The 57,334-nt window shown below is 66.5% G+C and carries 49 protein-coding genes, 2 tRNA genes and 1 riboswitch (1 of these 52 running past the window's edge); of the genes, 20 read left to right on the top strand and 31 right to left on the bottom strand.

The window, feature by feature from the left end:
* Positions 1–13 precede the first annotated feature (13 nt).
* The 5 genes from AC1DD3_RS00780 to AC1DD3_RS00760 form a co-directional block, all read right to left on the bottom strand.
* Positions 14–949 (bottom strand): cytochrome b/b6 domain-containing protein, encoded by a 936-nt coding sequence (locus AC1DD3_RS00780; RefSeq protein WP_476874592.1) that lies wholly within the window; start codon positions 947–949, stop codon positions 14–16.
* A 165-nt stretch (positions 950–1,114) separates the two neighbouring features.
* Positions 1,115–1,191, bottom strand: a tRNA-Met gene (locus AC1DD3_RS00775).
* A gap of 125 nt (positions 1,192–1,316) precedes the next feature.
* Positions 1,317–1,390, bottom strand: a tRNA-Met gene (locus AC1DD3_RS00770).
* A gap of 154 nt (positions 1,391–1,544) precedes the next feature.
* Positions 1,545–4,532, bottom strand: a complete 2,988-nt coding sequence (locus tag AC1DD3_RS00765) for a UPF0182 family membrane protein (RefSeq protein WP_476874591.1) — start codon at positions 4,530–4,532, stop codon at positions 1,545–1,547.
* Between the two features lie 181 nt (positions 4,533–4,713).
* On the bottom strand, positions 4,714–5,862 hold the full coding sequence (locus AC1DD3_RS00760) for a YlbL family protein (RefSeq protein ID WP_230119104.1): 1,149 nt from the start codon (positions 5,860–5,862) through the stop codon (positions 4,714–4,716).
* A 221-nt stretch (positions 5,863–6,083) separates the two neighbouring features.
* On the opposite strand from AC1DD3_RS00760, the gene AC1DD3_RS00755 reads away from it, so the two are divergent.
* Positions 6,084–7,556 carry a zinc-dependent metalloprotease gene (locus tag AC1DD3_RS00755; RefSeq protein WP_476874590.1) on the top strand — a complete coding sequence of 491 codons (1,473 nt, stop codon included), beginning with the start codon at positions 6,084–6,086 and terminating at the stop codon, positions 7,554–7,556.
* Between the two features lie 12 nt (positions 7,557–7,568).
* Here AC1DD3_RS00755 and AC1DD3_RS00750 read toward each other — a convergent pair whose 3' ends face one another.
* The 3 genes from AC1DD3_RS00750 to nudC all read right to left on the bottom strand — a co-directional run bounded on the left by AC1DD3_RS00750 (position 7,569) and on the right by nudC (position 11,466).
* Positions 7,569–8,183: a M48 metallopeptidase family protein gene (locus tag AC1DD3_RS00750; RefSeq protein ID WP_230119102.1), complete on the bottom strand. Its 615-nt coding sequence runs from the start codon at positions 8,181–8,183 to the stop codon at positions 7,569–7,571.
* Positions 8,183–10,315: an ATP-dependent DNA helicase UvrD2 gene (locus tag AC1DD3_RS00745; RefSeq protein WP_476874588.1), complete on the bottom strand. Its 2,133-nt coding sequence runs from the start codon at positions 10,313–10,315 to the stop codon at positions 8,183–8,185. The genes AC1DD3_RS00750 and AC1DD3_RS00745 overlap by 1 nt, the downstream gene beginning before the upstream one ends.
* 98 nt (positions 10,316–10,413) lie before the next feature.
* Positions 10,414–11,466, bottom strand: a complete 1,053-nt coding sequence (gene nudC / locus AC1DD3_RS00740; protein ID WP_230119100.1) for an NAD(+) diphosphatase — start codon at positions 11,464–11,466, stop codon at positions 10,414–10,416.
* A gap of 152 nt (positions 11,467–11,618) precedes the next feature.
* Here nudC and AC1DD3_RS00735 point away from each other — a divergent pair, with 152 nt between their 5' ends.
* Positions 11,619–12,950 carry a macrolide 2'-phosphotransferase gene (locus tag AC1DD3_RS00735; protein ID WP_476874587.1) on the top strand — a complete coding sequence of 444 codons (1,332 nt, stop codon included), beginning with the start codon at positions 11,619–11,621 and terminating at the stop codon, positions 12,948–12,950.
* A 43-nt stretch (positions 12,951–12,993) separates the two neighbouring features.
* Here AC1DD3_RS00735 and AC1DD3_RS00730 read toward each other — a convergent pair whose 3' ends face one another.
* From AC1DD3_RS00730 to AC1DD3_RS00720, 3 genes are read right to left on the bottom strand one after another with little or no spacing between them, the layout of a single operon-like run.
* On the bottom strand, positions 12,994–16,494 hold the full coding sequence (locus AC1DD3_RS00730; RefSeq protein ID WP_230119098.1) for an ATP-dependent helicase: 3,501 nt from the start codon (positions 16,492–16,494) through the stop codon (positions 12,994–12,996).
* Positions 16,491–19,859 (bottom strand): ATP-dependent helicase, encoded by a 3,369-nt coding sequence (locus AC1DD3_RS00725; protein ID WP_476874585.1) that lies wholly within the window; start codon positions 19,857–19,859, stop codon positions 16,491–16,493. Before AC1DD3_RS00725 ends, AC1DD3_RS00730 begins: the two co-directional genes overlap by 4 nt.
* The gene (locus tag AC1DD3_RS00720; RefSeq protein ID WP_476874584.1) at positions 19,856–20,272 is read right to left on the bottom strand and encodes an MGMT family protein; all 417 of its coding nucleotides are present in this window, start codon (positions 20,270–20,272) and stop codon (positions 19,856–19,858) included. The genes AC1DD3_RS00725 and AC1DD3_RS00720 overlap by 4 nt, the downstream gene beginning before the upstream one ends.
* A gap of 131 nt (positions 20,273–20,403) precedes the next feature.
* Between AC1DD3_RS00720 and AC1DD3_RS00715 the strand changes: the two genes are divergently transcribed.
* The 4 genes from AC1DD3_RS00715 to AC1DD3_RS00700 all read left to right on the top strand — a co-directional run bounded on the left by AC1DD3_RS00715 (position 20,404) and on the right by AC1DD3_RS00700 (position 23,845).
* Entirely contained in the window at positions 20,404–21,114 is a 711-nt protein-coding gene (locus tag AC1DD3_RS00715; protein ID WP_230119096.1) for a 3'-5' exonuclease, read from the top strand.
* A 296-nt stretch (positions 21,115–21,410) separates the two neighbouring features.
* Positions 21,411–22,346, top strand: a complete 936-nt coding sequence (locus tag AC1DD3_RS00710; RefSeq protein WP_230119095.1) for an ABC transporter substrate-binding protein — start codon at positions 21,411–21,413, stop codon at positions 22,344–22,346.
* Between the two features lie 3 nt (positions 22,347–22,349).
* A complete protein-coding gene (locus tag AC1DD3_RS00705; RefSeq protein WP_476880754.1) occupies positions 22,350–23,111 on the top strand; it encodes an amino acid ABC transporter permease in 762 nt (253 codons plus the stop codon).
* Complete coding sequence (locus tag AC1DD3_RS00700) at positions 23,108–23,845, top strand: amino acid ABC transporter ATP-binding protein (RefSeq protein WP_230119093.1); 738 nt, start codon at positions 23,108–23,110, stop codon at positions 23,843–23,845. The genes AC1DD3_RS00705 and AC1DD3_RS00700 overlap by 4 nt, the downstream gene beginning before the upstream one ends.
* Positions 23,846–23,977: 132 nt before the next feature.
* On the opposite strand, the gene hemL is transcribed toward AC1DD3_RS00700, so the two are convergent.
* The 8 genes from hemL to AC1DD3_RS00660 all read right to left on the bottom strand — a co-directional run bounded on the left by hemL (position 23,978) and on the right by AC1DD3_RS00660 (position 31,602).
* Positions 23,978–25,309 carry a glutamate-1-semialdehyde 2,1-aminomutase gene (gene hemL / locus AC1DD3_RS00695; RefSeq protein ID WP_230119092.1) on the bottom strand — a complete coding sequence of 444 codons (1,332 nt, stop codon included), beginning with the start codon at positions 25,307–25,309 and terminating at the stop codon, positions 23,978–23,980.
* 5 nt (positions 25,310–25,314) lie between these two features.
* Entirely contained in the window at positions 25,315–26,406 is a 1,092-nt protein-coding gene (locus tag AC1DD3_RS00690) for an LLM class flavin-dependent oxidoreductase (RefSeq protein ID WP_476880753.1), read from the bottom strand.
* Entirely contained in the window at positions 26,403–27,386 is a 984-nt protein-coding gene (hemB, locus tag AC1DD3_RS00685) for a porphobilinogen synthase (protein ID WP_476880752.1), read from the bottom strand. The genes AC1DD3_RS00690 and hemB overlap by 4 nt, the downstream gene beginning before the upstream one ends.
* A 10-nt stretch (positions 27,387–27,396) precedes the next feature.
* Positions 27,397–28,389 carry a uroporphyrinogen-III synthase gene (locus AC1DD3_RS00680; protein ID WP_476880751.1) on the bottom strand — a complete coding sequence of 331 codons (993 nt, stop codon included), beginning with the start codon at positions 28,387–28,389 and terminating at the stop codon, positions 27,397–27,399.
* A 21-nt stretch (positions 28,390–28,410) separates the two neighbouring features.
* Complete coding sequence (gene hemC, locus AC1DD3_RS00675) at positions 28,411–29,409, bottom strand: hydroxymethylbilane synthase (RefSeq protein WP_230119088.1); 999 nt, start codon at positions 29,407–29,409, stop codon at positions 28,411–28,413.
* Entirely contained in the window at positions 29,406–30,647 is a 1,242-nt protein-coding gene (locus AC1DD3_RS00670; RefSeq protein ID WP_476880750.1) for a ferrochelatase, read from the bottom strand. The genes hemC and AC1DD3_RS00670 overlap by 4 nt, the downstream gene beginning before the upstream one ends.
* Complete coding sequence (hemQ, locus tag AC1DD3_RS00665; RefSeq protein ID WP_230119086.1) at positions 30,644–31,345, bottom strand: hydrogen peroxide-dependent heme synthase; 702 nt, start codon at positions 31,343–31,345, stop codon at positions 30,644–30,646. The genes AC1DD3_RS00670 and hemQ overlap by 4 nt, the downstream gene beginning before the upstream one ends.
* An 89-nt stretch (positions 31,346–31,434) precedes the next feature.
* Positions 31,435–31,602, bottom strand: a complete 168-nt coding sequence (locus AC1DD3_RS00660) for a hypothetical protein (protein WP_230119085.1) — start codon at positions 31,600–31,602, stop codon at positions 31,435–31,437.
* Here AC1DD3_RS00660 and AC1DD3_RS00655 point away from each other — a divergent pair.
* Positions 31,592–32,458: a hypothetical protein gene (locus tag AC1DD3_RS00655; protein ID WP_476880749.1), complete on the top strand. Its 867-nt coding sequence runs from the start codon at positions 31,592–31,594 to the stop codon at positions 32,456–32,458. The two genes, AC1DD3_RS00660 and AC1DD3_RS00655, sit on opposite strands and share 11 nt — an antisense overlap.
* Positions 32,459–32,617: 159 nt before the next feature.
* Here the strand turns inward: AC1DD3_RS00655 and hemG are convergent, their stop codons facing one another.
* Together hemG and hemE are read right to left on the bottom strand one after the other, a co-directional pair.
* On the bottom strand, positions 32,618–34,090 hold the full coding sequence (gene hemG / locus AC1DD3_RS00650; protein ID WP_476880748.1) for a protoporphyrinogen oxidase: 1,473 nt from the start codon (positions 34,088–34,090) through the stop codon (positions 32,618–32,620).
* A gap of 4 nt (positions 34,091–34,094) precedes the next feature.
* Positions 34,095–35,189, bottom strand: coding sequence for a uroporphyrinogen decarboxylase (hemE, locus tag AC1DD3_RS00645; RefSeq protein ID WP_230119082.1), 1,095 nt, complete (start codon positions 35,187–35,189; stop codon positions 34,095–34,097).
* A 158-nt stretch (positions 35,190–35,347) separates the two neighbouring features.
* Between hemE and AC1DD3_RS00640 the strand changes: the two genes are divergently transcribed.
* Entirely contained in the window at positions 35,348–36,697 is a 1,350-nt protein-coding gene (locus tag AC1DD3_RS00640) for a glutamyl-tRNA reductase (protein WP_230119081.1), read from the top strand.
* A 271-nt stretch (positions 36,698–36,968) separates the two neighbouring features.
* Positions 36,969–37,214, top strand: a complete 246-nt coding sequence (locus tag AC1DD3_RS00635) for a hypothetical protein (protein ID WP_230119080.1) — start codon at positions 36,969–36,971, stop codon at positions 37,212–37,214.
* Positions 37,215–37,248: 34 nt separating this feature from the next.
* On the opposite strand, the gene moeB is transcribed toward AC1DD3_RS00635, so the two are convergent.
* Positions 37,249–38,448, bottom strand: coding sequence for a molybdopterin-synthase adenylyltransferase MoeB (moeB, locus tag AC1DD3_RS00630; RefSeq protein WP_230119079.1), 1,200 nt, complete (start codon positions 38,446–38,448; stop codon positions 37,249–37,251).
* Positions 38,449–38,531: 83 nt separating this feature from the next.
* On the opposite strand from moeB, the gene AC1DD3_RS00625 reads away from it, so the two are divergent.
* From AC1DD3_RS00625 to AC1DD3_RS00615, 3 genes are all read left to right on the top strand, one after another.
* The gene (locus AC1DD3_RS00625; protein ID WP_230119078.1) at positions 38,532–39,200 is read left to right on the top strand and encodes a TetR/AcrR family transcriptional regulator; all 669 of its coding nucleotides are present in this window, start codon (positions 38,532–38,534) and stop codon (positions 39,198–39,200) included.
* 61 nt (positions 39,201–39,261) lie between these two features.
* Positions 39,262–39,486, top strand: a complete 225-nt coding sequence (locus AC1DD3_RS00620) for a DUF3107 domain-containing protein (protein ID WP_230119077.1) — start codon at positions 39,262–39,264, stop codon at positions 39,484–39,486.
* A gap of 8 nt (positions 39,487–39,494) precedes the next feature.
* Entirely contained in the window at positions 39,495–39,797 is a 303-nt protein-coding gene (locus AC1DD3_RS00615; RefSeq protein WP_230119076.1) for a hypothetical protein, read from the top strand.
* Between the two features lie 24 nt (positions 39,798–39,821).
* Here AC1DD3_RS00615 and AC1DD3_RS00610 read toward each other — a convergent pair whose 3' ends face one another.
* The 4 genes from AC1DD3_RS00610 to thiO all read right to left on the bottom strand — a co-directional run bounded on the left by AC1DD3_RS00610 (position 39,822) and on the right by thiO (position 43,050).
* Complete coding sequence (locus AC1DD3_RS00610) at positions 39,822–40,487, bottom strand: 4a-hydroxytetrahydrobiopterin dehydratase (protein WP_476880747.1); 666 nt, start codon at positions 40,485–40,487, stop codon at positions 39,822–39,824.
* Between the two features lie 63 nt (positions 40,488–40,550).
* On the bottom strand, positions 40,551–41,387 hold the full coding sequence (locus AC1DD3_RS00605; protein WP_290369764.1) for a thiazole synthase: 837 nt from the start codon (positions 41,385–41,387) through the stop codon (positions 40,551–40,553).
* Between the two features lie 5 nt (positions 41,388–41,392).
* Positions 41,393–41,629, bottom strand: coding sequence for a sulfur carrier protein ThiS (thiS, locus tag AC1DD3_RS00600; protein ID WP_230119074.1), 237 nt, complete (start codon positions 41,627–41,629; stop codon positions 41,393–41,395).
* Positions 41,626–43,050, bottom strand: a complete 1,425-nt coding sequence (gene thiO / locus AC1DD3_RS00595) for a glycine oxidase ThiO (RefSeq protein ID WP_476880746.1) — start codon at positions 43,048–43,050, stop codon at positions 41,626–41,628. Before thiO ends, thiS begins: the two co-directional genes overlap by 4 nt.
* A riboswitch (TPP riboswitch) is annotated at positions 43,043–43,163 on the bottom strand. (Overlaps the previous gene by 8 nt.)
* A 27-nt stretch (positions 43,164–43,190) precedes the next feature.
* Between thiO and thiE the strand changes: the two genes are divergently transcribed.
* On the top strand, positions 43,191–43,925 hold the full coding sequence (gene thiE / locus AC1DD3_RS00590) for a thiamine phosphate synthase (RefSeq protein ID WP_230119072.1): 735 nt from the start codon (positions 43,191–43,193) through the stop codon (positions 43,923–43,925).
* Here thiE and AC1DD3_RS00585 read toward each other — a convergent pair.
* The gene (locus AC1DD3_RS00585) at positions 43,922–44,608 is read right to left on the bottom strand and encodes a ferritin-like fold-containing protein (RefSeq protein ID WP_230119071.1); all 687 of its coding nucleotides are present in this window, start codon (positions 44,606–44,608) and stop codon (positions 43,922–43,924) included. The genes thiE and AC1DD3_RS00585 overlap by 4 nt on opposite strands.
* A 41-nt stretch (positions 44,609–44,649) precedes the next feature.
* On the opposite strand from AC1DD3_RS00585, the gene AC1DD3_RS00580 reads away from it, so the two are divergent.
* The 3 genes from AC1DD3_RS00580 to AC1DD3_RS00570 all read left to right on the top strand — a co-directional run bounded on the left by AC1DD3_RS00580 (position 44,650) and on the right by AC1DD3_RS00570 (position 49,185).
* Entirely contained in the window at positions 44,650–46,176 is a 1,527-nt protein-coding gene (locus AC1DD3_RS00580; protein WP_230119070.1) for an RNB domain-containing ribonuclease, read from the top strand.
* Between the two features lie 394 nt (positions 46,177–46,570).
* Positions 46,571–48,304, top strand: coding sequence for a DEAD/DEAH box helicase (locus AC1DD3_RS00575; RefSeq protein WP_476880745.1), 1,734 nt, complete (start codon positions 46,571–46,573; stop codon positions 48,302–48,304).
* Positions 48,305–48,312: 8 nt separating this feature from the next.
* Positions 48,313–49,185, top strand: coding sequence for a DNA-methyltransferase (locus tag AC1DD3_RS00570; protein ID WP_230119068.1), 873 nt, complete (start codon positions 48,313–48,315; stop codon positions 49,183–49,185).
* A 65-nt stretch (positions 49,186–49,250) separates the two neighbouring features.
* Here AC1DD3_RS00570 and AC1DD3_RS00565 read toward each other — a convergent pair whose 3' ends face one another.
* The gene (locus tag AC1DD3_RS00565; RefSeq protein ID WP_230119067.1) at positions 49,251–50,096 is read right to left on the bottom strand and encodes a PHP domain-containing protein; all 846 of its coding nucleotides are present in this window, start codon (positions 50,094–50,096) and stop codon (positions 49,251–49,253) included.
* A 102-nt stretch (positions 50,097–50,198) separates the two neighbouring features.
* Between AC1DD3_RS00565 and AC1DD3_RS00560 the strand changes: the two genes are divergently transcribed.
* The gene (locus tag AC1DD3_RS00560; RefSeq protein WP_230119066.1) at positions 50,199–51,779 is read left to right on the top strand and encodes an aminopeptidase P family protein; all 1,581 of its coding nucleotides are present in this window, start codon (positions 50,199–50,201) and stop codon (positions 51,777–51,779) included.
* 126 nt (positions 51,780–51,905) lie between these two features.
* Here the strand turns inward: AC1DD3_RS00560 and AC1DD3_RS00555 are convergent, their stop codons facing one another.
* On the bottom strand, positions 51,906–52,907 hold the full coding sequence (locus tag AC1DD3_RS00555) for a general stress protein (RefSeq protein WP_230119065.1): 1,002 nt from the start codon (positions 52,905–52,907) through the stop codon (positions 51,906–51,908).
* A gap of 76 nt (positions 52,908–52,983) precedes the next feature.
* Between AC1DD3_RS00555 and AC1DD3_RS00550 the strand changes: the two genes are divergently transcribed.
* From AC1DD3_RS00550 to AC1DD3_RS00540, 3 genes are read left to right on the top strand one after another with little or no spacing between them, the layout of a single operon-like run.
* Positions 52,984–54,267 (top strand): magnesium transporter MgtE N-terminal domain-containing protein, encoded by a 1,284-nt coding sequence (locus AC1DD3_RS00550; protein WP_230119064.1) that lies wholly within the window; start codon positions 52,984–52,986, stop codon positions 54,265–54,267.
* Positions 54,221–54,979 carry a DUF1003 domain-containing protein gene (locus AC1DD3_RS00545; RefSeq protein WP_476874573.1) on the top strand — a complete coding sequence of 253 codons (759 nt, stop codon included), beginning with the start codon at positions 54,221–54,223 and terminating at the stop codon, positions 54,977–54,979. Before AC1DD3_RS00550 ends, AC1DD3_RS00545 begins: the two co-directional genes overlap by 47 nt.
* Positions 54,980–54,990: 11 nt before the next feature.
* Entirely contained in the window at positions 54,991–56,118 is a 1,128-nt protein-coding gene (locus AC1DD3_RS00540) for an Mrp/NBP35 family ATP-binding protein (protein WP_230119062.1), read from the top strand.
* Positions 56,119–56,148: 30 nt separating this feature from the next.
* Here AC1DD3_RS00540 and AC1DD3_RS00535 read toward each other — a convergent pair whose 3' ends face one another.
* Entirely contained in the window at positions 56,149–56,562 is a 414-nt protein-coding gene (locus tag AC1DD3_RS00535; RefSeq protein ID WP_230119061.1) for a twin-arginine translocase TatA/TatE family subunit, read from the bottom strand.
* 69 nt (positions 56,563–56,631) lie between these two features.
* Positions 56,632–57,334, bottom strand: the 3' portion of a protein-coding gene (locus AC1DD3_RS00530) for an anti-sigma factor (protein ID WP_230119060.1). The gene runs 320 nt beyond the window's last position; only the last 703 of its 1,023 coding nucleotides appear in the window; the start codon falls outside the window, past its right edge; it ends in the stop codon at positions 56,632–56,634.

Below are 57,334 nucleotides of genomic sequence, written 5' to 3'. Positions count from 1 at the left end.
GGCAGCCGCCGCTTCAGCGGCTGCTGACCTTGCCCATGAGGGAGGCGATGGGCCGCAGGAAGAGCGGTCGCGCCAGGAACCATGCTGCCACCATCACGGCGACTGAGGCTGCGAAGATGCCGAACCCGACCCAGCTGACGTCGTCGCTGCCGCCATACATGTGGTTGAGGTTCCGGAGCGCGCCGGTGGCCAGGACCAGGAACACGTGCACCACGATGAAGGCCACAAAGTAGATCATCACCGGGAAATGGATCGCACGGGCGACCTCAATCGGATACGCCTTGTTGAGGGCGGTGGCCTTTTTCGGCCAGGCGGATGACGTCCTCAACCCGGAAATGAAGGCCAAGGGTGCGGCGATGAAGACAGTCACGAAGTAGGTCAGGAGCTGCAGGGCGTTGTAGTTGACCCAGCCGTTCTCAGTGGGCCAGCTCAGTGATGCGTACTGCAACGCGGCCGAGAGCGCATTGGGGAACACATCCCAGCTGGTGGGCACGATCCGCATCCATTGCCCGGTGGCGAACAGCAAAACAGCGAATACGAGCCCGTTCAGGATCCACAGGGCATCAAGCGTGAGGTGGAACCAGAGTTCAAGGCTGATTTTGGTGGGGGCGTTCCTGGTTCGGATGATCCCCTTGTTGTTCCGTGTCCAGTAGCCGCTGGGGCGCGTCGTGGTCCGGACCTGCCACCCCGTCCGGATGATGAGCAGGAGGAAGAAGGCGTTCAGGAAATGCTGCCATGCCAGCCAGGCCGGAAAGCCCACCGGCGCTCCGGCGGGGAGTTCAGAGTGTCCGGGGTAGTCCGCCATGAAGGACCGGACGCCCGACAAGCCCGTGACCCACTTCGCGAGCAGCACCACCAGCACTATGGCCACCAGCGCCGCAGGCACTGCCCAGTAGAGCCGGGACCGCTTGCCTTCGGACGTGCCGGACTTGTTCTTGGTTGTGGACATCGAACTACATTCCTCTCGAGAATGACTGACCAGTGCGGGGCCGTGTGCCGGCCTGGATTTCCGGGCCCTGCGAAAGAGAATACTAGGAACCGCTGGCCCTTGGGCAAAACGAACGGGCAAAGCAAGAGGCCCCGACCGGCCAATCGCCGGTCAGGGCCTCTCTTCTGGTTGCGGGGACAGGATTTGAACCTGTGACCTCTGGGTTATGAGCCCAGCGAGCTACCGAACTGCTCCACCCCGCGTCGCTTGATCAACACTACCCTACTTTTGGTGCCGCACTTTCCACCCCGCTCGTCGGGTGCAAACGAAACCTGTGGAGACAGCAAAAGGCCCGGACTACCTTGCGGTGATCCGGGCCTTTCCTCAGTTGCGGGGACAGGATTTGAACCTGTGACCTCTGGGTTATGAGCCCAGCGAGCTACCGAACTGCTCCACCCCGCGTCGCAAGAACAACTCTACCGTTCGGTGAACGGGAGGCCAAATCGAGGCGACGTGATCTGCGTCTCGGCGCGGCCTCATTGGTGGCAGCACAGCAAAAGGGCCGGCCCCGGCCTCCTTGCGGAAGCACGGGACCGGCCCTGTCACTGTCAGTGCGTCAGCTGCTCGGCGTAGGCGTCGGCGTGGCCGAGGGGGTGGTCGGCGTGCCGGCCGTTCCGGTGGCGCCGATCTTCGCCTCGGCGTCGAGCGCCTTCTTCAAGGCGGCCGCCAGCTTCTTCTGCTGTTCGCCGTAGGCTGCGAAGTCCCCCTTGGCCAAGGCGTCCTGGCCGGCCTTGATGGCTGCGTTCGCCTCGTCCAGGGCAGCCTTCAGTGCAGCCTTGGCATCCGTTCCGCCTGCCGGAGGAGGCGTGGTGCCGCCCGGCGGCGCGGGCGTCTGCCCGTTGTTGTCCTTGTCTCCGGCCGTCGCCCCGGAATTGCCGCCGAACAACTGGTTCAGGGCGGCATCCAAGGTGGGCGCGAAGCCGATCTTGTCACCAAAGGCCACCAGCACCCGCTGCAGCGTCGGGTAGGAAGTCTCACCCGTGGACTTGAGATACACGGGCTGGATGTACAGCATGCCGCCGCCCGCAGGCAGCGTCAGCAGGTTGCCGTTCAGCACGTCAGAGGCACCCTGCCGCAGCAGGTTTAGTGCCTGCGACACCGTGGGATCAGAGTTGAACTTGTTCTGTGCCTGGCCCGGGCCCGGAACCTGGGCCTCCGGCGGAACCTGCAGGAGCCTCAGCTCACCGTAGGAACCAGCCTTGACACCCTTCTTGTTCCCCGCGTCCGAATCCGCGGCGAGGAAGCCGTAGAGGACGTTGCGGGCATTCCCGTCCACCACCTGCGGAATGTAGCCCGACGTCAACTGGAAGGCCGGTTTCTTCTGGTCGGGCATCTGCAGGGACATGTAGAACGGCGGCTGCTTGACCGCATCCGAAACCGTAGGATCGTTCGGAACGCTCCAGGCGTCGTCGTTCTTGTAGAAGCTGACCGGGTCCGTCACGTGATAGCGCCCCAGCAGCTCCCGCTGGACCTTGAACAAGTCCTCCGGGTAGCGCACGTGGCTCATGACCTGCGCCGACATCTCCGAGTAGGGCTTAAGGGACGTCGGGAAGACCTTCTGCCAGGCCTTGAGAAGGGGGTCCTGGTCGTCCCAGGCGTACAGGGTGACCGAACCGTCATACGCATCCACGGTGGCCTTGACCGAGTTGCGGATGTAATTCACGGAGCTGTTGGGCAGAGCCACGTTGCGGCCGGTCGTCGTCTGCGAATCCGTGGTGGCGTCCGAGAGCTGCTCCTGCTGCGAGTACGGGTAATACTGGCTGGTGGTGTAGCCGTCAACAATCCACTTGACCCGGCCGTCAACGACGGCGGGATAGGCGTTGCCGTCCACGGTCAGGTAAGGCGCCACCTTCTGTACCCGTTCGCGGGGATTGCGTTCGTAAAGGATCTGCGACGCATCGTTCACGCCGTCCGACAGCAGCAGATCTGAGGACTGGAACTTGATCGAGTAGAGCACGCGGTTGAGGAAGCTGCCGACGTTCGGGCCGCCGCTGCCGGTGAACGTGTACTGGGTCTCGCCGCCGTCCTTGGAGGCAGGACGGTCCTGCTCGCGGTGCGCCGCGCCCTGCGGCGCTCCGACAATTGAATACTCCGGCGAATCCTCGCCAAAGTAGATCCGCGGCTCGTAAGTCTTGTCAGTACCGAGCACGCCGGTCGAGGGGATGCCGGACTGCAGGAACTCCGGTTTGCCGTCAGCCGTGAATTTGTTGCCTTTCGCGGCAACCACGCCGTAACCGTGGGTGTACACCACGTGCCTGTTCAGCCAGGACTGCTGATCGGCGCTGAGCCCATCCGGGTTGAGTTCGCGAACAGCAATGACGGTGTCCTGCATCTTCCCGTTGACCTCGTACCGGTCCACGTTCAACGCTTTGGGGAACTGGTAGTACGGGCGGAACTGCTCAAGCTGGGAGAAGGCGTCGGATATCAGGTTCGGGTCCAGAAGCCGGATGTTAGCAGTGGTCTGCGCGTCCGGCGCCAACGCTCCTGCGGTGGTGGTTGTTGTGGCGTTGTAGCGTTCAACCTTGACCTGGTCGAGTCCATAGGCGGCACGCGTCATGCCGATATTGCGTTCGATGTATTTCTTTTCCAGGGTCTGCTCCGACGGCCGGACCTGGAACTGCTGGATGACCCAGGGGTAGACGCCGCCGGCGAGGATGGACGTGATCACCAGCATGGCCGTGCCGATGAGGGGCAGCCGCCACTTGCCGATGACTGCCGCAACAATGTACAGGATCGCTACCAGGATCGCGGCAACGGCCAGGATCGCCTTCGTTGGAATGACGGCACTGACGTCCGTATACAGCGCACCGGCCCACCTGCCGCCGCTGTTCTGCACCGCAGCGAAGCGGTCCAGCCAGAAGTTGATGCCGAGGAGGATCAGGAATGAGGCGCCCGTCACGGCGAGGTGGATCTGTGCAGCGCGGCTCGTGAAAATACCGCGTTCCAGAATCCGGATGCTGCCGTACAGGTAGTGCGTGAGGATGCCCGCGATGCCGGCAACGACGGCCACACTGATGAGGAACCCCACGACGAAGCCCAGGAACGGCAGCGTCATGAGGTAGAAGCCGATGTCGAGTCCGAACTCGGGGTCATTCTGGCCGAACGGTTCCTGGTTGAAGAACAGCAGGACTTTCTGCCATTGGCTGGAGGCCGCGCTGCCGGCGAAGAGCCCGAACAGCACCGGAAGGCCGATCATGACCACCCGGCGCACGGGTTCGAGCTGGGCCTGGTACCGGTTCAGGTTGTCCCTGATCTCGGAGTCGGGGGCGTACACAGGACGCGCGTGGTAGGCGATCCGGATGGCGTAGAACACGCCGGCGAACATGATGGCGAAGCCAGCCGCAAAGATGCTGATCCGCGCCAGGTTTTCCGTCAGGAACACTTCAAAGAACCCCAGCTGCTGGTACCAGAGGACGTCCGTCCAGACATTGGCGAAGAAGATGAATCCGACGACAACCAGTGCTACGACAATGAGCGTCGGCGTCAAGGCACCGCGCCTTGGCTGGAGTCTTCCGGGCGGGGTGGGGCTGGCAGGACGGGACAAACTCTGTACCTCATAGCTTTGTCAGTTGCTGATGATATTTGAAGTTTTCATGGGACAACATGCATCGCGCACTGCGCGCTGGGCGCCATGCACGTGTCAGCTTGCGCGGCCCGCCACACACCCTGGCGACGGCTGTCATTAGTGCCACGAGTGGCGCCGGGCCTTAGTTCCTCCATTTAGTCTAGTTGTTTGCGCAGGTGGGAAGGCCCGATGTGTCCGCGCCTCTTGCCGTCAACTCCACCGCCCGCTTCGCCTCGTCCAGGTTCTCGACCTTGACCACCTGCAGACCGTCCGGAATGTGCCCTGTGACCTCGGCGCAGTTTGCGGCCGGGGCGAGGAACATGGTGGCGCCGTCGGCCCGGGCGCCGTGCATCTTGACAGCGATTCCTCCAATGGGACCCACTGCGCCGTCCGGGCTGATGGTGCCGGTGCCGGCAATGTGTTTCCCGCCCGTGAGATCACCGGGAGTCACGGTGTCGATGATCCCCAGCGCAAACATCATGCCGGCGCTTGGTCCACCGACCTTGTCCAGTGAAATCTTTACGTCGAACGGGAACATGAAGCGGTATTTGAGCAGCACGCCGAGGATGAACCTGCCGGAATCGCTTCGGGTGGGGGTTATTGTTTCCGAGACGGGCTTTCCCGAGCGGTCCACGACGACAGTGGCCGGCCGGCCCTTTCCGGCAGCCAGTTCCTCCTGGACGACAACCAGCGATGTAATGGGTTTGCCGTTGATCGAGGTAAAGACATCCCCGGATTTCAGTTTTCCCTGGGAGGCGGAACCCTCTGAAAGCTCGGCGACCTCAAGTTTCTGCCCGAAGGGTATGTTGAGTTCCTTCAGTGCCGAAGCCACCGCGTTTTCCTGCGACGTGGTCATGGCCACGGCGCTCTCCTGCTGTGACTGCTCCTTCGTCACGCCCGTCGGAAATATCAGTTCCTGCGGATAAACGGCCTTTGAACCATCGAGCCACGCAGAGAACGCCTCAAAAACACTGACCGGCCCGTTGGGACCGCCGTCGACATAGACGGTGGTGAGATTGAGGTTTCCCTTCGCCGGATAGGTCTCCCGCCCGGTGACGCTGATGACAGGCTTACCGTTGTCCTTGCCCAGCGTGTTAAACGTGGGTCCGGGCGACTCCACTACGTACGGGACCGGCAGGACGGCGGCCGTAACGCCGAGGCCGAGGGCGAGAAGCCCCGACAGCATCATGGCGGACACCCGGGGATCGCGCGCCCTGGAATGGCGGGAGCCGCGGGCGCCCGCCGGTTCGCCACCGGCAGCGGGAGCAGCGGACTCCTCTGAGGGCTGATCGCCCTTGGTTATCGTCACTGAAGAACCTCTCCGCACCGCCGTCGTCCAACGCGGCACTGTGGCTGCACCAAGCGAACGGCCGGGTGCAGCCTGCAAACATTCCGACTCCTAACACTACGCGTCCGGGCGCGGCGAAAGCTCTTTGCCTACAGCGAACGGACGCCCTTTCGGCAGACAGCCGCTCTCGCACAGGGGTAGCGTGAAGTTGATCAATAGTCACACCGACGATCGGCGGGATCATGACCTCCAACCCACTCAATCCGTCCAACGGCGACGAAAATCCTAAGGATCCGCTGGCGGAAATGCTGCAGAACCTCATGGGCGGCAAGGGCATGGGCGACATCGACCCCGCCGAACTGGCAAAGGCTGCGGGGCTTCCCGATGACCCCAATCTCCTGGCGCAGATGTTTTCGCAGGTTCAGGCCATGATGAGCGCGCCCTCAGAGGGCCCGGTCAACTGGAAACTCGCCCACGACAACGCACGGCGGGTGGCCGCCAGCAGCTCCGATCCGTCCGTCTCCTCGTCACAGTCCCGCGAGGTGGACGAAGCGTTGCGGCTGGCTGAGCTGTGGCTGGACCAGGTCACTGACCTGCCGGCCACGGGCCTCATCGGCCGGGCGTGGTCCCGGGCCGAATGGGTCGAGGAAACGCTGGGAACGTGGAAACGTCTTACCGAACCAGTGGCCAACAGCATCGCCAACGCCCTGTCCACCGCCATGACGGAGCAGATGCCGGAGGAAATGAAGTCCATGATGGGCGGCGCCTCCTCCATGCTGCAGAACATGGGCGGCGCCATTTTCGGCATGCAGCTGGGCCAGGCCATCGGCGCGCTCTCCGCGGACGTGGTCAGTTCCACTGACATCGGCGTGCCGCTGGCCGATCTGGAAATGGCACTTCTCCCGAGCAATGTTGCGAAGTTCGGCGAGGGGCTCAGCCTGCCGGAAAACGACATCCGGCTGTTCCTCGCCGTCCGCGAAGCCGCCCACGCACGGCTGTTCGTCCAGGTCCCCTGGCTGCGGGGGCACCTGCTGGGCGCCATCGAGGCGTACGCCCGCGGAATCCACATCGACACCTCCCGGATTGAAGAACTGGCCCGCGACCTCGACCCCAGCAACCCGGAAGGAATCCAGGAGGCCCTGTCCCAGGGCGTCTTCATGCCACAGCGGACGCCCGCGCAGGAGCAGGCACTGCAGAAACTGGAAACCGCCTTGGCGCTCGTTGAGGGCTGGGTTGACGAACTCACCTCGGCGGCAACGGAAAAAGTCCTCCCGTCCGCCGCGGCACTCCGCGAGACGGTGCGGCGTCGGCGCGCAACGGGCGGTCCTGCCGAACACGCCTTCGCCTCGCTCGTGGGTCTCGAGTTGCGTCCGCGCCGTCTCCGTGAGGCGGCAACGCTGTGGGCCTCACTCAAGCAGGAACGCGGGATCGAGGGCCGTGACGCCATCTGGAAGCATCCCGATTTGCTCCCCACCGCCGAGGATCTGGACGACCCCAAGGGCTTCAGTGAACGCCGCCAGCTGGCCGAAGCCAGCGACAGCGAAGTGGATGACGCCCTGATGAAACTCCTGAACGGCGGTTTCGACACTCCTGAGGCCGGGACCGAGGAAGACGGCGGTCCGGCCGGAGACAGCGGCACGGCCGAAGACGCCGCAAAGAAGGACGATGGCAGCAAGAAGGACGACGGTTCCGAGGGAACGGACACCCGCGGCTAGGACACGCCGCAGCTAAGGGCCGACGGCGGCGGGGAACCCCGCCGTGTCGGCCTGCCCCTGCGGGTCAGGCCCGTCAGCTGGCAGGCCGCGCGAAGTGGCAAACGAAACGCCTTCCAGGAACGCCTTGGCCCGCGCTGTTTCGGGGTACGCCTCCAGCAGCTTCCAGAACGCGGCGTTGTGCCCTGCAACCAGCAGGTGTGCCAGCTCGTGGAGCAGCACGTAGTCGATCACCCACTGCGGCATGGGGCGGAGCTTGTCCGAAAGCCGGATGGACCCGTCAGCGGGCGTGGCCGAACCCCAACGCGAGTTCTGGTTGCTGACCCAGCGGACCGACGTCGGAACGGCCCTGCCGCCAAGATAGCGTGCCGAAAGCTCCGCAGCATGGCTGGCAAGGGCAGAGTCGGTCGCGGGGCGCCGCCCGCCTTTGGACTGCCGGTCCCCCTGGACTTTCAGCTTGTCCAGCATCCGCCGGACCCACTCGGCTTCCTGTGCCCGGCTGAAATGCGCGGGGATGGCGACGACGGCTGTACCGTTCTCCCAAAACGCGGCCACGGTGCGGCGCCGGCGGGCGGATCGGCGCACGACGACGGGTGAGCCATCGTGCGTCGTCAGCTGCGTCCCCGCCATCAGAGGACGCTGCTTTCCACCAGGACCGCCAACACAGCTTCGCCGTACCGTTCGAGTTTTGAGGGGCCGATTCCGGCCAAGAGCGCCAGCTCCTCAAGGGACGAAGGCCGCGCCTCAGCGATGGCGGTGAGCGTCGCGTCGGTAAACACGACGAACGCCGGCACGTCCGCGGACAGGGCAACTTCCTTCCGCCATTCCCGGAGGGCGTTGAAGGTCTGTTCCTCGTAACTTGGCGGACACTGGTCGCAGCGGCCCACCTTCCGTTCCGCGCCGCTGGACAGCATGCTGCCGCAGACGCGGCAGGAAGCCGGAACAGCAGCCTTGCGGCGCGGCGCCGGACCTTTGCCCCGTGCGGAGGAGCTCATCACGGAATCCGGCCGGAGTCCGTCCAGGAAGCGGGATGGCTTGCGGTTGGCCCGGCCTCCGGGCGTGCGGGCGGTGGACCACGACAGCGCCAGATGCTCCCTCGCACGCGTGATGCCCACGTACAGCAGCCGGCGTTCCTCGTCCACCGCCTCCGGTGTATCGGCGAAGGAAATGGGCATGAGGCCTTCACTGAGCCCGACGAGGAACACGGCGTCCCACTCGAGGCCCTTCGCAGCGTGCAGCGAAGCCAGTGTGACGCCCTGAACGGTGGGTGCGTGCTGGGCAAGCGACCGTTCCTGCAGCTCGTTCACGAAATCCGAGAGGGTAAACTGCGGCCCGCGGCTCAGCACCAGCTCATCCGCCAGCGCCACGAGGGCGGCCAGTGACTCCCAGCGTTCGCGCAGCGCGCCACCGCTGTGCGGGGCGGAATCCGTGTAGCCAAGCGAGGCCACGATGTCCCGGACCAGCTGCCCGAGCGGCTGCGGAGCCGACTCCGCCGCCGCGCGAGTTGCCGCCCGAAGCTGCAGAATGGCGTCACGGACTTCCTTGCGCGCGAAGAAACGCTCACCGCCGCGCAGCTGATAGCCGATACCGGCCGAGGCCAGGGCCTGTTCGTAAGCCTCGGACTGCCCGTTGGTGCGGAACAGGACCGCGATCTCACTCGCCGGGACGCCTGCGTCCATCAGTCCACGGATCTTGAGCGCCGCTGTGGCGGCCTCGGCTTCATCGTCCGAGCACTCCGTGAACTCCGGCACCGGGCCTGCGGAGCGCTGGGCGACCAGCTTCAGCGGCGATGCCCAGGCGGCGTCGGCCACCGGACCCCCGCTGCGTCTTGCGGCAAGCAGGTCATTGGCCAGCTTGACCACCTGGGGCGTGGAACGGTAATCGCGGATCAGCTTCACCACGTTGGCGTTCGGGTACATGGCCTTAAACCCAAGCAGGTGCTTGGGCGAGGCCCCGGTGAAGGAGTAGATGGTCTGGCTCGCATCACCCACCACGCAGAGTTCATCGCGGCCACCCAGCCACAGTTCCAGGAGCCGCTGCTGCAGCGGCGAAACGTCCTGGTACTCGTCCACCACGAAATGCCGGTACTGTTCGCGGACAGTGGCCGCCACCTTCGGGTCCTCCTGCAGGATGCCCACGGTGATCAGCAGGACGTCCTCGAAGTCGATCACGTTCCGGTCTGTTTTGACGTCCTCATAGGACTGGAACACCCGGGCCACGGCCGTGAGGTCGAAGCCGCCGGGGTTTCCCCGGTCCTGTGCGTTCTCAAGATAGTTGGCCGGGGTGAGCATGGAGACCTTCGCCCACTCGATCTCGGAGGCCAGGTCCCGGATGGAGGCGCGGTCCGTGCTCAGCCGGAGCCGGCGGGCGGCCTCGGCGATCATCTGCGCCTTGTGGTCAAGCAGGTTCGGCAGCGTTCCGCCCACGGCCTGCGGCCAGAAGAACTGGAGCTGGCGCAGCGCCGCTGCATGGAAGGTCCGGGCCTGGACATTGCCCACTCCCAGGTCGCGCAGCCTGCTGCGCATTTCCGCCGCAGCCCGGGCGGTAAAGGTCACGGCCAGCAGCCGCTGCGGACTGTAGACCCCGGAGTGCACGCCGTACGCAATCCGGTGCGTGATGGCGCGCGTCTTCCCGGTGCCCGCTCCTGCGAGGACGCACAGCGGCCCGGCGAGGGTGCTCGCGACCTCACGTTGCTCGGCGTCGAGGCCGCCAAGGATGCGGTCCTCAAGGGAGGCATTGCCGTCAGGAATTTCTGTAGTCACTTCTGCTGCTCAGTCGAAAGGATGGATGGTGTGCTCGCTCCGGTCATATGCGCCGGCGCGAAAGGCAGGCGATATGCCTTTGCCGCGTTCCCGCAGCGTCATTCGTCCGCGGGCCGGTCCTGGATAACGCCGCCATACCAGTGTTCAATGAGGGACCTGGCGATGGACAATCTGCTGGAGATGACGATCTCGCCGCTGAGCACAGCCTCCTGGAGTTCCTCCCGGCTGAACCAGCGCGCCCGGGTGACCTCCACGCCGTCGGGCATTGCCTCGGTGTCATCCGTGGCAGCGGTGAACCCGAGCATCAGGGAGGCGGGGAAGGGCCAGGACTGCGAACCCAGATACTGGCACGCCTTGACCCGCACGCCCACTTCTTCGTGGATTTCGCGGTCCACGGCCTGCTCAAGGGACTCCCCCGGTTCTACAAAACCGGCCAGCGTGGAGTAGTTCTTGGCATCAAGGGGGCCGCCGCCGCCCAGGAGCAGGCGGCCGTCCGGGCCCACCACTGTGACGATGATGGCGGGATCAGTACGGGGATAGTGTTCGGAGTTGTCAGCCGGGCATCGCCGTACCCAGCCGCCGGTCTCCACTGTTGTCGGCGTGCCACAGCGGGGGCAATGGGTATGGGAGGCATGCCAGTTGGCAATGGCGCTGGCCTCTACGAATAGGGCCGTATGGGTGGGGTCCAGCCGGGCAGCGACGTCACGGAAGCCTTCCCAGGTAGCATCCGAGGGGAGTCCGGCGGCTCCCGGCTCCATCTGCTCGGGCAGGATGAAAAGGAGGATCTCCGTCCCAGCCGGTAGACCGGGGGAACCGAGTGCAGCGCCCAGGTAGACAATGAGCGAGGGCCCGGACTCGGCGTTGTGGATCCTGTCCCGCAGCTGGCCGGCGTCTGCCAGGACCAGGGCATCGCCGTGGATCAAGGCCTGCCTGCCGGAGAGGACCATGGCCCTGGCGCGTCCTGCTGCCAGGAGTCCGTCCACGAAGTTTGGTTTCATCCGCTCCGCGGAGCCGCGGTTCACCAAGGCGGGACGCACGGGAAGAACGGTATCGAAGAGATGGTTTGCCGGTACCTCACCCGCTGGCAGGTGATTTTCGGGCGCTCGGCCCGCCGGCTTAATGACCGGCGCAGCGGCCTCCGCATGACTCATGTATCCACCGTACTGACTCGGGGTGACAATTCACATTTCACCGGGTTGCCGCCGCTTCTCCGCGGGCGGCGCAACGGTGTTATTTCGGCTGGATCTCAAGACTCGCCGCGACACATCGTTGTCTTGGACGCGAGTCAATCTACCGTGGAAGCGTGAGAAGAGAACCGATCGAATTGGCAGCTGTGGCAACCGCTGCAGTCCCCGGACTGAGCCCGACTGCAGTGAGTTCCGCCCCGGACGATCCGGCGGACTTCGACTCGGCCCTTCTCCTTGATTCCGAGGGCAAGCGCTGGCGGGTCAGATCGCCGCGGCATGCAGAGGCCAGCACACGGCTGGAGACGGAGTTCCTGGTGCTGCGCGCCTTCGCGCCGGCCATCCGGGCGGAGCTCCCGTTCCTTATGCCAACGGTGGCCGGAACCGTCCGGCAGCAGAATCTGACCACCTTTGTCTATTCCCACCTAAGTGGCTCGACTCGCACTGTTGAAGAACTGACCGCCGGCTCCCGGAGGCTGGCGAAGGAGATCGGCACGGCTCTGGCCGCCATCCACGACCTTCCCCGCGCCTTGGTGAACAACGCGGATCTGCCCAGCTATACACCCAACGAATTCAGGCAGCGCCGGCTCAACGAACTCGACATGGCGGCCACCACGGGCAAGATCCCGCCATTGCTGCTCCGCCGCTGGGAACACGCCATGGAGGACGTCTCGCTCTGGCGCTTCAATCCCTGCGTGGTCCACGGCGACCTTCACGAAGATAATCTGCTGGTCGAAGAGGACAGGGTGACGGCCGTCACCGGCTGGACCGATCTGCGGATCGGCGATCCTGCAGACGACCTGGCATGGCTGGTGGCCTCCAACGAGCAGGATTTTGTCGATGCTGTGGTGCGCCACTACTCCGAACACCGACGTGACGCTCCGGACAACCACCTGCTGCGCCGGGCCGCGCTGTCCGCGGAATTCGCGCTGGCCCAGTATCTCGTCAAGGGGATCGCCGCCAACGACCCCGTGATGATCTCCGAAGCGGAAAGCATGCTCAGCACTCTGGCCGACGATATCGCCGAGTACGGCGGGCAGCCCATCAGTGTGGAGCCCCTGCCGCAGCCGGCAACACCGCCCGCGCCGGCAACTTCACCGGCGGACTCAGACGGGCCGACAGCGGGCCCGCCGAACCATGCGGCGGGGCCAGGACCGGTTTCGCCTGAACTGATTCCGGCGCCGGCGGCCACCGACGTCTCCGAGCAGATGCCCGCCGTGCATGTCACGCCTATCCCTGCTGATGCCGTGCATGTCACGCCTATCCCTGCTGAGGACGGCCCCGCGAGCACGGACGCCCCGGACACCCGGCCCAGCCCAGTCCCGCAGGACGGGCTGGGCGACCAGGACAGCGCAGACACTCAGGACGGCCCGTCGGGGCCACGGCCACCACTCACCGCTGATGACACGTCCACTACGGCCCTCACCATCGTCGAGGCCAAGGCCCCCTGAGCAAGCAGCCCAGCGCGGCCGGCTTCCGGGATCCCTCAGCTGCCTAGGGCTCTGGAACCGCCAGGGCCGCTGTGACAATTGACTCGAGCTCACCGGCAGAGGCGAGGTCATGGGGGCGCACAACCTGGTTGTCCGCCACGTAATAGAAGGCAGCCCGCACCTCGTCGACTGGGACGCCCTTCAGTCTTGCCCAGGCCAGCCGATAGACCGCGAGCTGAACGCTCTTCGTCTTCAGCTGCCCCGCTGACGGGCGGCGTCCGGTCTTCCAGTCAACGAGGTCCCAGCCGCCGTCGGCGTCCCGGAACACGGCATCGATCCGGCCGCGGACCACAACGTCGCCCACCCGGGTTTCGACCGGCACCTCGACGTGGGCGGGCGAGCGGTGCGCCCATTCGGATTCCCTGAACGTAGCCACCATGTCCTCCAGGCCATAGGCCTCGTCAATGTGGTTATCGGATCCGGGGGCTTCATCGATGTCCAGCATGCCGGCCGTTCCGAAGTATTCTTCCACCCAAGCATGAAATGCCGTGCCCTTCCGGGCGGACATCCCGGGTTCCCGGGGGATGGGTCTCCGGAGCCGTTGCAGCACCGCTCCGGCGTCTTCCTCCAGGTCAACGAGGGTGGAAGCGGAAATGTGTCCGGGCAGGTGGACGTCGCGGCTGCGCGCCCGGCGGGACCGGCGCTCAAGGAGCCGGGAAGCTTCCCTGGACCAGTTCGCAGCTTGAGGCCGGAGCGCGGACACGTGCCCGCGCGGCGGCTCCAATTCGGGCTCCGCGCCTTGCAGTGTTCTGAGACGGGTGGCGGCTATTTCCTGTAGCAGCCGTTCAGCGGCGTGGTCCATTGCCGCCCGCCTTCCCGGGACAAGCCGGAGCCGCCTCCCGGTGCGCGGATCGACAGGCCCCTCCAGGGGGTCGTACGGCCATACGGCCACCTCAAGGTCCTGGGTGAGGGGACTTTTGTCTGGCAGGGATTCCTCGTCCACCGAATCAGGGTGGACTTCGCCCGCCGAGACTCCTGCCGGAACGGAGCCGGATTTCCCGCCGACTCCGGCCAGCGGCGCCAGCTCCGCGAGGAATGGTGACATCTCAGCCATTCCCGCCCGGGCACCGACCCAGGCGGCGCTGGAAACCCACAGCACGTGCTTGGCCCGCGTATACGCAACGTAAGCGAGCCGCCGTTCTTCTGCTTCCCCGTGTGTTTGGACGGCAGCCTTGAAGTCCTTCTCGGCGTCCAGCCATCCTTTCTGGTCAGGCTGGTCCAGATCCCACTGGGGCAGGTCTGCCCGGTCGCCGCGGAGGGGCCAGGGAAGTGCCGCCGAGCCGCTGCTCCACCGTGAATCGCGGCTGCTCGGGAACGCCCCGGAGTTCAGCCCCGGGACAAAGACCACATCCCATTCGAGTCCCTTTGAAGCGTGCACCGTCAAGAGCTGGACCGCTTCATGGTTAACGTCGGACGGCGGCACATCAAGGCCGCCCTCCTCAACCGCCGCGGCTTCAAGCCAGGAGAGGAAGGCGAGGACATCCACACGTTGCGACGTCTGAAGAAAACCCGCCGCCGCGTCCTGAAAGGCGTCCAGGTTCCTCCGGGCCTGATGGATGCTGAACCCGGGCCGGGCTGCGACCTCAATATCCAGCAGCATGGCCCGTTCCACCTCGCCCAGGAGGGTCGTGAGGTCGTCCCCTATGAGTCCGCGCAGCTGCCGCAGCTCCGTGGCCAGCCTGTGCAGACGGTCCAGTGCCGGCACCGTCAGCGTTCGCCCCTGCGCCGAAGTCCAACCCTCCTTGGGCAGCCAGTCCAAGGCTTCCACCAGGCTGGCGGCGTCTGTGAGGTCCCCCTCGACGACAACATCGCCGGAGGGGCCCTCCTCGGCAATGGCAGCATCGGCCGCACTCTGCCCGCGCCGACGCGCGAGGAAGGACGACCAGTCACGGAACGCCATAAGGTCCGCAGGACCGATTCGCCATCGCGCGCCGGCCAGCAGCCGCATCAGGGAATCCGACCGGCCAGGATCAGCAAGGACACGGAGCGTGGAGACGAGGTCCACGATCTCCGGAGTGTCCAGCAGTCCGCCGAGTCCCACGATTTCATACGGGATACCGTTGGCTTCGAGTTCCCGCCTGATGCACTCCATTTGGGCACGCCGGCGGCACAGCACTGCCATAGCGGGCGGAACTGGTGCGCCAGCGGACTGATCCTCGAAATCGGTCACCCGAAACTTCAGGAGGTCCCGGGCAATCGCCGCCGCCTCCTCTTCATCCGTGGCAAACCGTCCCATGACTACACGGCCCTTGACCGCCACCGGGCTGGGCTGCAGCGGCGGCACTTCAACAGCGGCCGCCGACTTCCGCTGACCCGCAGGTCCCGCCGCCGCTGCTGCAGCGCTCAATGGCGCGGAGATGACGTTGGCCGCCTCGAGAATGTTCCGGCCGTTCCGCCACGCGGTGGTCAGGTAGGAGGTTGGGGCTGGGCTAAACCGGGGCGAGCCTGACTCCTCAGCCACTTTGACGGGGAACTCGCTGACGAAGTGGAACAGCTGACCCGCTGAAGCGCCGCGGAAGCCGTAGATGGACTGGTTGGGGTCTCCCACGGCGGTGACGGCGTGCCCGTCTCCGAACAGCCTGGAAAAGAGGACCAATTGCGCGTGCGAAGTGTCTTGGAATTCGTCCAACAGCACCACTTTGTATCGCTGGCGTTCCATATCGGCCGCGAGGGGGATCTCCCGGGACACCCTCGCCGCCAAAGCAACGAGATCGCCGAAATCCAAGGCGCCGCGTGCTCTTTTGGCCTCGGAGTAGCGACCTACAAGATCGGCCACACTGGCCCTTGTCCGCAGCATCGCGCCGAGATCGAGGGCCGCCTGGCTCGGGTTCTTCTTCGCCTCTGCCACGTAGGGAAGGCCCTCGAACGCGGCGAGCCGCTCCATGAGCCAGGCCTGAACCTCGCCCGGATCACGGAGGTGCTCTGCACACTCGCCGGCGAGCTGGATTACGGCCTGGACCAGCGTGGACTTGGCCACTCGGAAATGGGAGTATTCGCCGTCGAACGTCTCGACGACCTCGCTTGCCAACTGCCAGGCCTGGGCCCCGCCCAGCAGCACGACATCGCGCTCGATGCCGAGACGGAGGCCGTAGTCCGAGACGATGCCGCTGGCGAACGAGTGATAGGTGGACACCTTGGGCTCCAGGGCATCGGCGCTCAGGAGCCCGGCAGGGAACAGCGTGTGCCCGGCATCCGCTGCCGCGATCCGATGCAGGGCGCCAAGCTTTGCCCGGATACGGCTTGCCAGTTCACCGGCCGCTTTCCTGGTGAACGTGACGCCGAGGACTTCTTCTGGTTTGACCCAGCCATTGGCGACCAGCCAGACGACTCGGTCAGCCATGGTGGCGGTCTTTCCGGAGCCGGCACCGGCAATGACCAGTCTGGGGGTCAGCGGCGACGAGATAATGGCCGATTGTTCTGCTGTGGGCAGGTTCTTCTCCCCCAGCAGGGCGGACAGTTCTTCGGGGCTGAACATGGCTGCGGGGAGGTCTGCGGTGTGACTCATTCTGTGACCTGCTTTCCCCGTGCGCACAGCGGACAGACTTCCGGAAGCCGACAGCCATGACCGCCAAAGCTGCCCTTGGAAGGATCGTGTCTGGCTTCGAATTCACGGCCGGACATGACCTCGGCAGCGCCCTTCACCATGTCCAGTGCCCAGTTGTCCTGCGGATCCAGCGGATCCTGGTGCTGGACACCGGGACTCTTGGACGTGGTGCCCAGCTGGGCGAGTACGGCACCGCCCGGCTGGGCATCGGCGGTAATGCCTGGGCCCTCGAATCCCCCCGCCAGCACCGCCGCCTGATAGGCGCCAAGCTGGGGATGCCGGCCGAGCTCGGCTTTGCCGGGCTGCCTTTTGCCCGTCTTGAGGTCAACGATCACGAGCCGGCCATGGCAGTCGATTTCCAGCCGATCCACCTGGCCGCGCAGGACGGCGGAACGGGCAGTCCGGTCGGCGCCGGCATCTGTCTGGGGTTCGGCTCCGGCCTGGCTCAGCTGCACCTCGAAGTCCTGCTCCACGCCGACGAGCTGTCTGCCTTCGCTGCGCATCACCAGGATGTACTGCGCAAGTTTCCGCACCATGGATTCCGCCCGCTGAAAGTCCAGCCGCCCTTCCCAGTTGTCTTTCATCCCCAGGGCGGGCCAGCGCCGGACGAGCTCTGCGAGATATTCGGAGCCGGAGCCCTCAGGAAGATCCTGGGCGATCGAATGCACCAAGGTGCCCAGGCTCCGGGCGAAATCGGTGGCAGCCTCTCCGCCCGCCGCCTGGATAAACCAGTCCAGCGGCGATTTCTGAACAGTCTCAACCTTTGAGGGCGAAACGTACACCGTGCCCCCGGGCGGCACAATACGATCGTCGGATGTCAGGGGCGCCAGCCCCCACCAGGTGTCGGGGTGTGCCCCGGGAACGGGAGGATCCGCGGTCGCGAGGCGGCCCAGGACACGGACTGCTTCCTCAGATTCGGCAGCGAACCTGCCGTCGAGCTGTGCGTACTGGCGCAATTCGGCCACAAGGGCACGGAGCGTCAAAGGCCGTTCCACAGGAGTGAACCCCCTCGAGTCCTGGCCGGGGCGCAGCGGAGCGACGTAATCCAGAAATGAGGAGGGCTGTTCATCTTCCGACGCCACGGCCGTACAGATCAGTACTTCCCTGGCCCGCGATACCGCCGTCGAGAAACTGCGGAGTTCGTCGTACCGGATCTCCCGGAGCCGGCTCAGCGGGCCGAGCTGGAGCGCGTGTTCCACGCCGTGTTCCACGGCGTCGGCGAACAGCGTGCTGCCCAGCAGTTCGCCGCGGAGCCGGGTGTTCGGCCACACGCCTTCCTGAAGTCCTGCCACGATGACCAGCGGCCACTCCCGGCCTGCAGCGCTGGCAGGGGTCATCAGCTCCACGGCGTCGTCAACCTGCGCCCGCGCCGCCAGCGTGTCCATGGGCAATTCCTGGTTGAGCAGGTACTCAAGGAACTGCTCCGGGCCCGAACCCGGCATCTGATCGACATAGCGTTCGGCGGTGTGGAACAGCGCCATCATCGCGTCCAAGTCACGGTCAGCCCGCGCCCCGACGAGTCCGCCGGACAGAGCCGCTGCCGTCCAGGCTGCCGCAAGACCAGTGGAGTTCCACAGCGCCCACAGAACAGTCTCGGCGTTCGCCCCGGCCTCGGCAGCGGCCCTCCGGCCCGCCTGGATCATCTTCGCGACGCGACGTGCTGACCGCCCCTCGATCCCCAGTGACGCGAGCGCCCCGGGCTCCCCTAGGGCCTCAACGAGCAGCGAGTCGCTGGAGCGTCCGCCGCCGCCCAGGATTTCCTCCCGGCGCAAGGACTGGCGGAGCCTGCGCAGCTCAAGCGACGTTGCGCCCCCGATTCGTGAGGTCAGCAGCGACACGGCGGACTCCGGAGTCAGGAGGTCAGAATCAAGGGCCACGGCATAAGCGTCAAGCAACGGACGCACAGCGACTTCGTCGCGGACGGCGGACTCCGCCACGGGAATCCGTACGGGAATGCCCTGACCGGACAGATAGCGCTGGAGCTGACTGAGCTGGCCGCCGTTGCGGACAATCACGGCCATCTCCGCCAAGTCGCGGCCGTCGTTTATCTGGGCTTCAAGGATCCTTTGCGCCACGTACCGCAGCTCATGGACCGCCGACGGCAGCAGATGTGCCTCCACCGTTCCATCGAAATCCTCGCCGTCCCGGGCGGCCGCCTCCACACCGGTGCCGCTGTCGCCGTCGAGTTCATCAAGGCGCCGGGCGAGCTGCCCACCTGCCCGAAGGGAGATCCGGTCCGCGACGCCCAGCCACGCCCTCGCCACGGCGGGCTTGTGCCGGTGCGCGTGGCGGAGCGGCTTCTCCAATGCCTGCCTCCCTTCGTCAGCGCCTGCCAGGAGGCGCGGAAGCTCCGCAACAAGGTCAGGCCGCGCCCCCCTGAACCCCTGGACAACGGTGTCCGGGGAGGACGTGACGTAGACGTCCTTGCCGCTGGCAATATCTGCCAACAGCTCAAAGACCGCCGGGTTGGCTTCCTGAACATCGTCAACAAGGATCAGCTGGAGGCGTTCCCGCTCCGCGGCCAGAAAATCGGGAAAATCCTGGAACAGCTGCCGGGCCGCCGTGATGATCCCGGCAGGGTCAAAAGCCTCGGGCATGCGGAGGTCCAGGACATCCCGGTATTCGGCGTACAGTGCAGCGGCCGCGATCCAGTCCGGCCGGCCGCACTCGCGCCCCAGATTCTCAAGGTCCTCGGGGGTTCGCCCGGATTCAATGATCCGGTCGAAGAGCTGCCGCACTTCCTGCCGGAAGCCTCTGGTGGGCAGCGCAGCATCAAGATCGGCGGGCCACGGCAGTCCCAGGCCGGGCAGGGCGTGGCCTTCCAGCAGTTCCTTGATGATCAGGTCCTGTTCCGGACCGGACAGCAGCCGCGGGGCACGGGGCAACGGCAGGATACCTTCCGCCTTGGCGCGCCTGATGAGATCGAATGCATAGGACGCCCAGGTTCGGGCGGGAGTGGTACTTAGGCTGCGGTTCAGCCGAGCCGTGAAGCGGTCACGCAGGGTGTCCGCGGCCAGCCTGCCAGGCGCCAGAATTAGCACCCGCTCCGGATCCGTTCCGTTCATCTCTACCCTGCGGACCGCCGCTTCTATGAGAACGGTCGATTTTCCCGTGCCGGGCCCGCCAGGGACCAGCACGGGACCGGAGCCTGGCGCCACCTCGACCGCGGCCAGCTGGTCCTCGGATAGGACCGGAACGGCACTGTGGATCTGGCGCGGCGGCAGGAGCCGGAGACCGGTCCCGGCCAGCTGCGGGGCGGTCGCGGGGGTTTCCCAACGCGCCCCCGGCTCGGGGAAGGGTGCGGTCTGCTGGATGGTTACGGTCACTCAGACATTCCATCATCCGCGACTGACAATTTATGCAGCGACGCCTCCAGGCCCTCGGCGATCACGTCCAGGGCGTCGAACTCTGAATCCGAAGGCGCCCACCGTGCCGCAGCCAGGTCCACGCGCCAGCGGCCGTCCCCTGTCCTTGCGAACCGGAGGAAGTCGCCGCGCAACGGGGTTCCCTCGCGGAGATAGAACTGGAGGGCTTGGGACTCGAGGCCCTCCGGCGCCTGCCCGCTGGCCTTGAGGACCCGCCACCATGGCACGGCGTTTCCGTGGTGGCTCATGACAGCGCCGATCTGGCGCGGGCCGCCGGATCCGAGCAATTCAGCAACGTCCCCGTAGGCAACGGCCGAGCCGGCGGGGATGAGCCCGACGACCGCCAGCACCGCCTCCACATACTCCGTCCGCATGGCTTCAGACTATCGGCCGCTCTGCCTCCCGGCCGAACCCCGCAAGTGACCCGCGCAGCAGCCCGACGCCAGTTCCGGCGGAGCCCGCGACACGGTCCGAAACTGTCGGTGCCAGCCGGTAGCGTGTAGCCATGAGCACTTGGAACACCCTCCCCCGGGCCGCCTTCGACCTCGAAACCACCGGCCGTAATTCCCGCGCCGCACGAATCGTGACGGCCTCCGTGACCGTGGTGGACGCCTCCGGAGGCGTGATCCAGGAACATGAGTGGCTGGCGGACCCCGGCGTCGAGATTCCCACGGAAGCGAGTGACATCCACGGGATCACCACCGAGCACGCACGCAGCAATGGCCGGCCGGCAGCGGAAGTCACCCGGGAACTCGCAGCGGTACTTCAGGAGCTCTTCGACGCCGGAGTGCCGGTGATCGCTTTCAACGCCAGCTACGACTTCACGGTCCTTGCCGCCGAATCGGCCCGGTACGGCGTCCCGCAGCTAAGCAGGTTTCCGGTCCTCGACCCGTACATCATGAATAAGCAGGTGGACCGTTACCGCAAAGGCAAGAGGACGCTGACGGCACTGTGCGACGAGTACGGCGTGGACCTCGAAAACGCCCATACCTCTGCCGCGGATGCCTTGGCGACTCTCCGCATGCTGGATGCGATGGCCGGCAAGTTCCCCAAGCTGAAGCTGCCCGCCAGCCAGTTGCACCAGCTCCAGATGGATTGGGCCGTCAGCCAGGCGGCGGATTTCCAGCAATATCTCCGCAAGACCAAGCCGGCCGCGGTGATCGAGGGAGACTGGCCTGTCCTGCCCCCTGAAGACGCCAGCCGGGGCGACTTCTGAGGTCTGCGACGCAACTCACACGCAGAGGAATGCCGCCACCGACACAAAAGGAACTGGTCCAGATTCCGCAAACGGGCTTCATTTGCAAAGGAAGCACTTACGCCGCACCGCGCATCTGAATTAGATTCAGCAATAGAGATATTTCCTCGCGATTAATTCGGCTCAGCCCCTATTCAGCGGGTGGTGAGATGATTAAGTTTTGCGGTCCGGCTCTGCTATGGCAGTCGTCTTCGCGCTGACTGCGCGACTGGACCGCCCCCAAATCCTCGTGAAATCTCTATGAAAGTGATTGCTTGATGAAAATCAAAGCTATGAAGTGGCTGACCAGCGTTCCCGTGGCAATTGCCGTGGCCGTCTCCCTGGCCGCATGCGGCGGCGGCGCCGCTGCGCCCAGCGGGTCGCCGACCGATGCCCTTGCAGGCAGCGATCAGACCTCGCTGGACAAGTACACCACCAAGGACGTCACCGCCTTGGACAAGATCGACAAGTCCAAGCTCGGCCTTCTCAGCGAAGGAACACTCAGCGTCGGCACGCTTTCGGATGCCCCGCCGAACATCTTCATCGACAAGTCCGGCAACTTCACCGGATTCGACAACGAACTGCTCAAGGCGATGGCCGCCAAGCTCGGACTGAAGGTGGAGTTCGCGGCCACCGATTTCTCCGCCCTGCTGGCCCAGGTTCAGAACAAGAAGTTCGACGTCGGATCCTCCTCGATCTCCACCACGGACAAGCGCCGCGAATCCGTTGGGTTCACCAACGGCTACGACTTCGGCTACATGGCAGTCGTTGCCAAGACCGACTCCAAGATCAAGGGCTTCAAGGACGTCAGCAGCGACCAGCGCGTCGCCGTCGTCCAGGGCACCGTGCAGGACGATTACGTCACCAACACGCTCAAGATCGAGCCGGTCCGTTTCCCCGATTACAACACCGCCTACGCCAACGTGAAGAACGGCCAGGTGGATGCTTGGGTAGCCCCTTCCCAGCAGGCTGACGGCCAGGTCAAGAGCGGCGACGGCACCGCCATCGTCGAGAAGACCATCAACACCCAGAACTTCACGGCCTACGCGGTGAACAGCAAGAACCAGGCGCTGACCGACGCGCTCAACTCGGCCCTCGACGCCGTGGTCGCCGATGGTACCTGGTCCAAGCTGGCCAAGCAGTGGTACCCGGACCGTGAAACCCCCAAGAACTGGAAGCCGGGCAGCAAGGCTTCCGCACTCCCGGCCTCCTAGCCTATGGATTTCGTCCAGTTTCTTGACACCTTTTTCAACTGGGAGGCGATGGCCCAGGTCATCCCCTCCCTGTTGACGGTTGGCCTTCCCAACACGCTGATCCTGGCCGTTTTGTCCGGCATCATCGGCTGCGTTCTCGGCATGCTCCTGGCCATTATGGCCATCGCCCGCAATGCCGTGCTGCGCTGGATTTCACGGGTTTACACGGACATTTTCCGGGGCCTGCCTGCTGTCGTCACCATCCTGATCATCAGTATCGGGCTCGGCCCGGTGGTGAAAGACATCACCGGCAGCAGCAATCCCTACCCGCTGGGCATCATGGCTCTGTCCCTGATGGCAGCGGCGTACATCGGGGAGATCTTCCGGTCCGGAATCCAGAGCGTGGAGAAAGGCCAGCTGGAGGCGTCCCGGGCACTGGGGTTCAGCTACGGATCGTCCATGCGGCTCGTGGTGGTGCCGCAGGGCATCCGCCGCGTCCTGCCGGCGCTGGTCAACCAGTTCATCGCGCTGATCAAGGACTCGTCCCTGATTTACTTCCTGGGCCTGCTTGCGTCGCAGCGGGAAATCTTCCGCATCGGCAACGACGCCACGGCAAACTCTGGGAACCTGTCCCCGCTGGTAGCCGCGGCGTTGCTTTACCTCCTGTTGACCATCCCGCTGACGCACCTGGTCAACTACATCGACAACCGTCTGCGCACCGGACGGCCGGAAAAGAAACAGCCGGACGACGCCGCAGCACTGATTGGGAAGGGAGCGCAGCCATGAGCGAATTCGCGTCCGGTTCACTGACTGGCAAGAACCTGCACCTCTCCTTCGGCAGCAACCATGTGCTTCGGGGCATCGACCTGCACGTGGAAACTGGAACGACTGCGTCGGTCATCGGCCCGTCCGGTTCCGGAAAGTCCACCCTTTTGCGGGTCATGAACCGGCTGATCGAACCGGACCAGGGTGACATCCTGCTGGACGGGCGCTCCGTGCTGAAAGACAACCCGGACGAGCTCCGCCAGCGCATCGGCATGGTCTTCCAGCAGTTCAACCTCTTTCCGCACAAGACCGTCGTGGAGAACGTGGCTCTCGCGCTGCGAAAGCTGCGGAAGCTGCCCAAGGACCAGGCGCGCGCCGAGGCCCTGGAACAGCTGGACCTCGTGGGGCTCAAGCACAAAGCGGACTCGCGACCGGCCAACCTCTCGGGAGGCCAGCAGCAGCGCGTGGCGATCGCACGCGCGCTGGCCATGAAGCCGGAGGTGATGTTCTTCGATGAAGCGACGTCGGCCCTGGACCCCGAGCTCGTCAAGGGCGTCCTGGCCCTGATGGCCGATCTGGCCAAGGGCGGGATGACCATGGTGGTGGTGACCCACGAAATGGGCTTCTCGCGGAACGTCTCGGACACCGTCACCTTCATGGACGGCGGCGTTGTGGTGGAATCCGGCCCGCCGGAACAGATCTTCACCGGTCCCCGCACCGAGCGGCTGCAGGGCTTCCTGTCCGACGTTCTCTAAGGTCGTAGCCAAGGTCGCATTACCGTTCATGCCCGGAGGGCAAGGATGCAGAAAATCCCCGGTCCTCGGACCGGGGATTTTCCGTTTCCGGCACGGGCGGTGATAACCCGCGCCCGGGAGGACGACGGCGGGTCAGGCCTTGGCGGCGGCGGCCGCCTTCGCGGCGGCAGGCAGGGCTTCGAAAATTCGGTTCATGGCGGCGTCGTCGTGCGCTGCCGAGAGGAACCAGGCCTCAAATACCGATGGCGGGAGGTACACGCCCGAGTCCAGCATGGAGTGGAAGAAGGGCGCGTAGCGGAACACATCCTGCTTCTGGGCGTCGCTGTAGTTGTGGACGCCGTGCTGCGAGGTGCCGAACGCCACCGAGAACAGGTTCCCAGCGCGCTGGATGGAGTGGTCCACGCCGGCCGCGTCCAAGGCGGATGAGAGGGCCGAGGAGAGCTCCAGCGAGCGGGCGTCGATGAACGAGTAGACCTCACGGGTGGCGTGCGTGAGGGTGGCAACGCCGGCGGCCATGGCCACCGGATTGCCGGACAGTGTGCCGGCCTGGTAGACCGGGCCGAGCGGGGCGAGGTAGTCCATGACGTCGGCGCGTCCGCCGAGTGCCGCCGTCGGCATGCCGCCGCCGATCACCTTTCCGAAGGTCAGCAGGTCCGGGGTCCACTTTTCGGTGGACTCTGCGGCCCCGCCGGTCAGGCCCCAGTAGCCGGAGTAGCCCGTGCGGAACCCGGTGAGGACCTCATCGACGATCAGCAGAGCGCCGTGGGCGGCCGTGATGCGCGACAGCCCCGCATTGAAGCCGTCACCGGGGGTGACGACTCCCATGTTGGCGGGCGCGGCTTCGGTGATGACGGCGGCGATGTTGGGGCCGTGCTCGGCGAACGCGGCCTCGACCGCTCCGAGGTCGTTGTACGGGAGCACCAGGGTTTCGGCAGCCGTGGCTGCGGTGACCCCTGCCGACCCGGGAAGGGCCAGGGTGGCAACGCCCGAACCGGCCGAGGCCAGCAGGCCGTCGAGGTGGCCGTGGTAGCAGCCGGCGAACTTGATCACGAGGTTTCGGCCGGTGAAACCCCGGGCAAGCCGGACGGCGGTCATGGTGGCCTCCGTGCCGGTGGACACCATGCGGAGCCGCTCCACGGCGGAAACGCGTTCCTTGACGATCGCCGCCAGGTTGGCCTCGTCCGGGGTGGACGCGCCAAAGGACAGCCCGCGGTCCACGGCTGCGTGGACCGCTTCGAGGACGGCCGGGTGGGCGTGGCCCAGCAGTGCCGGACCCCAGGAGCAGACCAGGTCAACGTATTCGTTGCCGTCGGCGTCCGTCAGGTACGGACCCTTGGCCGAGACCATGAACCGCGGAGTGCCGCCCACGGAGCCGAAGGCCCGGACCGGGGAATTGACTCCGCCCGGCATCAGCTGGCGGGCGCGGTCGAAGAGTTCCTCGTTGCGAGGCATGCTGGAAGTCATGCGTCCTATTCTTTCAGGAGTTCGTTGACGCGGGGTGCCACAACCGTTCCGAGCAGCTCGATGGAGCGCATCATGGCGGCATGAGGCAGCGATCCGCTGCTGTATTTGAGATCGAAGCGGTCCGCCCCAAGGTTGTGCTTGAGCCGGACGATCTTTTGTGCCACGGTCTCGGGCGAGCCAACGTAGAGGGCGCCCTCGGGTGTGCACATCGCGTCGAACTCGGCGCGGCTGCCGGGGCCCCAGCCACGCTCCGAGCCGATCCGGTTCCGAAGTTCGAGCCAGAGCGGGAAAAACTCCTCCCGCGCTTCCCCGTCTGTGGGCGCAACGTGCCCGGGCGAATGCGTGGCAACCTGCTGCAGGGGATGGCCGTACTTCGCCATGGCCTCCCGGTAAAGATTGGCCAGCGGCGCAAAGGAGCGCGGCTCGCCGCCGATGATCGCGAAAATGATGGGGTATCCGTATTCGGCGCAGCGGAGCACGGATTCGGGGGTGCCGCCCACCCCGATCCAGGCAGGCAGGAGGTGGTGCTCCAGATGCGGATATACGCTCAGCCCGCTCAGGGCCGGCCGGGTGCGCCCTTCCCAGTGGACGGGTTCCTGCGCGCGGACTTTGTGGAACAGCTCGAGTTTTTCCTCGAAGAGGACCTCGTAGTCCGCGAGGTCGAGCCCGAAGAGCGGGAAGGATTCGATGAACGAGCCCCGTCCCAGCATCACTTCCGCCCGTCCGTTGGAAAGCGCGTCAACGGTGGAGAACCGCTGGAAAACCCGGATGGGATCGTCGGAGCTGAGCACGGTGACAGCCGAACCGAGCCGGATCTGTTGGGTCCGTGCGGCCGCTGCGGCGAGGAAGACCTCCGGGGCGGATACTGCAAAGTCTTTGCGGTGGTGCTCCCCCACGCCAAAGGCGTGAAGTCCGACGGCGTCTGCCAGCTCCGCCTGTTCCAGCAGTTGCCGCAGGACCTGGGCATGCGGCACCGGGCTTCCGTCCGGCCCCGTCCCTACATCACCGAAGGTGTTGAGCCCCAGGAGGATCCGGGTTGGCCCGACCGGTTCAGTGGGGCCGGCCGGAGCGGGCGAACTCACCGGAGTTTCGCTCATCTGGATTCCTTCAGCCAGCCAGCCAGCTCGCTCGCCCAGTAGGTCAGGACCATGTTGGCGCCGGCGCGCCGGATGCCCAGGACGGACTCCGTGATGGCGGCCCGCCGGTCGATCCAGCCGTTCGCCGCTGCCGCCTCGATCATGGCGTACTCCCCCGAGATCTGGTACGCAGCAACCGGCACGGGGCTCATTTCCGCGACGTCCCTCAGGATGTCGAGGTAGCTCATGGCGGGCTTGACCATCACCATGTCGGCCCCCTCAGCGAGGTCCAGTTCCACTTCCTGGATGGCCTCGCGCCGGTTGGCGGCGTCCATCTGGTAGGTCCGGCGGTCGCCCTTCAGCTGCGAATCGACGGCCTCCCGGAACGGGCCGTAAAAGGCGGAGGCGTATTTGGCGGCGTAGGCCACAACGGCGGTGTTGACGTGTCCGGCGTCCTCAAGGGCCTGGCGGATGACGCCGATCTGGCCGTCCATCATTCCGGAGGGGCCCAGCACGTGGGCGCCGGCGTCGGCCTGGGCCACGGCCATCTTGGCGTAGATCTCCAGCGTGGCGTCGTTGTCCACGTAGCCGTCGCTGTCCAGGACGCCGCAGTGGCCGTGGTCGGTAAATTCGTCCAGGCAGACGTCGCTCATGATCACCAGGTCGTCGCCCACCTCGGCCCGCACATCGCGGATGGCCTTGTTCAGGACACCGTCCGGATCCAGCGATGCGGTTCCTTCGGCGTCGCGAACCTCCGGAATGCCGAACAGCATGATTCCGCCCACGCCCAGCTCCACGGCCTCTGCGGCGGCACGCCTAAGGGTTTCGGTGGTGTGCTGAACCACGCCCGGCATGGACGCGATCGAACGGGGTTCGGCGAGGCCCTCGCGGATGAACGCGGGGAGGATCAGCTCTGCGGGGGCAAGCCTGTTCTCGGCAGTGAGCCTGCGCATCGCGGGAGTGGTGCGGAGCCGCCGGGGGCGGTGGTTCGGAAAACTCATGTCCTGTCCTTCACTGGGAGCCTGCTGCTGACGAATGGATGTCTGGGGTCGTGCCGGCTTCGGGATGGAGGGCCCGGATGACCGCCGTCACAAGCCCTTCAGGGGTGGACTCGCCTGCCGTGGCAGCAACGGTCAGGCCCAGGGCCTCAGCTTCCGCCGCGGTTGTCTTCCCGATGGCAACGAAGCGGCAGGCTCCCAAGGGTGAAAGCGCCGCGTGGATGCGGCGGGCGGCACTCGGCGAAGCCGCGACGACGGCGGCAATCCCGCCGTCGGCCATGCGGGCTTTTGCTTCCGCCGGAGTCACCAGGAATGAGCCGCCGTCGGAGTCCGCACCGCCGCCGGCCGACGTTCGGTCCGCGGCAAGGCGGCGGCCCGGCCCCGCCGGGTAGTCCACCGTGTGGTAGGCCACCACCGTCCGCACATCCGCGCCTTGTGCCTTGAGTCCGCGGGCAAGCGTGGGAGCTGCGATATCGGCCTGCGGCAGCAGCACCCTGGCCGGCCCCCCGGGCCATTCCCCGGCAAGACCAGCCCCGGACTGTTCGTGTTGGGGGACGAAGTGCACGGCGATCCCGGCGGCCTCCAGTGCGCTTCGGCTGGACGGTCCCACCGCGGCCACCCGCGTTCCCGACGGTATCCACCGACGCAAGGCCACGTTTCTTTCGGCCGCCTTGTCCTCCAGCGCCAGGACGCTGGTGGCGCTGCTGACCACGAGCCAGTCAAAGTCGCCTGCGCCCAGGCCATCGAAGGCATCGTCCAGGGCCGCCTGGTCCGCAGCGCGTTCGAAGTCCGTCAGCGGCAACAGCAGCGGCTCTGCACCGGCCAGCCGAAGCTGTGCTGCAAGGGCGCCGGCGCGTTCCGGGCTCCGGGTGATCAGTACGCCGTCGCCCGCCAGCGGGCGCCGCGTTTCAGAGAACTCTCGCGTTTCAGGAAACTCTTCTTCGGGGCGCTGCGCGTCCTGGTTCCGGGCAGAGCCGATCGCCGGACCTTCGCCGCTTCGTTCCATAAAGTGGTCCCCGCCGGCCGGTCAGGACGCTGTCAGGTCCGCGATGTCCGCAGCCCCTGCGGCCAGGAGGACTTCCGCCAGTTCGATGCCGAGCAGCGTCGCGCCAACTTCGGTCAGTCCGTCCGTGGCCCGCTTGTCGCGCACTGAAGCCGTACCGTCGACGGCGCAGACCACTGCTTCGAGGTGGAGCATGCTGCCCTTGCGGTAGGCGTAGGCGCCCACGGGGGCGGCGCAGCCTGCCTCGAGCCGGGCCAGCAGCGCACGCTCCGCGGTGACGGCAAGCCGGGTGTCTTTGTCGTCGAGGGCCGCCAGTGCCTGTGCGAGAACGCCTTGCGAACCCTCGGTGGAACCTGCTTTTCGGGGGGCATCGGCTGTGCGGCATTCGATGGCAAGGGAACCCTGCCCCGCGGCCGGCAACATGATGTCCGTCTCCAGGTATTCGGTTACGGTGTCCAGCCGGCTGATGCGCTCCAGGCCCGCAGCGGCCAGTATCACGGCATCGAGATCACAGGATTTTCCGTCCACTACGGCGTCGGTGGCGTTTCCGGGGAGGCCCGGAACGCGCCCAAGGCGGGTGTCCACGTTGCCGCGGATGTCCACGATGTCCAGGTCAGGGCGGACCGCACGGAGCTGGGCGGCCCGGCGGGGCGAGCCGGTGCCCACCCGGGCGCCCTTGGGGAGATCAGCCAGCTTGAATCCGTCGCGGGAGCACAGGACGTCCCGGACATCCACGCGGCGCGGAGTCGCGGCGAGGGTCAGCCCTTCCGCCGGGCCCGTGGGCAGGTCTTTGAGGGAATGCACGGCGACGTCGCACTCGTTGCGGAGCAGGGAGTCCCGGAGTGCGGCCACGAAGACACCGGTGCCGCCCATCTGTGACAGCGAACCCTTAAGGACGTCGCCCTCGGTCCTGACGTGGACAAGCTCCACGGGGAAACCCCCGACGGCGGCCAGCAGGTCAGCGGTCTGCTGTGTCTGGGTGAGGGCCAGTTTGCTGGCCCGGGTGCCGATCCGTACAGTCACTGCGCGTCCTGCCTCGCTGAAGGATGGGGGTCGTGGCCGGTGCCCACAGTGGTATCGGCACCGGCGATGGTTGGCTTTTCGCCGCGGAAATTTGCGCAGCACCCGGGACGGCAGACGTCGTACCAGGGCCCGAGCGGTGTCGCCGCAGGGCGGTCCGCGATGTTGTTCGCCGCGGTGCGTTCGCAGATGAGGTCCACAAGGCCTGATACAAAACGGTGGTGGGTCCCCGGCGTGGGAACGCGGGTTGCGGCGAGCCCGAGGTTGCTGCAGGTCTGCATGGCTTCCGTATCGAGGTCCCACACCACTTCCATGTGGTCGCTGACGAACCCGAGCGGAACGATCACGATGCCTTTGACTCCCTGCTTGGCCAGGTCCTCAATGGCGTCATTGATGTCTGGTTCGAGCCAGGGCACATGGGGGGCGCCGGAGCGCGACTGGTACACCAGGGACCACGGTGCGGAAAGGCCGGATTCGTCTTCGACGCGGCGCATGACCTCGGTTCCGGCGGCCAGGTGCTGGGCGACGTAGGCCGAGCCCTCGGCAAACTCGCGGGGTTCGTCCACCGAACGTCCGGCAGCATCAGCGTCACGCGTCGGGATGGAGTGCGTGGCGAAGAGAACATGGATGGGGGCCCCGGAGGTTCCGGCTGCTTCCAGCTGGGACCGGACGTCGGCGATTCCGGCGGCCGTGCCTTCGATGAAGGGTTCCACGAAGCCGGGGTGGTCGAAGTACTGGCGCACCTTGTCCACTTCGAGCTTGCCATCGAGGCCCGTCTCGGTCAGTGCCATGCCGATGTCCTCGCGGTACTGGCGGCAGCTGGAGTAACAGGAGTAGGCGCTGGTGGTGACCATGAGCAGCTTGCGGTGGCCGGCGTCGTAGGCGTCCTGCAGGGTCTGCGGGATGTAGGGGTCCCAGTTGCGGTTGCCCCAGAGCACCGGCATCCCGATGCCCCTGGCCGCCAGCTCCGCTTCCAGCGCCGCCTTCAGTTCGCGGTTCTGCTGGTTGATCGGGCTGACGCCGCCGTTGGCACGGTAGTGGTGCGACACCTCTTCCAGCCGCTCATCCGGGATCCCGCGCCCGCGGGTGACATTCCGCAGGAACGGGATGACGTCTTCCTGGCCTTCCGGGCCGCCGAACGAGGCGAGGAGAACGGCGTCGTAATCCTTGGGCGCCATCCGGCCGGCTTCCGTCACCGCGTTCACGGCAACGGCGGATTCCTGGGGACCCAGCGGACTCATGCCAGGACCTCGGCAATCTCCCCGGCAGTGATCCGGCGGCCGGTGTAGAAGGGGATTTCCTCGCGGACGTGGTTGCGGGCCTCGGTAGAGCGCAGGTGGCGCATGAGATCCACGAGGTCCACGAGGTCGGGAGCCTCCAGGCCGAGGATCCACTCCCAGTCGCCGAGCGCGAACGAAGACACGGTGTTGGAAATAACCTGCGGGAAGTCGCGGCCCAACAGTCCGTGGTCCCGCAACATCTGGCCGCGCTCATCCTCCGGCAGGAGATACCACTCGTAGGACCGGACGAAGGGGTACACGCAGAGCCATTCGGCCGGTGCCACGCCGCGGGAGTAGGCCGGCGTGTGGTTCTTGGCGAACTCAGCCTCGCGGTGGACACCCATGGCGGACCACACTATTTCCGTTCCGGCAAACAGCTTGCTGCGGCGGATGTCCCGGATGGCCTGCTGCAGCGCCTCAGGTTTGGGCCCGTGCAGCCAGACCATGATGTCGGCGTCGGCGCGCATGGCGGAGACATCGTAGCTTCCGCGGTGGGTCACCCCGCCCTCTGCCAGGCGCGCCACGAGGGCGTCGAAATCTTCGGCAGCATCAGCGGTGCGGAGGACGTCTGCGGAGCGCTTGAATACGGTCCAGAGGGTGAAGAACTGCTCGGCTGTTTCTTCGGCTTTGGTGACAGATTCGGCAGGAGTGTGGCTCATGGATACCATCCTGCCCCTTTCATGCTCCCAAGTCGAAAAACTCCACTTCTACGGCGTGTAGAAGTGGCTTATTTCACAGCATCCTGCTGTCACAGGGGCCTGCGAATTCTCAAAGCGACGAGGCCGGCGGCACCGGCGAGGACCACGAGCCCGGCTCCTGCCCAGACCAGCGGCCAGGCAGCGCTGCCCTGCGAAACGCCAAGAACTGCGCTTTCGGACGGCGCATGCGCTGTGTAGCGGGAGTCTATGGTCGCCATGTTCATCGGGCCGGACAGTTCTGCCGCCCCCCACACTCCGGAGGCTGTCCCGGTAGCGCCGAGCCCGTGGGCGCCCAACGCCGCAGCGGGCCTGCCGATTGCCTCCGCCAGGGAACGCGTCTTCGCGGAAGTTGACGATCCGGATGCCGGAGCCGCCGCGTCCTGCGGACCCACCCCGGATGACGGCAGCGCGGGGCCCTGCGCCGGGGCTCCGGCTGCGGGGGCGGCCCCGGAGCCAGTCGACGCCGGCGAAGACGCCTCCGTGGGAGCACTTGCCGAAGTCCCGGGTGGCGTAGCCGTGCCGGCGGGAGCCTGTGAAGGCGAGGAAGACGGCGCGGAAGCCGTAGCGGACGGCGAAGGGAGCGGCGCAGCCGGCGACGGCGTCGTGGAAGGCGACAGCGACGGCTCGGGCGATGTGGGCACCGACGGCACTGGGGACAGCGTCGGCACGGTCGGCGTCGGCACTGCCCGTTGCGGCACGGTGGGCGTCGGAACCGGGGACACTGGCGGGGAGAATGACGGCGAAAGGGCGGGTGTCGGAGCCGGCGGGTCCGATCGCCCCGCCAATGCTGCCGCGGCCCAGGCCTCGAGGCCCGTACCGCCGGAGCCCGAGTCACCAGGGCCCGAGTCTCCGGAGACCAAGTCGCCACTGACCGTGGCGCTGACCCTCGTGCCGGCCGGAGCCGGGCTTGAGGTGCCGCCTTCTTCCGTGTCTGTGAGAGACCCGAGGCTAACAGCGTGGGATGCAGGAACACCTGCGGACAAGACCAGTACCGCTCCGAGCGCAGCTGCTGCAGTGCCGCGCCGAAGTCCCCCATGGAAACCAGTCAGCGTACGAAAATTATCGGACTTCTGATTGACCATAGTCATCGACCCTAGACACAAATCGCCGCCGGGAAAAACTTGCGGTCAGGGCCGCCAGCAGGTATCGCGGGCGGTCGTACAGCAGCCTGGCCCGCGCCGTGCACCGGCCGGAACGGGCCCGTTCATCACCGGCTCCGGGCGGAAAAACAGGCTAGTGGAGGACGTCTTGCAACTGTTTGCGGGTGTCCGCCACCACTGCGGCCAGCCCGTTTCCGGCGAGCCATCCGCCCACCAGCAGCAGTCCGTCGCTGCCGGCGCAGATCCTGCGGACCTCGGCAACCCGCTGCCGGTGCCCGACCGCGGCAAAAGGCAGCGCGCCGGCCCATGACACGACATCCCAGTCCACGAGGCTGTCCGCACTAACGGGCACGGTCAGCAGGGCGGACGCGTCGCGCATTGCCTGCTCAAGCAGCGCCGCGTCGGCGCTCAATTCCGGCGTGTCGGCGGCCGGAGCGGCGCTGTCGCGGCGGCCATACGACAGCCTCAGGACATGCCTGCCCGGGCCGGCCGCCGCCGCCAGCCAGTCCCACTTCGCTGTGGCATGGGTGAGCGCCTTGGCGCGGATGCCGGGGGTCTGCGGAGCCACCAGGATGCCGGTTCCGCGCGGACGCCGGTCCAGCTCAGGGAGATCCACAACAAGTGTTACCAGTTTGACTTCCGGGCCGGGGCCGGGCTGGTGGCCGGCCAGGGCCGGCACGGCGTCCTCAAGAAGCCCGACGGCGGCAGGACCGTCCAGCGCGATCACCAGCACACCGGCGTCGTACGTTTGTCCGTTGGCCCCGTCTTCCGGAGTCCCGGTTCCGCTGGTACGGATCCGCCAGCCGTCCGGGGTCCGCGCCGCCGAGTCGGCCCGGGCGCCGGTCACAAGCCCCACGCCGCGGCGGCGTAGATCGGCCACGAGGGCTGATACCAGGGTGTGCATGCCGCCCCTCAGCCCGGCGACGGCAGAGCCTGCCTTGGCTGCCGCTGCCCCCTCGGCGGGCCGGCGGCGCTGGGCCGCCACCGCGGCGGCCAGCGAACCGTGCCGGGTGATCCCGGCGCGGAGCCCGGGAGCCACCATGTCCACGTCCAGGAGTCCCGGATCAGCCGAGTGCACGCCGCCCACCACGGGCTCTACCAGGCGGGTCAGGACACGCCGCCCCATCCGGGCGCGGACCAGCGAGGAGACACTCGCGACATCGGCTGTGGTGCCCACGGACGCGGGCAGGAACCTGTCAAGCGAGGCGCGGAGCGAACCGCCGAGCCCGAGGGACCGGCGCACTTCGGGGTCCCACGGGTTCGCCGGAATGCCCAGCACACCCGTCTTGGGAAGCTCACGCGGGCCGTCCGGCAGCTGCACCCAGGCACCGCCGGGATGCGGGGCAACAATGTCTTTGGTCAGGCCCAGCTCCGTCGCCAGATCGGCCACGGCGCTGGAGCGCGTGGCGAACGACTCGGCGCCGCTGTCCAGGTCCAGGCCGGCGACCTCATGGCGGCCGACGCAGCCGCCCCACGAGTCCGTGGCTTCGAGCAGCGTGGTGTCCAGTCCGGCCTGCGCCAGTTCCCGGGCTGCGAGGAGACCGGAGATGCCGCCGCCCACCACCAGGGCCGTCCGTCCGGCAACAGGAGAGCTGCCCGCACCCATCGCTTTACTCCGGGGCGATGGAGTGGATAAGTTCGACGACGCGCGTCAGCACGTCCGGGTCCGTTTCCGGCGGCACGCCGTGGCCGAGGTTCAGGACATGGCCCGGCGCCGAGGCGCCGGACGCGATGACTTCCCGGACATGTGCTTCGAGCACCTCCCACGGGGCGGACAGGAGCGCCGGATCGATGTTGCCCTGGAGCGGCACGGTGCCGCCCAGCCGGCGGTTCGCTTCGTCAAGCGGCAGTCGGTAATCGACCCCCACCACGTCCACGCCGACGTCGCGCATGGCCACCAGCAGTTCCGACGTTCCGGTGCCGAAGTGGATCAGCGGTGCGCCCAGGTGCCGGACGTGGTCGAGGGCGCGCGCCGAGGCCGGAGCCACGGACCTGGTGTAGTCCGCGAGGCCCAGGGATCCCGCCCAGGAATCGAACAGCTGTCCCGCAGAGGCGCCGGCCTCCAACTGGGCGCGCAGGAACATGCCCGAGGCGTCGGCTGCCCAGTTGGCCAGCGCCGTCCAGGTTTCCGGGTCCGCGTGCATCATCGTGCGCGGGCCGAGGTGGTCGCGTGAGGGCTTGCCCTCCACCATGTAAGCGGCCAGGGTGAATGGCGCTCCGGCAAACCCGATCAGCGGCGTCTTGCCAAGCTGTGCCACGGTGAGCCGGACGGCCTCCCGGATCGGCTCCAGCGCCTCCCACGTGAGCTTGGGCAGAGCGGCGACATCGGCGGCGGTGCGGACCGGTTTGTCCAGGACCGGGCCGACGCCCGGGACGATGTCCACTCCCACGCCGGCCAGCTTGAGCGGGATGACGATGTCCGAGAAGAAGATCGCCGCATCGACATCGTGGCGGCGCACAGGCTGCAGCGTGATCTCGGAGGCAAGCTCAGGGCGCAGGCACGAGTCCAGCATGGCCACGCCTTCGCGTACCTTCAGGTATTCGGGCAGGGACCGCCCTGCCTGGCGCATGAACCACACCGGCCGGCGGCTCGGCTTCCCGCCGCGGTAGGCGGTGATGAGGGGCGAGTCGGAAGTGCGCCCGTCCACGAGCGGATGGCCTGCATCAAGAACCGTGCCATCTGATGTTGCAGCGCTAGAAGTCATGCCTTTGATTGTGCCGAAAATCGCCACTAAAAGATAACGACAGCCTGTCATCCCCTGGCCGGAATTAGCCCGCGTGGCAGGAATCACAGGCTGTTGGACCGGGCATTGCGGCCAGGGGTTGTTCTACGTGGTTGCGAAAAAGCTATGATTGTCCTGCTGTGGTTCTTTTTTCATTGGTGGCTACACACGCCGACATCGACCTCGAAACCGTTGCTCAGCTAAGCAACGGTTCTTCAGGCATCGCTACATCCTCCCTCGCCGGATCGCCGGCAGTGACGGGTGCGGTTGTCCTTGCCACCTGCAATCGCTACGAGATCTATGGCGAAGCTCCGCACGCGGATGACGTCGAAGCCGCGCGGGCCGCCCTGGTGGGACAGATCAGCGAGATGAGCGGACTCAGCGAACAGCTCGTGTCCCGTTCCTTCAGCACACGGACCGGCCCGGAAGTCAGCCAGCACCTTTTTGCCGTCAGTTCGGGCCTTGACTCCGCGGTCGTCGGAGAACGGGAAATTGCCGGTCAGGTCAGGCGGGCGCTGATTACCGCGCAGCATGAGGGCACCGCCAGCTCCGGCCTGGTCCGGCTCTTCCAGGCAGCGTCCAAAACGGCAAAGGACGTCGGTGCACAGACGGCGCTCGGGTCCAGGGGCCTCTCCATCGTCTCGGTGGCCCTCGACCTCGCGACTGACCTCTCCGAAGACGCCGACTGGTCCACCAAGAAAGTCGTGGTGTTCGGCACGGGCGCCTATGCGGGCGCCACCATGGCGCTGCTGCGGGAACGCGGCTGCAGCGACATCTCCGTCTTTTCATCCTCAGGCCGCGCGGCCACTTTCGTGGCAACGCGCGGCGGTACCGCGCTCGACGGCGACACCCTGCGCCCCGCCGTCGCCGCCGCCGACGTCATGATCGGCTGCAGCGGTTCGGACACCAGGGTGGAGGCAGCGGAGCTCAACGAGGTCCGTGCCGGATCCACCCGGCCCCTGATCGCCATCGACCTGGCACTCACCCACGATTTTGATCCCGCGGTGGGAGAGCTCGACGGCGTTGAGCTCCTAACGCTGGAATCCGTACGCCTGGCAGCTCCCCAGGAACAGGCCGAGTCCCTGACTCAGGCCAGCAGCATCGTTTCCGGCGCCGCCGAAGCATTTGAACAGGAACGCGAGGTCCGGTCCGTGGACTCGGCCATCGTGGCCCTGCGCCGCCACACCATGAACGTGCTGGACGCGGAAATGGAAAAGGTCCGCGCCCGTCACGGCTGCACCGCGGCCGCTGAGGAAGTCGAATTCGCCCTGCGGCGTATGGTGAAGCAACTGCTCCACGTCCCCACCGTCAGGGCACGGGAGCTTGCGGCCAAAGGTCAGCAGGACGATTACGTTGCCGCACTGGAAACCCTCTACGGCATCGCCGTGGAACAGCCTGCCGCCAAGGCCACGGCCGAATGCCCTGTGGACCACGGCGTACCGGCTCCCTCCCAGCTCCCTGAGGCCGGGTCCCGCAGGAACTCCGCCTAGCCTTCTGCACCTGCGCCTGCACGGGTCCTCGGGCCGCTGAGCCGTCGGGTGTTGGCATCGCCGGGTCCAAAAACGCAACACCGAGGCCGGACTGAAGCCCAAGCTTTCCATAGGTTTTGTGCGCACCATTGGGGCTACCGCGACGCCTACTTGGAGGTGCGACCTTGGATTCACGTTCACGCACAATTTCGGGCCCGGTCCTCAGCCGACGACGATTCGGACTGGTAGTAGGTGGTCCATCCGGACCACCCGGTGACCAAGACGTGTTGCCATGGCCGAGCTGATAGCCCACGACGGACGGGCCTTCCGCGACACGTCCAGCCCGTCGGCGCCTGCACGGCCAATTTCCGCCACTGGCCCCCTGCGGACCAGCATCGTCAATTTCGGCGCTGCCGAGCGCTATGACATGCTCCTGCGACCGCCTGCGACCGGGACCTACAAGCTCACCGTGGACCTGCTGCACTGGATCACCGGCGAAGTCATTATGTCCCGGCAAATTCCGATCATCGCGGGGTGATATGCCCTGCCCCACCGACAACACGGCGCCCCTGTCAGTAGACGGGCTTCTGGGGCTCTACGTCCCTGACCCAGGCGAGGATGCCGCCGTCGAGATGGCTCACGCGCTGGTAGCCGGCCTTCCTGGCGGCGGCCAGCACGGCCGCGGAGCGTGTTCCGGCCTTGCAGTGGAAGACGATGTCCCTGTCCTGCGGCAGGTCGCCCCAGGCCTCGCCGGAGAGGATCCGGCCCTGCGGGATGAGCACGGAGCCCTCGATCCGGACGATGTCGTATTCCCCCGCTTCCCGCACGTCAACGAGATCGAAGTCCTTCAGCCCGGCGTCGCGGGAGGCCAGCATCGTGGCCAGCTGCGTCGCCGTGACGGTGTGCTCCGTGTCGGCGGCTTCCGCCGGGGCGATTCCGCAGAATACCTCGTAGTCCGTCAGCTCCGTAATCCTCGGTGCCGCCGGGTCCTTTGCCACCCTGATCTCGCGCCAGCTTCCGCCCAGGGCGTCGTACAGCGCCACCCGGCCGAGCAGGGAACGTCCGACGCCGGTGATCAGCTTGACGGCCTCCGTCACCATCAGCGCTCCGACCGCAGCACACAGCATTCCGAATACACCGCCCTCGCCGCACGACGGCACCGAGCCCGCCGGCGGAGCTTCGGGATACAGGTCCCGGTAGGTGGGGCCGTGGTTTTCCCAGAACACGCTGACCTGTCCGTCGAAGCGGAAGATCGAACCCCACACGTACGGCTTGCCCAGGATCGCCGCGGCGTCATTGACCAGATAGCGGGTGGAAAAGTTGTCGGCTCCGTCAAGGATGAGATCGTAGCCGGCAAAGAGATCAAGGGCGTTGGAGGCATCCAGCCGGACATCGTGCAGGCGGACTTCAACCAGCGGGTTCAGCGCCACGATGGCATCGCGCGCCGACTCGATCTTGGGCCGCCCCACGTCGGCCACCCCGTGGATGATCTGGCGCTGCAGGTTGCTCAGGTCCACGTCGTCGTCGTCGATGATACCGATGGTCCCGACGCCGGCCGCGGCGAGATACAGCAGGGCCGGCGAGCCGAGACCGCCGGCGCCGATCACCAGGACCCGGGCGTTCTTCAGACGCCGTTGGCCAAGAGCCCCGATCTCCGGAATGATCAGGTGCCGGGAATACCGCTCCACCTCTTCGGGCGAAAGTCCGGACGCCGGATCGACGAGCGGTTCCAGTGGGATGCGGGCTGTATTTGCGGTGGACGGAGAAGCCATACTTCAATGTATGCCTGAAGATACCGCGCGGTCATATTACCCCCGGGTAAAGTGAAGCTAACTGAAATGGAAAGAAGGCCACAGTGGTTCACGATGCACCGGTTGATCGAACTCAGGCTGCGCATTCCTCTTCCGGCGCCCCCCGCGCCGCCGGGCAGCGGTCGGCCAGGCTGCCCCGCGATGAGCGCCGTGCCCAGCTGCTGACGGCCGCGCAGGAGGTCTTCGTCGCCAATGGGTACCACGGCGCCGCAATGGACGAGATCGCGGAAACTGCCCATGTGAGCAAACCGGTGCTGTACCAGCACTTTCCGTCCAAGCGCGAGCTCTACCTCGCGCTCCTGGACAGCCACCTCAGCGCGCTGACTGACCTCATGATGGGGGCGCTCGACTCCACCACCGACAACAAGGAGCGCGTCCAGGCTGTCATGCGGGCCTACTACCGCTTCATCGACAGCGACGACCAGGCGCACCGGCTTGTCTTCGAGTCTGACCTCATCAACGATCCCGACGTCAGTTCGCGCCTTGAGACTTTCAACAAGGCTTTCGCCGACGCCATCGCGCGCGTCATTGCGGAAGACACCAAGCTGCCGCTCCTGGAGGCCCAGCTGCTGGGCCGGGGTCTTGCCGGCATGGCCCAGGTCAGCGCCCGCTATTGGCTTGAGACGGACGGAAACCTGGACCTGGATGTGGCCAGTGACCTGATCTACCGTTTAGCTTGGCGCGGAATCTCTCGCTTCCCCAAAGAGACCTAGACTACAAAGGGAGAACTACCTTTGGAAATGATTCAACATTGATTGGCTGGGAGGCCTTGCTGTGGAAGTAAAGATCGGCATTCAGAACATCGGCCGCGAAATTGTGCTGGAATCGACCCAGGATGCTGACTCCGTGGCCAAGGTTGTGTCGGAGTCCCTCGCGAAGGGCACGGAGCTGCGGCTGAGCGACGAGAAGGGCCGCCAGATTATTATTCCGGCCAGCGTTCTGGGCTATGTCGAGATCGGCGCGGAAGAAGTCCGCCGGGTCGGCTTCGGCGCACTCTAGGCCAAGCCGTGCTGTCCCTCGTCATCGTCTTCCTGGTCACCGTTGCTGCAGGCTTCATTGTCTGGGCCAATGACAAGCGCCATGCCAAGTACGGCATGATCCTGCCGGCAGGCGTGGCCACGGCGGTTGGGATGCTCGCCTGGATTATCTGCATCTGGGCGGGCCTCGGCTACCAGCCGGGCCTCACGTGGATTCCGTGGATACTTCCCATGGCGGCCGGCACCTCGGCGGCTGCAGCGGTAGCGGTGTTCCTTGGCCGGGTCCGTTCCAGGCAGGACACGCAGCGGCTGACCGCGGCCCTGAAGATGTAGGGAGCCACCCGCGACCCGGCTGGCTCAAAGATCCGGTCCGTGGCCTTCCTCGGTGCACAGGCACAACCGGTTACCCTGAACGTCAGTGACCACCACCCACATGGGTGCGTGGTCACTGTTCATTAACGCGCCGGTTGCCGCGGTCTTGTCCAGGACGGGCGCGGATTCAGCCTTGGACCGGTGGATGTCCAGATGGAGGCGGTTGTCATTCGGGGTATCCGTTTCCTGGAACCACAGACCCGGACCGCGGCCGTAAGGGTCCACAAGATCGCCGAACCGGCCCTTCTTATAGCCCAGGGCAACGCGCCAGACCTCCGATATCTCTGTTGCGGCCGCCGTATCGATCCCAATATCCACTGTGCGGTACAGTCCCGGCTCCGCCTGGGCACCCGCCGCTGCGGCTGCCTCGCTGACCGCGGCCGCGGCGCCGACGTCGCGTGCCGTCACCTCCGTTCCGGCGTCATGGGAACTGAACCGGATGAACACGCGGTTGTAGCGCCAGTCCAGGTCCGGATGGTGGTTGCGTTCTTCCGCAAGGCGCCCGACGGCGGCAATCAGCTCAAGCGCGCCGGCCGCCGTCGGCGTCTTATAGACGGTGACCAGTCCGCCGAGCCGGTAACGCCAGTCCGGCAGGCCCCCGAGGGCCTCGTCGATCTGGGGGCGGGTGAGGATGTCGTCCGTGGCGGCCACTGCTGACTCCTTGGCGAGGTTACGGGCTAAGCCTGCCCGCCGGACGGGCCGCGGTGATCCGGGTTAGAGGAACTCCGCCCGGCCTTCCATGGCCGATGACGCCAAGGCATGCTCGCGGCGCGGGATCCGCCCGGCCGCTTTCGCCAGCCTACCGGCGATAACCGCGTGTTTGAAGGCCTCCCCCATCAGGGCCGGGTTCTGCGCCCGGGTCACGGCGGTGGCCAGGAGCACGGCGTCGCAGCCCAGCTCCATGGCCAGTGCGGCATCGGAGGCTGTGCCGATGCCGGCGTCCAGCACCACCGGGACGGAGGCGCGGGACACGATCAGCTCGATGTTGTGGGGATTCAAGATTCCCAGGCCGGTGCCGATCGGCGATCCCAGCGGCATGACGGCCGCCGCACCCAGGTTTTCAAGGCGCAGCGCCAGGACCGGATCGTCGTTCGTGTAGGCGAAGACTTTGAAGCCGCGGCTGACGAGCTGTTCGGTGGCATCCACGAGTTCCACCGCGTCCGGCAGGAGAGTGTGCTCATCGGCGATGACTTCGAGTTTGACCCAGTCCGTTTCCAGGGCCTCGCGGGCGAGTTCCGCCGTCATCACGGCGTCGCGTGCCGTGAAGCAGCCGGCCGTGTTCGGCAGCACACGGATGTTGTGGTCAAGGAGCAGCTGGAACAGGGATCCGGTTTCGGCGGGCGAATAGCGGCGCATGGCCACCGTGGTCAGTTCGGTGCCGGAGGCCAGGAGCGCCGCGCCCAGTCCGTCCAGGCTCGGAGCCCCGCCGGTGCCCATGATCAGCCGCGAGGTCAGCTCCACGCCGTCGATGACCAGGGGGTCTGCCTTGAACCCCGCCCTGCCCGTCGCCTTATCAGTCGTGCCGGTCGCCGCTGTCGTTGTTTCAGTCATCGTCCTCATCCTCCCTGAACTGCCGTGACGAGTTCGATTTCATCGCCCTCGGCGAGCGCCGTGCTGTTCCACTGGCTCCTTGGCACAACCTCCGAATTGCGGGCCACGGCCACGCCAAGCCGCTGGCCGTCGGCCGCCTGCCCGTTTGCAGCCAGTGTCCGCCCGGTGACGTTGCTGACCAGAGTTGTCACGGAGGCGCCTGCGCCCACTGCGTGTTGGTTGCCGTTCAGTGTGATGTTCATGCTGGTTCCTTGTCTCGGTCAAATGTGACTGTGCCCGTTGCGCAGCTGGCCGGTGTGCCGTTGCCCGGGGCGGCTGCGCCCGCCGCGGCGGGGCGCCCGGCCGAAAACCGCTCCGGACGGAAGGCGTGCCAGCGTTTGTCCTCCACGCCGTCCATCAGCCCGCGGCAGATGGCGGCTGCGGCTGGCGTCAGCAGCACGCCGTGGCGGAAGAACCCGGTGGCGATGATGAGCCCGGCAACAGTTGCCCGCAGCCCCCCGTCGGCCGCAGTGCCCGCCCGGCCCGCCGTGCTTCCGTGCCGCACGGTGCCGCCCTGCCCCGCCGTAATGCCGCCGAGGGGTACGCGGCCCAGCAACGGGGCGTTGTCGGGGGTACCCGGCCGGGCCCTGGCGGTCGATTCCAGGAGCTCGAGTTCTGCCACGGCCGGCACCAGCACCTGGGCGTCGCGGAGGAGCTGGTAGACCCCGCCGGCGCTGGGGGCTGAATGCCCGTCCTCCCTCTGGGTGGCGCCGATAACCACCGTTCCGTCCTGCCGCGGAACAAGATAGACGGGTATTCCGCGGACAATGCCCCGGACCGTGGCCGTAAGCAGCGGCCGGAGGTGCGCGGGAACCCGGAGCCTGAGGATGTCGCCGTAGACCGGGCGCAGGGGCAGCTTCAGCCCGTCCGGCAGTCCATCCAGCGACGCCGCCGCGAGTCCGTTGGCCACCACGGTTTCGGCGGCACGCACAGTGCCGCCGCCCGCCAGCCGGACGCCGCAGACCCGTTCGCGCTGCCCGCCGTCCCACAGCAGGCCGGCAGCGTTTTCCCTGATCTCATAGCCGTTTTCTGCACCGGCAACGGCCGTCCGCGAACCGGGTTCGTGGCGGGCCAGCGCAGCTGCGATGCTTGCCACCAGCATCCGCGGATCAACCTGGTGGTCAGCCGGGATGTCCAGCGCACAGGAGATGCCCGGGCTGAGCAGCGGCTCCCGCGACCGGGCCTCACGGATGGTCAGCGGCGCGACAACCAGGCCGCACGCCTGCTGGACTTCCCGAAGGTCCGTCAGGGTGCGGCGGTCGGCGGGGTCCGCACCGACGGCGATGGTCGGCGTCGAAAGATAACCGGTCTCCCTGCCGGCTCCGCCATCGGCGAGCGCCGCGGCGAAATCGGGCCATCTGGCAGAGGATTCGAGCATCAGTTCCAGGAGTTCCTGCTCCTGGTAGTGCAGCTCGCTGACAGGGGCGAGCATTCCCGCAGCGGCCCAGCTGGCCCCCGTCCCCGGCGCATCGTCAATAAGCACCACTGAGCGTCCTGAACGCCTCGCCTCCCAGGCAATCCCGTGGCCGATCACGCCGCCGCCGATGACGGCAACGTCAGCGTGCAGCGGTTCCGCGGCAGAAGTGTTTGTGGCGGAAGTGCTCCCGCCGGATCCAAGCTGCATGGAAATCCTTCCCTACGCCGGTACTAACCGGATCAGGTCAAGCGGTCGGCTCTTACGCCCTCTCAGCCCTGCGGCGTTTGTGACAGCTGCAGCGGGCTCCCGCGGTACCTGCCCAGTTTAGAGGAACTAGGCTGGTTGCCATGACCGCGCATGATGTCCACACCACCGCCCGACTGTACCTTTGCACCGATGCCCGCAAGGAGCGCGGCGATTTCACCGATTTCGTTGATGCGGCCTTCGCCGGAGGGGTGGATATCATCCAGCTGAGGGACAAGACCATCGAGGCGGCCGAGGAACTCGAACTCTTGGAAGTTGTGCGCCAGGCAGCCCACAGGCATGGCCGGCTCTGGGCCGTCAATGACCGGGCAGACATTGCGTCGCTGTCCGGGGCCCCGGTGTTCCATATCGGCCAGAAGGACCTGCCGCTGCGCTCCGCACGGAAGCTGCTGCATGACGCCACGGTGATCGGGCTGTCCACGCACACCCCTGACCAGGTGGATGCCGCGATCGCCGCCTCCCCCGGGCGAAGCGGTCTGGACTATTTCTGCGTTGGCCCGGTGTGGGCCACCCCCACCAAACCCGGCCGGGCCGCCGTCGGGCTCGATCTTGTCCGCTATGCGGCGGAGGCCGTAAGGGCGGCGGACGAGGAAAGGGTCGGCGGCCTGCTGCTGCCCTGGTTCGCCATCGGCGGGATCGACCTCACCAACGTGGAGCAGGTCGCGGCAGCGGGCGCCGGCAGGATCGTCGTCGTCCGGGCTATCACCGAGGCGCCGGATCCGGAGGCCGCGGCAGCCGAACTGCTCGAGGCCCTGGATGCGGGAGCGGAGAACGCCGGAGTGAAGGGCGCAGGCGCGCCGGTGGCAGGCCTGAACTAGCCGCTCAGACCGAGCTGCACCATCCGCCGGGAATGGTTTTCGGCGAGCTCGGAGGTGAGGCTGCGCACCCGCTCCCGGGCCGCGGCGTCGTCAGCACCGCTGTCCGCTTCAGTGATCAGCTCGGTCAGGAAGGCGTGTTCATAGCCCACGCGCTGTGCCTGCGTGAGCGCCTCTCCCAGGAGCCGCCGTCCCCACAACGCCAGCCGTGAGGCGAGCCGGGGATCATCGGCAAGGGCCACCCTCAACCTCTCGCGGAGGACCGCCGTCGCTTCCTCGGAGGACTGGATCTGCTGAATAAGCTCCCGGGTCCCGGCATCCACGTAGCGGGCCACGGCCTGGTAGAAATCGGCCGAGACCGTGTCCACCACATAGGCCTTCATCAGGGATTCGTACCAGTCCGCGGGCCGCGTCCGCTCATGAAAATGGTCCACCGCTGCCTGGAACGGGAGCATCGCGTCCTCGACGTCAACGCCCATCCCGGCGAGCCTCTCACTCACGAGCTCGTAGTGCTGGAATTCGATGACGGCAATCCTGCCGAGCACCGCGCGGTCGTGGAGCGTGGGCGAGTAGCGGGCGTCCGACGACAGCCGTTCGAAGGCGGAGAGCTCGCCGTATGCCATCACCCCGAACAGATCAGCGACGAAACGGTCGTACCGAGCGGTGTCAGCCGAGGATGTGCCCATAATCCAAGACTAACTGCGGAAATCGGGCTAACCTGATTTTCGTGCCACATCATCGCCTATCCCCCAGCGTCCATGAACAGACCAATGCCCTGGCGGAGGCCCTGAGTGCGCTGCGGACCGAGCTGGAGCTCCCGGGGCAGTTCCCCTTGGAAGTGCTCAAGGAGGCCGAGGCGGCTGTGGCGCAGCGGCAGCTCCCGGAGCTGGACTTGACCGACGTCGAATTCCTGACCATCGACCCGCCATCCTCAACCGACTTGGACCAGGCCCTCTTCATCGAAAGATCCGCAGACGGCTACCGCATCCTGTACGCCATCGCCGATGTGCCGTCCTTCGTGGTGCCCGGCGGCGCCCTCGACGCCGAAACCCGCCGCCGCGGCCAGACCTTCTATGCTCCGGACGGCCGCATCCCCCTGCACCCCGAGGTCATCAGCGAGAATGCGGGCAGCCTGCTCGCCGGCCAGCTCTGTTCGGCGTTCGTTTGGGAGTTCGAACTCGACGCAACGGCCGAGGTCGTCTCCGCCCTGGTGCGGCGGGCGATGGTCCGCAGCCGTGAGAAGCTCAATTACAAGGGCGTCCAGACCGAGCTGGATGCGGGAACCGCCTCCCCGCTCCTGCAGCTCCTTCGCGAAGTCGGGCTCAAGCGTGTCGAGCTCGAGCGGGCCCGCGGCGGTGCCAGCCTGAACATGCCGGAGCAGGAAATCGTGCAGCTTCCCGACGGCGGCTACCGGATTGTGGCGGCCCCGCAGCTTCCGGTGGAGGACTGGAACGCCCAGATCTCCCTGATGACCGGCATGGCGGCAGCCTCGCTGATGCTCGACGGCAAAGTGGGCGTCCTCCGCACAATGCCGGCCCCAGACGAACGCTCGCTCGCCCATTTCAGGCGCCAGACCGATGCATTGGGCAAGCCGTGGGACGGAAAAGTCAGCTACGGGGAGTACCTGCGGACGCTGGATCCCACCGACCACCGGCAGCTCGCCATCCTGCATTCGGCAGGAATGCTCTTCCGCGGAGCCGGGTACACCTATTTTGACGGCACGGTTCCGGACGACGCCATCCAGTCCGCCATTGGCACGGCGTACGCCCACACCACCGCGCCCCTCCGGCGGCTGATCGACCGCTTCGTCCTTGTCATTTGCGAGGCGCTGAGCAATGACCGCCCCGTTCCGGCCTGGGCCCGCGCAGCGCTGCCCTCCCTTCCCGACATCATGGCGTCCTCGGACCAGCTGGCCGCCAAGATGGAGCGGCTGGCCCTGGACACCGTGGAAGCGGCCCTGCTCAGCAACCATATTGGCCAGGAATTCGACGCCGTGGTGATCTCAGGGTCCAAGCCCGCCAAGAACAACGGCAATGGAAATGCGAACGGAAACGGGAACTGGAAGGGTTCAAACGGCAGGGCGTCCAACGGCAAGGCGTCCAACGGCACTGGCCCGTCCGGCATCGTCCAGATTGCCGAACCTGCTGTCACTGCCCGCTGCGCCGGCGAAATGGAGCCGGGCACCAAAGTCCGGGTCCGCCTGATCTCCTCGGACATCGCGACACGCGAGGTGCACCTCGAACTGGTCGGCTGACTCGGGCCAGGAAGCTGATGCCTCGGCGTTGACTTGCCGCTACGCAGCGCCTTCCTGCCCTGATCCGCCTTCCTGCTGCGCTGCGCCTTCCTCCTCTGCTGGCCCTACTCCTGCCCGCGCTCCGCCGCGCACGTCAGGGAAACGGGTTTTGCCGGTTAGACTGGAAGGGTAGATATGGATGCCCGGTCGTTGATTTCCTTAATTTTCGAATTCAACAAGCCCGCCCCTACGCGATCTTGAGACACACCCGCTGGTCCCCAGTGCCAGTATTTAGATAGCCCGCGATCGGCTTCCACTGGATTTGCTTGCGCGCCTGAGCGTGCTCCGGAACGGCCCTTGCGGCTGGCCGTTGAGCAGGCGGCGCCAATGCCCAAATGAATAAGGAAACTCCACTGTGAGTGAATTGCATACCCACCAGCTTCTCTCTGATGACTCCGGAATCGAGACCATCGAGCCGGAAGAAACCATCATCTCGGACGAAAAGCCGCACGAGATCGCGGAGAAGACCTTCGCGGACTTCGACGTCCGCGCCGACATCGTGGAGTCCCTTGCCGACGCCGGCATCACGCACCCCTTCCCGATCCAGGCCATGACCCTACCGGTCGCCCTCAGCGGCCACGACATCATCGGCCAGGCCAAGACCGGCACCGGCAAGACCCTCGGCTTCGGCATCCCGGCGCTGCAGCGCGTCGTCGGACCGGACGACGCCGGCTATGACTCGCTGCCCGCGCCCGGCGCCCCGCAGGCCCTCGTGATCGTGCCGACCCGCGAGCTTGCCGTCCAGGTCGCCAATGATCTGCAGAACGCCGCCCGCAAGCGCAACGCCCGCATCACCACGATCTACGGCGGCCGCGCGTACGAGCCCCAGGTCGAGGCGCTGCTGAAGGGCGTCGAGGTCGTCGTCGGCACCCCCGGCCGCCTCATCGACCTCTACAAGCAGAAGCACCTCGTGCTGAAGAACGTCAAGATGGTCATCCTTGACGAGGCCGACGAAATGCTTGACCTCGGCTTCCTCCCGGACGTCGAGACCCTTATCGCCGGCACCCCCGCCGTCCGCCAGACCCTGCTGTTCTCGGCCACCATGCCCGGACCGGTCGTCGCCATGGCGCGCCGCTACATGACCAAGCCCACGCACATCCGCGCGGCCGACCCGGACGACGAGGGCCTCACCAAGCGCGACATCCGCCAGCTGATCTACCGTGCCCACAGCATGGACAAGATCGAGGTGGTGGCCCGCATCCTGCAGGCCCGTGGCCGCGGCCGCACCATCATCTTCACCAAGACCAAGCGCACGGCCGCCAAGGTTGCCGAGGAACTGGTGGACCGCGGATTCGCCGCGGCCGCCATCCATGGCGACCTCGGCCAGGGCGCCCGCGAGCAGGCCCTGCGCGCCTTCCGCAACAACAAGGTGGATGTCCTTGTGGCCACGGACGTTGCAGCGCGCGGCATCGACGTCGACGACGTCACGCACGTCATCAACTACCAGTGTGTTGAGGACGAAAAGATCTATCTGCACCGCGTGGGCCGCACCGGCCGCGCCGGCAACAAGGGCACCGCCGTGACGTTCGTGGACTGGGACGACATGCCGCGCTGGGGCCTCATCAACAAGGCATTGGGGCTGAGCGTTCCGGAGCCCGTCGAAACGTACTCCTCGTCGCCGCACCTGTACGAGGAGCTGGACATCCCGGAAGGCACCAAGGGCAGGCTTCCGCGCAGCAAGCGCACCCTGGCTGGCGTCGACGCCGAGGTCCTGGAGGACTTGGGAGAGACCGGCAAGAAGAACTCCCGCACCAGCGGACGGGACAGTGGCGGACGCGAAAGCGGCGGACGCGAAAGCGGCCGTTCCGGCGGCCGCGACGGCGCACGCTCCGGCAGCAGGGAAGGCAGCCGCCGCACCGGCGGCGAAACGGGCGGACGTTCGGGAGACCGCCGTCGTCGTTCCACCGATTCCGCCTCCGACGCCGGTAGCGCACCCGCAGCGGCTTCCGCCGCAACCGCGACAGCGGACGGCGAGCAGCCCTCACGAGCCCGTCGCAGCCGCACGCGCACCCGCCGCCGCGACGGCGAAGTGGTCGCAGGCAGCGAGTCCGCGGCAACCGGCTCACAGCCGGGCAGCACCGAGGCCTAAAAGCCTCAATGACTGAAACTGTCTGGGCGCCGGACGGCAGCAACCTGGTGGTACACGCGGACAACGCGGATTTCCTCCCCACGCTGCCGGACGGCGCCTTCACACTCATTTACGTGGACCCGCCGTTCAACACGGGACGGACCCAGCAGCGCCAGGAAACCAAAATGGTGCTCAACGCCGGCGGCGACGGCGACCGTGTCGGCTTCAAAGGCCGTTCCTACGACACCATCAAGGGCGCCCTGCACCGCTACGACGATGCGTTCAGCGACTACTGGTCGTTTCTGGAACCGCGGCTCGTTGAGGCATGGCGCCTGCTTGCTGACGACGGCACGCTCTACCTGCACCTGGACTACCGCGAGGTGCATTACGCCAAGGTCATGCTGGACGCGATCTTCGGCCGCGAGTGCTTCCTCAACGAGATCATCTGGGCGTACGACTACGGGGCGCGCGCCAAGTACCGCTGGCCCACCAAGCACGACAACATCCTGGTTTACGTGAAAAACCCGGCCAAATACCACTTCAACAGCGCCGAAGTGGACCGGGAGCCATACATGGCGCCTGGGCTGGTGACGCCGGCGAAGCGTGAGCTCGGCAAGTTGCCCACGGATGTCTGGTGGCACACGATCGTCTCCCCTACGGGAAAAGAGAAGACCGGCTACCCCACGCAGAAGCCTGAAGGCCTGGTGCGGCGGGTTGTTGCCGCCTCAAGCCGCCCGGGCGACTGGTGCCTGGACTTCTTCGCAGGATCCGGGACGCTCGGCGCCGTGGCCGCCAAGCTGGGCCGCAGATTTGTGTGCGTGGATCAGAACCAGCCGGCCATCGACGTCATGGCCAAGCGCCTGGGCGCGCATGCCGAGTTCGCCTCCTACCCGCCCGAGTGACTCGCACTTACTGTTGTTTTGAGGGCTGAAAACGGCCACCACTGCGAGTTAGTTGGGAACGGCGGTCAGCGGATGACCGCGCTGCCGGTGCCGAGCTCTTCGATCCGGGCAAACGCCTCGGGCGCCGTCAGATTTTCGCCCAGCAGGTTGGGCTTTCCCGTGCCGTGATAGTCCGACGATCCCGTAATGAGCAGGCCGTGCCTGGCGGCGAGGCCGCGCAGGAACTCGCGGCCCGCTTCGGTGTTGTCCCGGTGATCGATCTCAAGTCCCGCCAGTCCGGCGTCGATCATTTCCCGGTAGGTGCGCTCCCCCACCACGCGTCCGCGGGCGGACGCCACCGGATGGGCAAAGACCGGGACGCCGCCGGCTGAACGGACAAGTTCGACGGCGAGCGCGGGAGCCGGCGCATAGTGCTGCACGAAGTACCGCGAATGCGAGGTCAGGATCGAGGTGAACGCTTCAGTGCGGTCCGCCACCACGCCGGCGGCCACCAGCGCGTCGGCGATGTGCGGCCGTCCAAGGGTTGCCCCCGGCGCCACATGGTGGATCACGTCGTCCCAGCTCAGCGGGTAGTCCTCGGCCAATAGAGTGACCATGCGTTCGGCCCGTGTGAGGCGCGCGTCCTTGGCCTTGGTGATCTCTTCGAGCAAGCCCGGGTGGGCCGGGTCGTGCAGGTAGCTGAGCAGGTGGACGCTGATCCCCTCTTCCGTGCGGCAGGAAATCTCCATGCCAGGCACCAGTGCCACCCCGTTTTCGAGCGCCGCCCGCGAGGCTTCGTCCCAGCCGTCCGTGGAGTCATGGTCCGTCAGGGCAATGACGTCCAGCCCCGCTGCCGCCGCGGCTGCCATGACAGCGGCCGGCGGCTCCGTGCCGTCGGAGATGTTTGAGTGGGCGTGCAGATCTATCCTCACTAGCCCAGCCTAGTAGATGCCCGGCTGATACGGCCGGACGGGCCGGTGCCGCTTCGGGTTCGGTGTTGGCCTAAGCCGCACGGCTGGTGAGACTATGGGACGGTGAACGACGCAGAAAACACCCAAAACTCCGCTTCCCAGCCTCTCGAAGAGCGGGTCAACAACCGCTCGCAGCGGCCCAGTTCCGAGGCTTTCAAGGCATTCATGGCCAGCAACTGGGCGCCGTCTCCGCAGGTGACCCCCGCGCGCGACGCCGTGGCAGGCCACGCAGCGAGAAGGCGCAGGGCCATCTCCGACCAGTTCAACGGTGAACGCCTGGTAGTGCCCGCCGGTCCCCTGAAGGTCCGCTCCAACGATTGCGACTACCGCTTCCGGCCGCACTCCGGCTTCGCACACCTGACGGGGCTGGGCCTGGACCATGAGCCCGACGCGGTGCTCATTTTCGAGCCCGTCGAGGACGGCACCGGGGACGACGGCGGCAATCACCGTGCGACTCTCTACTTCCGCCCGCTGGCCGGACGGGACACCGAGCAGTTCTACGCCGACTCGCGGTCCGGTGAGTTCTGGATCGGCGCCCGCCCCACGCTGGCAGAGTTCGAGGCACGCCTCGGCCTCCCGGCGGCCCATATCGACGAACTCGAGACGGCCATCACCAAGAATGTTGGCGCCCCTGAAATCGGCGGCATTTCGATCCGCCTGGTGCGCAAGGTCGACGAGAACATTGACGCTCTCGTGGACACTGCCCGCTACAACACCGCCAAGGACCCTGACAACCTGGACCTCGGCGTGCTGGACGCCCTCGACGAGAAGCTGTCCGAAGCCCTTTCCGAGCTCCGCCTGACCAAGGATGAGTGGGAAGTCGAGCAGATGCAGATCGCCGTGGCCGCCACGGTGGAAGGCTTTGCTGAAGTGGTCAAGGCGCTGCCCCGTGCCCTGACCCACTTCCGCGGTGAGCGCGTGGTGGAGGGTGCCTTCTTCGCCCGCGCCCGGGAAGAAGGCAACGAACTCGGCTACGACACTATTGCAGCCTCCGGCAACAACGCCACCGTGCTGCACTGGACCCGGAACACCGGCAAAATCAACGCAGGGGAACTCCTGCTGCTGGACGCCGGCGTGGAGGCCGACTCCCTCTACACAGCAGACATCACCCGCACGCTGCCGGCCAACGGCACCTTCTCCGATGTCCAGCGCAAGGTCTACGAGGCCGTGCTGGACGCCGCCGACGCCGGATTTGCGGCCGCGCAGATCGGCACGAAGTTCCGGGACATCCACACTGCCGCCACCACCGTCCTCGCGGAACGGCTTGCCGAATGGGGCCTCCTTCCCGTACCGGTCGAGGAAGCAATCAGCGACGAGGGGCAGCAGCACCGCCGCTGGATGCCGCACGGCACCAGCCACCACCTGGGCCTGGACGTCCACGACTGCGCGCAGGCCAAGCGGGAGCTCTACCTGGACGGCGTGCTGGCCGAAGGCATGATCTTCACCATCGAACCTGGCCTGTACTTCAAGAATGAGGACATCGGCATCCCCGAGGAGTACCGCGGGATCGGCGTCCGCATCGAGGACGACATCCTGATGACCGCCGACGGCCCCGTCAACCTCAGCGCCGCGCTCCCCCGCACGGCCGACGACGTCGAAGCCTGGATGGCTGGCATCTGGCAGGAAGTCAACGGCAAGGGTTAACCGGAGCGGGCTCTTGCGGGAGTCCAGCCTCTACAAACGAGGCAAGCCTCTACAAGAAAAAGGGAGGGCAACCGGATTTCTCCGGTGGCCCTCCCTTTCCGTCTCACCTGTGGGGCTCGCCTGTCGCTAACGCTGCGGCTCGTCCTTGCTTTGCGCCGGCTGGTTGGCATCGTTCACGCGCACGCCGTACTGCGGGCGGCCGTCAGGCAGGTCAGGGTAGCGGACAGCCGCAGGCCGCTGGCCGGCGCGCAGCGCGGCGTCCGGGGTTTCGGCGGCTTCCGGGGCTTGGCTATGCTGACCCTGCCGGCCCTCGACGGCCCCATACTGGGGTGCAACCGGTGCGCCGTGCGCCTGGGCACCGGGAGCCTGGGAACCCCGAGTTTGGGAGTCCTGGAGGTCATGCCCCTGGGCATCCTGCGTCCGCTGGCCGTAGGGGTCGTTCCAGCCGGCCGGCCGCTGGGGCGCCTGGCCCTGGTAGGGGCCCTGCTGGCCGGACTGCGGAGGCTGGCCGGGCTGCTGGGGCTGGCCGGGCTGCTGGAAAGGCTCGTTCTGGTACTCACGCTGGGTGTCGCTCGGCGGCGCAGTGTAGCTCGACGGCGCAGCGCCGGCGGTGGCGTCGGACGGTGTCATAGGCAGCTGCTGCAGCAGCCGGCGCGCCTCGTGGGCGGCTTCGAAGGACACCACGACGTCGTAGTTGCTGGCCAACACCTGGCTGGTGGACGTGAAGTCACGCTTGCCCCGCTGCATCGCGTACGTGACGATGCCGAAGAGCATGAAGAAAGCGGCGCCCATCAGGACCGAACTGATGATGGAGAACGTTCCGCCGGCCGGTGTGAAGAAGGAGAGCATGACGCCGACGAAGAGGCCGAACCACATGCCGCTCAGTGCACCCGACAATGCCACCCGCGGGTAGCTGAGCCGGCCTGTCACCCGCTCCACCATCTTGAGCTCGTTGCCGACGATGGACACCATGTGCACCGGGAACTGCTGGTCCGCCAGGTAGTCGACAGCCTTTTGGGCGTCCAGGTAGGAGGTATAGCGGCCGACGGTATCCCCGGTGGGGACAGTCCGGGACTCGTCGGAGCCGTTGGGGACACCAGCCTTGGGAGCACCAAAAATGTTTGACATACACCCATTCTTGCCCATAAGGATGTGCGCGGGCTGAAATTCAGCTAAAAGTGAGCAGACTCGGTAGCCTGTAGAGGTGAGCACACATCTATCGCGCGTGTTTGTTGCGCGCCTCCTGGGACTGGACGTCTTCGACCCGCTGGGCGACCGTCTGGGGCGGCTGCGCGACGTCGTGGTGCTCTCACGCGGAACCCGCGGCGCCCCGCACGTGGTGGGCATCGTCGTCGAAGTCCCGGGCAAGAAGCGCGTCTTCGTTCCCATGACCCGCATTACGTCCATCGACCAGACGCAGGTCATCTGCACCGGGCTGGTCAACCTTCGCCGCTTCGAACAGCGGGGTGCAGAGACCCTCGTGGTTGCGGAGATGTTCGACCGCCGCGTCACCCTTCGCGACGGCAGCGGCGACGCCACGATCGAGGACATTGCGATGGACCAGCACCGCTCGGGTGACTGGTTCGTCAGCAAACTGTTCGTCCGCCGCGGCCATTCCCTGGCCCCCCTCAGCCGGCTCCGGAGGAACGAAACCATGATCATCGACTGGGCGGACGCCCACCAGGGCGCCAAGACGGAGCCCCAGGCTGCAACCCAGTTCGTTGCCAACCACGAGGACCTCAAGCCCGCCGACTTCGCCGAGGCCTTGCAGGAGATGAGCGACAAGCGGCGGTTCGAAGTGGCCAGCGAGCTGCAGGACGAACGCCTCGCCGACGTCCTGCAGGAACTGCCGGAAGACGACCAGGTGGAGATCCTCTCCGCCCTCGACGTCCAGCGGGCCGCCGACGTCCTGGAGGAAATGGATCCCGACGACGCCGCCGACCTCCTCGGCGAGCTCCCGACCGCCCAGGCTGAGGAGCTGCTGCAGCTGATGGAACCGGAAGGCGCAGAAGACGTCCGGCGCCTGCTCGAATACGACGAGGACACGGCCGGCGGCCTCATGACCCCCGTTCCTGTCATCCTGCCGCCCGAGGCCACGGTGGCAGAGGCACTCGCCCACGTCCGCCGCGAAGAGCTGTCGCCTGCCCTGGCATCCTCCATCTTCATTGCCCGGCCCCCGCTGGAAACCCCCACCGGCCGCTTCCTGGGCGTCGTCCACATCCAGCAGCTGCTGCGCTTCCCGCCGTTCGAACCGCTCGGCAATCTGGTGGACAAGAACCTCGAGCCGCTCTCGGACCAGGCCCACATCAGCGAAGTGGCACGCACGCTTGCAACCTACAACTTGAACTCCCTTCCGGTGGTCAACCAGGCCGGCCGGCTGGTGGGCGCCGTGACTGTTGACGACGTCCTCGACCATCTGTTGCCGGATGACTGGCGGGCAAATGACGGCGAAGCTCCGATCAGAAGGCTTGGAGGCCGCATTGGCTGAAAACACTGCAAAGGGCGCCGTTCCGCGGTCACCAGGCAAGGCAGCGGGCAAGGGCAGCCTGGACACGCCCCTGAGCGGCCGCCAGCGCATCTTACCCAAGTTTTCGCCGGACCCGGACGCTTTTGGCCACGCCACAGAGGGCTTCGCCCGTTTCATGGGAACCCCGCAGTTCCTGCTGTATATGACGGTGTTTTGCCTGTTCTGGCTGGCCTGGAATACTTTCGCGCCCGCCGCCTGGCAGTTCGACAAGGTGGAGCTCGGCTTCACCCTCCTGACGCTGATGCTCTCACTGCAGGCCTCGTACGCCGCACCGCTGCTGCTGCTGGCCCAGAACCGGCAGGACGACCGTGACCGCGTCTCTCTCCAGCAGGACCGCCAGCGCGCGGAACGCAACCTGTCCGACACCGAGTACCTGACCCGGGAGCTGGCGTCGCTGCGGATCGCGCTGCGGGAAGTGGCCACGCGCGACTACGTCCGGGCTGAACTGCGGAGCCTTCTGGAGGACCTGCTGGAAGCCCAGGAGGAGCTCCGGACCCACGATCCTTCCGGTCCCGGCAGCCATGAGTCGCCGCGCGAACTCGTCAGGGAAAAACTCAAGGAAAAGCGGGAGCGGCAGCGCAATCCGCGGACCCAACAGATACCCAAGGTCAAGTCGGACAAGCCCCGCCAGGGCCGGTCATCCCAGCCGCGCCCCACCTCCCCGGAAAGCTGAGCATCCACAGCATGAGCACCACCCTCGCCGCGGCAGTCAACGCTGCCCTGGCAACCGTCATCGATCCGGAACTGCGCCGTCCCATCACGGAACTCGGCATGGTGGATTCCGTTGACATCTCCGACGACGGCGCGGTGCACCTCTCCGTGCTGCTCACCATTGCCGGTTGCCCTCTCCGGGACACGATCACCAGAGATTCTGAGGCAGCACTGCTTGACGTTCCCGGCGTCACGGGCGTCGACGTCGAACTGAAGGTCATGACCCAGGCCCAGCGCGATTCCCTGAAGGAGCAGCTCCGCGGGCCCGGCGGCCAGCGCGGAATCCCGTTCAACCAGCCCGGGTCGCTGACCAAAGTGTTCGCCGTGGCCAGCGGCAAGGGCGGGGTGGGCAAGTCCTCAGTCACCGTGAACCTGGCCTGCTCCCTGGCTGCCCAAGGGCTGCGCGTGGGAATCGTGGACGCGGATGTCTACGGCTTTTCCGTACCTGCCCTGATGGGCATCACCCAGGCACCCACGCGGGTGGACGACATGATCCTCCCGCCGGTGGCGTACGGCGTGAAAGTCATTTCCATCGGCATGTTCGTCACTGGCAACCAGCCGGTTGCATGGCGCGGGCCGATGCTGCACCGTGCACTGGAGCAGTTCCTCACCGACGTCTACTTCGGCGACCTCGACGCCCTCTTCCTGGACCTGCCTCCGGGTACCGGGGACATCGCCATATCGGTTGCGCAGTTGCTTCCCAAGGCCGAGATCCTCGTGGTCACCACTCCCCAGGCGGCCGCAGCGGACGTCGCCGAACGCGCCGGGGCGATCGCCACCCAGACCGGGCAGACGGTGGCCGGCGTCATCGAGAACATGTCGTACATGGAGATGCCCGACGGCGGGCGGATGGAGCTGTTCGGAAGCGGTGGCGGGCAGCTGCTCAGCGAACGGCTGAGTGCCGCCACCGGCACGGACGTGCCGCTGCTCGGCCAGATACCGCTCGACATACTCCTGCGCGAAGGCGGGGACTCCGGCAGGCCCATCGTGCTCGGCCGCCCGGAAACACCGGCAGCAGCCGCTCTGTCCGGCATCGCCGGGAAACTTGCGGCCAGGCCGCGGGGACTTACCGGAATCTCACTGGGCCTGCAACCCAAGTAACCGAACGCCTGGCGGGCGGTGTAAGGCGCCCTAGGTGGCTTCCGTGTCGAAAGGTGCGGCTTCGCCGTCGGGCAACCGTTCCAGGACGTGACCGGGCCGCGAGTCGGGCACCGGCTCCACTGCCTCGGAAACGGCAGCCGTTGTGGCAGCCGTACCGCTGAGCGGCGCTCCGGGGCTGACGGGCTTCGTGTCGTCGTCGAGCAGTGCTTCCTTGATGATGCGGCGAGGATCGTACTGGCGCGGATCGTACTTCTTCCAGTCGACCTCATCGATGTCGATGCCGACTTCTTCCTTGATCTGTTCCCGCGCGCCGGACGCCATCCGGCGCACTTCGCGCACAAGGTTGGTCAGCTTCTGGGTGTATTCGGGCAGCCTTTGGGGGCCGATCACCAGAATGCCGATGAGCAGCAGAAGTAAGAACTCCGGGCCATTGATTCCAAACACTTTAGGAAGATTACCCTCTCCGGGGAGGCGCTGACGATTTCGCCACCGTCACGGCGGCCGGGAGTTGTGTCACTGCGCCAGGTGTTCGGTCATCTTGCCCACCTGCCGGGCTATTCTGCGCAGCCCGCGTTCCAGCCGTTCCACAACGGATTCGCTGCCGGAACCGCCCGGGGACGCCTCGGCGGCGGCGTCCGCCGCAATCCCCGGCTCCCCCGTTCCCTGGCTTACGGTGGCACCGGCCACCGCCAACGCCGGGACGGCGTCATCCGCGGCGTTCGCCGGCAGGTCCGAGACGTACGTGAACGTGGTCCGGCCTGTCTGGTAGATGGCGCTCCACGGGGCGGACACCCTGATCCAGAGCCTGCCGCCAACGGCTTTGCCGGCGTCAACGGCCACGAATCCGTCCTGACCGGCGGCGTGCCCCGTCAGGGGGTTGAGCGGAACATCCGGCGCTGCCGTGGCTGCCGGCGCCGCTCCGCTGCCGGCAGCTGTGCCGGAGTGCTGTTCAAGGACGGTGGCTGTGTGCCGGCCGTCCGAGAGGCGCACTTCAACACCCGGGTGGCCGGCGAAAACCTTTGACGTGGCCGAGACGATGTGGAAGCCCATGGCCTGCAGGTCAGGACAGGCCCATCCGTGGGTGCGCAGGGCGGCCACCCTGGGGTCAGCCGACGGGCCCCCGCCGGCGGCAGCTTCCGCCGGGCTCCCGGCCTGTCCCGAGAAGGTCGCCGCCCCGTATTGCCGCGGCTCCCCCGCAGAGATGTAGGCACCGGCC

It is taken from the genome of Arthrobacter sp. 05T444 (assembly GCF_056395905.1).
This window is presented reverse-complemented; position numbering and strand designations above follow the sequence as displayed.

Coding starts and splice junctions, on each gene's coding strand:
- AC1DD3_RS00780 (WP_476874592.1), bottom strand. CDS start 949: ATGTCCACAACCAAGAACAAGTCCGGCACGTCCGAAGGCAAGCGGTCC.
- AC1DD3_RS00755 (WP_476874590.1), top strand. CDS start 6,084: ATGACCTCCAACCCACTCAATCCGTCCAACGGCGACGAAAATCCTAAG.
- AC1DD3_RS00750 (WP_230119102.1), bottom strand. CDS start 8,183: ATGGCGGGGACGCAGCTGACGACGCACGATGGCTCACCCGTCGTCGTG.
- nudC (WP_230119100.1), bottom strand. CDS start 11,466: ATGAGTCATGCGGAGGCCGCTGCGCCGGTCATTAAGCCGGCGGGCCGA.
- AC1DD3_RS00730 (WP_230119098.1), bottom strand. CDS start 16,494: ATGAGTCACACCGCAGACCTCCCCGCAGCCATGTTCAGCCCCGAAGAA.
- AC1DD3_RS00720 (WP_476874584.1), bottom strand. CDS start 20,272: ATGCGGACGGAGTATGTGGAGGCGGTGCTGGCGGTCGTCGGGCTCATC.
- AC1DD3_RS00715 (WP_230119096.1), top strand. CDS start 20,404: ATGAGCACTTGGAACACCCTCCCCCGGGCCGCCTTCGACCTCGAAACC.
- AC1DD3_RS00710 (WP_230119095.1), top strand. CDS start 21,411: ATGAAAATCAAAGCTATGAAGTGGCTGACCAGCGTTCCCGTGGCAATT.
- AC1DD3_RS00705 (WP_476880754.1), top strand. CDS start 22,350: ATGGATTTCGTCCAGTTTCTTGACACCTTTTTCAACTGGGAGGCGATG.
- AC1DD3_RS00700 (WP_230119093.1), top strand. CDS start 23,108: ATGAGCGAATTCGCGTCCGGTTCACTGACTGGCAAGAACCTGCACCTC.
- hemL (WP_230119092.1), bottom strand. CDS start 25,309: ATGACTTCCAGCATGCCTCGCAACGAGGAACTCTTCGACCGCGCCCGC.
- AC1DD3_RS00690 (WP_476880753.1), bottom strand. CDS start 26,406: ATGAGCGAAACTCCGGTGAGTTCGCCCGCTCCGGCCGGCCCCACTGAA.
- hemB (WP_476880752.1), bottom strand. CDS start 27,386: ATGAGTTTTCCGAACCACCGCCCCCGGCGGCTCCGCACCACTCCCGCG.
- AC1DD3_RS00680 (WP_476880751.1), bottom strand. CDS start 28,389: ATGGAACGAAGCGGCGAAGGTCCGGCGATCGGCTCTGCCCGGAACCAG.
- AC1DD3_RS00670 (WP_476880750.1), bottom strand. CDS start 30,647: ATGAGTCCGCTGGGTCCCCAGGAATCCGCCGTTGCCGTGAACGCGGTG.
- hemQ (WP_230119086.1), bottom strand. CDS start 31,345: ATGAGCCACACTCCTGCCGAATCTGTCACCAAAGCCGAAGAAACAGCC.
- AC1DD3_RS00655 (WP_476880749.1), top strand. CDS start 31,592: ATGGTCGCCATGTTCATCGGGCCGGACAGTTCTGCCGCCCCCCACACT.
- AC1DD3_RS00660 (WP_230119085.1), bottom strand. CDS start 31,602: ATGGCGACCATAGACTCCCGCTACACAGCGCATGCGCCGTCCGAAAGC.
- hemG (WP_476880748.1), bottom strand. CDS start 34,090: ATGGGTGCGGGCAGCTCTCCTGTTGCCGGACGGACGGCCCTGGTGGTG.
- hemE (WP_230119082.1), bottom strand. CDS start 35,189: ATGACTTCTAGCGCTGCAACATCAGATGGCACGGTTCTTGATGCAGGC.
- AC1DD3_RS00635 (WP_230119080.1), top strand. CDS start 36,969: ATGGCCGAGCTGATAGCCCACGACGGACGGGCCTTCCGCGACACGTCC.
- moeB (WP_230119079.1), bottom strand. CDS start 38,448: ATGGCTTCTCCGTCCACCGCAAATACAGCCCGCATCCCACTGGAACCG.
- AC1DD3_RS00605 (WP_290369764.1), bottom strand. CDS start 41,387: ATGACTGAAACAACGACAGCGGCGACCGGCACGACTGATAAGGCGACG.
- thiS (WP_230119074.1), bottom strand. CDS start 41,629: ATGAACATCACACTGAACGGCAACCAACACGCAGTGGGCGCAGGCGCC.
- thiO (WP_476880746.1), bottom strand. CDS start 43,050: ATGCAGCTTGGATCCGGCGGGAGCACTTCCGCCACAAACACTTCTGCC.
- thiE (WP_230119072.1), top strand. CDS start 43,191: ATGACCGCGCATGATGTCCACACCACCGCCCGACTGTACCTTTGCACC.
- AC1DD3_RS00585 (WP_230119071.1), bottom strand. CDS start 44,608: ATGGGCACATCCTCGGCTGACACCGCTCGGTACGACCGTTTCGTCGCT.
- AC1DD3_RS00570 (WP_230119068.1), top strand. CDS start 48,313: ATGACTGAAACTGTCTGGGCGCCGGACGGCAGCAACCTGGTGGTACAC.
- AC1DD3_RS00555 (WP_230119065.1), bottom strand. CDS start 52,907: ATGTCAAACATTTTTGGTGCTCCCAAGGCTGGTGTCCCCAACGGCTCC.
- AC1DD3_RS00545 (WP_476874573.1), top strand. CDS start 54,221: ATGACGGCGAAGCTCCGATCAGAAGGCTTGGAGGCCGCATTGGCTGAA.
- AC1DD3_RS00540 (WP_230119062.1), top strand. CDS start 54,991: ATGAGCACCACCCTCGCCGCGGCAGTCAACGCTGCCCTGGCAACCGTC.